The sequence below is a fragment of the Ectothiorhodospira mobilis genome (assembly GCF_016584115.1).
GTDB classification, from domain to species: Bacteria; Pseudomonadota; Gammaproteobacteria; order Ectothiorhodospirales; family Ectothiorhodospiraceae; genus Ectothiorhodospira; species Ectothiorhodospira mobilis.
Map to the genome: position 1 here is coordinate 1 of NZ_NRSK01000015.1, position 57,103 is coordinate 57,103.

The 57,103-nt window shown below is 69.3% G+C and carries 51 protein-coding genes and 1 pseudogene (1 of these 52 cut by a window edge); 31 read left to right on the forward strand and 21 right to left on the reverse strand.

From position 1 onward, the window contains the following. Positions 1-140, forward strand: a pseudogene (locus CKO33_RS13555) (IS481 family transposase); the annotation flags it as partial. A 22-nt stretch (positions 141-162) separates the two neighbouring features. Here the strand turns inward: CKO33_RS13555 and mnmE are convergent. From mnmE to rpmH, 5 genes are read right to left on the reverse strand one after another with little or no spacing between them, the layout of a single operon-like run. After that, positions 163-1,509, reverse strand: a complete 1,347-nt coding sequence (gene mnmE / locus CKO33_RS07550; RefSeq protein ID WP_200181041.1) for a tRNA uridine-5-carboxymethylaminomethyl(34) synthesis GTPase MnmE — start codon at positions 1,507-1,509, stop codon at positions 163-165. Positions 1,510-1,525: 16 nt separating this feature from the next. Further along, the gene (gene yidC, locus CKO33_RS07555) at positions 1,526-3,220 is read right to left on the reverse strand and encodes a membrane protein insertase YidC (protein ID WP_200181043.1); all 1,695 of its coding nucleotides are present in this window, start codon (positions 3,218-3,220) and stop codon (positions 1,526-1,528) included. Then, complete coding sequence (gene yidD / locus CKO33_RS07560; RefSeq protein WP_090484536.1) at positions 3,213-3,464, reverse strand: membrane protein insertion efficiency factor YidD; 252 nt, start codon at positions 3,462-3,464, stop codon at positions 3,213-3,215. The genes yidC and yidD overlap by 8 nt, the downstream gene beginning before the upstream one ends. Further along, positions 3,440-3,817: a ribonuclease P protein component gene (gene rnpA, locus CKO33_RS07565; protein ID WP_200181044.1), complete on the reverse strand. Its 378-nt coding sequence runs from the start codon at positions 3,815-3,817 to the stop codon at positions 3,440-3,442. The genes yidD and rnpA overlap by 25 nt, the downstream gene beginning before the upstream one ends. A gap of 4 nt (positions 3,818-3,821) precedes the next feature. Then, the gene (gene rpmH, locus CKO33_RS07570) at positions 3,822-3,956 is read right to left on the reverse strand and encodes a 50S ribosomal protein L34 (RefSeq protein WP_082829751.1); all 135 of its coding nucleotides are present in this window, start codon (positions 3,954-3,956) and stop codon (positions 3,822-3,824) included. 189 nt (positions 3,957-4,145) lie between these two features. Between rpmH and dnaA the strand changes: the two genes are divergently transcribed. The 4 genes from dnaA (at position 4,146) to CKO33_RS07590 (ending at position 8,451) form a co-directional block, all read left to right on the forward strand. Then, complete coding sequence (gene dnaA, locus CKO33_RS07575; protein WP_200181046.1) at positions 4,146-5,528, forward strand: chromosomal replication initiator protein DnaA; 1,383 nt, start codon at positions 4,146-4,148, stop codon at positions 5,526-5,528. Positions 5,529-5,768: 240 nt separating this feature from the next. Then, positions 5,769-6,869: a DNA polymerase III subunit beta gene (dnaN, locus tag CKO33_RS07580; protein WP_200181048.1), complete on the forward strand. Its 1,101-nt coding sequence runs from the start codon at positions 5,769-5,771 to the stop codon at positions 6,867-6,869. A gap of 33 nt (positions 6,870-6,902) precedes the next feature. After that, entirely contained in the window at positions 6,903-7,979 is a 1,077-nt protein-coding gene (recF, locus tag CKO33_RS07585) for a DNA replication/repair protein RecF (RefSeq protein WP_200181050.1), read from the forward strand. Positions 7,980-8,133: 154 nt separating this feature from the next. Then, complete coding sequence (locus CKO33_RS07590) at positions 8,134-8,451, forward strand: zinc ribbon domain-containing protein (RefSeq protein WP_200181052.1); 318 nt, start codon at positions 8,134-8,136, stop codon at positions 8,449-8,451. 85 nt (positions 8,452-8,536) lie between these two features. On the opposite strand, the gene CKO33_RS07595 is transcribed toward CKO33_RS07590, so the two are convergent. Next, positions 8,537-8,698 (reverse strand): hypothetical protein, encoded by a 162-nt coding sequence (locus CKO33_RS07595; RefSeq protein WP_200181054.1) that lies wholly within the window; start codon positions 8,696-8,698, stop codon positions 8,537-8,539. A gap of 550 nt (positions 8,699-9,248) precedes the next feature. On the opposite strand from CKO33_RS07595, the gene gyrB reads away from it, so the two are divergent. The 11 genes from gyrB (at position 9,249) to CKO33_RS07650 (ending at position 24,261) form a co-directional block, all read left to right on the forward strand. After that, a complete protein-coding gene (gene gyrB / locus CKO33_RS07600) occupies positions 9,249-11,672 on the forward strand; it encodes a DNA topoisomerase (ATP-hydrolyzing) subunit B (RefSeq protein WP_200181056.1) in 2,424 nt (807 codons plus the stop codon). 105 nt (positions 11,673-11,777) lie between these two features. Next, a complete protein-coding gene (locus CKO33_RS07605; RefSeq protein ID WP_200181057.1) occupies positions 11,778-12,350 on the forward strand; it encodes a LemA family protein in 573 nt (190 codons plus the stop codon). Between the two features lie 10 nt (positions 12,351-12,360). Next, positions 12,361-13,260, forward strand: a complete 900-nt coding sequence (locus CKO33_RS07610) for a GIDE domain-containing protein (protein WP_200181059.1) — start codon at positions 12,361-12,363, stop codon at positions 13,258-13,260. Positions 13,261-13,350: 90 nt separating this feature from the next. Beyond that, positions 13,351-15,393, forward strand: a complete 2,043-nt coding sequence (gene prlC / locus CKO33_RS07615) for an oligopeptidase A (protein WP_200181060.1) — start codon at positions 13,351-13,353, stop codon at positions 15,391-15,393. Further along, complete coding sequence (gene xth / locus CKO33_RS07620) at positions 15,390-16,157, forward strand: exodeoxyribonuclease III (protein ID WP_200181062.1); 768 nt, start codon at positions 15,390-15,392, stop codon at positions 16,155-16,157. The genes prlC and xth overlap by 4 nt, the downstream gene beginning before the upstream one ends. Before the next feature lie 10 nt (positions 16,158-16,167). Next, positions 16,168-17,631, forward strand: coding sequence for a 4-hydroxy-3-polyprenylbenzoate decarboxylase (gene ubiD, locus CKO33_RS07625; protein WP_200181063.1), 1,464 nt, complete (start codon positions 16,168-16,170; stop codon positions 17,629-17,631). 208 nt (positions 17,632-17,839) lie between these two features. Next, complete coding sequence (locus CKO33_RS07630; protein WP_200181065.1) at positions 17,840-19,501, forward strand: methyl-accepting chemotaxis protein; 1,662 nt, start codon at positions 17,840-17,842, stop codon at positions 19,499-19,501. A gap of 46 nt (positions 19,502-19,547) precedes the next feature. After that, positions 19,548-20,732, forward strand: coding sequence for a CBS domain-containing protein (locus CKO33_RS07635; RefSeq protein ID WP_200181072.1), 1,185 nt, complete (start codon positions 19,548-19,550; stop codon positions 20,730-20,732). Between the two features lie 11 nt (positions 20,733-20,743). Then, complete coding sequence (locus CKO33_RS13855) at positions 20,744-22,201, forward strand: sensor histidine kinase (protein WP_200181074.1); 1,458 nt, start codon at positions 20,744-20,746, stop codon at positions 22,199-22,201. Positions 22,202-22,267: 66 nt separating this feature from the next. Continuing rightward, a complete protein-coding gene (locus CKO33_RS07645) occupies positions 22,268-23,674 on the forward strand; it encodes a sigma-54-dependent transcriptional regulator (RefSeq protein WP_200181075.1) in 1,407 nt (468 codons plus the stop codon). Positions 23,675-23,865: 191 nt separating this feature from the next. Beyond that, positions 23,866-24,261, forward strand: a complete 396-nt coding sequence (locus CKO33_RS07650) for a DUF4168 domain-containing protein (protein WP_242472527.1) — start codon at positions 23,866-23,868, stop codon at positions 24,259-24,261. A gap of 49 nt (positions 24,262-24,310) precedes the next feature. Here the strand turns inward: CKO33_RS07650 and CKO33_RS07655 are convergent, their stop codons facing one another. From CKO33_RS07655 to CKO33_RS07690, 8 genes are all read right to left on the reverse strand, one after another. Beyond that, on the reverse strand, positions 24,311-24,871 hold the full coding sequence (locus CKO33_RS07655; protein ID WP_200181079.1) for an LbetaH domain-containing protein: 561 nt from the start codon (positions 24,869-24,871) through the stop codon (positions 24,311-24,313). Positions 24,872-24,975: 104 nt separating this feature from the next. Continuing rightward, positions 24,976-25,866 carry an NAD-dependent epimerase/dehydratase family protein gene (locus tag CKO33_RS07660; protein WP_200181082.1) on the reverse strand — a complete coding sequence of 297 codons (891 nt, stop codon included), beginning with the start codon at positions 25,864-25,866 and terminating at the stop codon, positions 24,976-24,978. Positions 25,867-26,042: 176 nt separating this feature from the next. Further along, entirely contained in the window at positions 26,043-27,362 is a 1,320-nt protein-coding gene (locus tag CKO33_RS07665; RefSeq protein ID WP_200181084.1) for a heme biosynthesis HemY N-terminal domain-containing protein, read from the reverse strand. A 3-nt stretch (positions 27,363-27,365) separates the two neighbouring features. After that, on the reverse strand, positions 27,366-28,598 hold the full coding sequence (locus tag CKO33_RS13935) for a uroporphyrinogen-III C-methyltransferase (protein WP_200181090.1): 1,233 nt from the start codon (positions 28,596-28,598) through the stop codon (positions 27,366-27,368). A gap of 331 nt (positions 28,599-28,929) precedes the next feature. Then, positions 28,930-29,766, reverse strand: coding sequence for a uroporphyrinogen-III synthase (locus CKO33_RS07675; protein ID WP_200181091.1), 837 nt, complete (start codon positions 29,764-29,766; stop codon positions 28,930-28,932). 8 nt (positions 29,767-29,774) lie between these two features. Further along, positions 29,775-30,731, reverse strand: coding sequence for a hydroxymethylbilane synthase (hemC, locus tag CKO33_RS07680; protein WP_200181093.1), 957 nt, complete (start codon positions 30,729-30,731; stop codon positions 29,775-29,777). Between the two features lie 168 nt (positions 30,732-30,899). Next, positions 30,900-31,634 (reverse strand): LytR/AlgR family response regulator transcription factor, encoded by a 735-nt coding sequence (locus CKO33_RS07685; protein ID WP_200181095.1) that lies wholly within the window; start codon positions 31,632-31,634, stop codon positions 30,900-30,902. Then, positions 31,631-32,713, reverse strand: coding sequence for a sensor histidine kinase (locus CKO33_RS07690; RefSeq protein WP_200181097.1), 1,083 nt, complete (start codon positions 32,711-32,713; stop codon positions 31,631-31,633). Before CKO33_RS07690 ends, CKO33_RS07685 begins: the two co-directional genes overlap by 4 nt. A gap of 122 nt (positions 32,714-32,835) precedes the next feature. Here CKO33_RS07690 and argH point away from each other — a divergent pair, with 122 nt between their 5' ends. The 5 genes from argH to CKO33_RS07715 all read left to right on the forward strand — a co-directional run bounded on the left by argH (position 32,836) and on the right by CKO33_RS07715 (position 39,981). Next, positions 32,836-34,233, forward strand: a complete 1,398-nt coding sequence (argH, locus tag CKO33_RS07695) for an argininosuccinate lyase (RefSeq protein WP_200181099.1) — start codon at positions 32,836-32,838, stop codon at positions 34,231-34,233. A 169-nt stretch (positions 34,234-34,402) separates the two neighbouring features. Beyond that, positions 34,403-34,783: a response regulator transcription factor gene (locus tag CKO33_RS07700; protein WP_200181101.1), complete on the forward strand. Its 381-nt coding sequence runs from the start codon at positions 34,403-34,405 to the stop codon at positions 34,781-34,783. 14 nt (positions 34,784-34,797) lie between these two features. Further along, entirely contained in the window at positions 34,798-36,936 is a 2,139-nt protein-coding gene (locus CKO33_RS07705; RefSeq protein ID WP_338081749.1) for an exonuclease domain-containing protein, read from the forward strand. A 4-nt stretch (positions 36,937-36,940) separates the two neighbouring features. After that, a complete protein-coding gene (locus CKO33_RS07710) occupies positions 36,941-37,225 on the forward strand; it encodes a hypothetical protein (RefSeq protein WP_200181103.1) in 285 nt (94 codons plus the stop codon). Next, positions 37,222-39,981, forward strand: coding sequence for a sensor histidine kinase (locus CKO33_RS07715; protein ID WP_200181104.1), 2,760 nt, complete (start codon positions 37,222-37,224; stop codon positions 39,979-39,981). Before CKO33_RS07710 ends, CKO33_RS07715 begins: the two co-directional genes overlap by 4 nt. A gap of 15 nt (positions 39,982-39,996) precedes the next feature. Here the strand turns inward: CKO33_RS07715 and CKO33_RS07720 are convergent, their stop codons facing one another. After that, positions 39,997-40,962, reverse strand: a complete 966-nt coding sequence (locus CKO33_RS07720; protein WP_200181106.1) for an ABC transporter substrate-binding protein — start codon at positions 40,960-40,962, stop codon at positions 39,997-39,999. A 45-nt stretch (positions 40,963-41,007) separates the two neighbouring features. Beyond that, positions 41,008-41,673 (reverse strand): alpha/beta hydrolase, encoded by a 666-nt coding sequence (locus CKO33_RS07725; RefSeq protein ID WP_200181108.1) that lies wholly within the window; start codon positions 41,671-41,673, stop codon positions 41,008-41,010. A gap of 232 nt (positions 41,674-41,905) precedes the next feature. Between CKO33_RS07725 and hemB the strand changes: the two genes are divergently transcribed. The 3 genes from hemB to CKO33_RS07740 all read left to right on the forward strand — a co-directional run bounded on the left by hemB (position 41,906) and on the right by CKO33_RS07740 (position 44,460). Further along, positions 41,906-42,907, forward strand: a complete 1,002-nt coding sequence (gene hemB, locus CKO33_RS07730) for a porphobilinogen synthase (RefSeq protein ID WP_200181110.1) — start codon at positions 41,906-41,908, stop codon at positions 42,905-42,907. A 6-nt stretch (positions 42,908-42,913) separates the two neighbouring features. Further along, entirely contained in the window at positions 42,914-43,735 is an 822-nt protein-coding gene (aroE, locus tag CKO33_RS07735; protein ID WP_200181112.1) for a shikimate dehydrogenase, read from the forward strand. 65 nt (positions 43,736-43,800) lie between these two features. Beyond that, complete coding sequence (locus CKO33_RS07740; protein ID WP_200181114.1) at positions 43,801-44,460, forward strand: YiaD family glycine zipper/OmpA-like lipoprotein; 660 nt, start codon at positions 43,801-43,803, stop codon at positions 44,458-44,460. 14 nt (positions 44,461-44,474) lie between these two features. On the opposite strand, the gene CKO33_RS07745 is transcribed toward CKO33_RS07740, so the two are convergent. Next, positions 44,475-45,029: a gamma carbonic anhydrase family protein gene (locus CKO33_RS07745; protein WP_200181115.1), complete on the reverse strand. Its 555-nt coding sequence runs from the start codon at positions 45,027-45,029 to the stop codon at positions 44,475-44,477. A 184-nt stretch (positions 45,030-45,213) separates the two neighbouring features. On the opposite strand from CKO33_RS07745, the gene ubiA reads away from it, so the two are divergent. Next, on the forward strand, positions 45,214-46,104 hold the full coding sequence (ubiA, locus tag CKO33_RS07750) for a 4-hydroxybenzoate octaprenyltransferase (protein WP_338081750.1): 891 nt from the start codon (positions 45,214-45,216) through the stop codon (positions 46,102-46,104). Between the two features lie 95 nt (positions 46,105-46,199). Here the strand turns inward: ubiA and CKO33_RS07755 are convergent, their stop codons facing one another. After that, complete coding sequence (locus tag CKO33_RS07755; RefSeq protein ID WP_200181117.1) at positions 46,200-46,907, reverse strand: ComF family protein; 708 nt, start codon at positions 46,905-46,907, stop codon at positions 46,200-46,202. 283 nt (positions 46,908-47,190) lie between these two features. Between CKO33_RS07755 and bioB the strand changes: the two genes are divergently transcribed. The 4 genes from bioB (at position 47,191) to infA (ending at position 50,947) form a co-directional block, all read left to right on the forward strand. Beyond that, complete coding sequence (gene bioB, locus CKO33_RS07760) at positions 47,191-48,165, forward strand: biotin synthase BioB (protein WP_200181119.1); 975 nt, start codon at positions 47,191-47,193, stop codon at positions 48,163-48,165. 11 nt (positions 48,166-48,176) lie between these two features. Then, positions 48,177-49,334 (forward strand): 8-amino-7-oxononanoate synthase, encoded by a 1,158-nt coding sequence (gene bioF / locus CKO33_RS07765; protein WP_200181120.1) that lies wholly within the window; start codon positions 48,177-48,179, stop codon positions 49,332-49,334. Positions 49,335-49,539: 205 nt separating this feature from the next. Further along, positions 49,540-50,385, forward strand: coding sequence for a DUF2726 domain-containing protein (locus CKO33_RS07770; protein ID WP_200181122.1), 846 nt, complete (start codon positions 49,540-49,542; stop codon positions 50,383-50,385). 337 nt (positions 50,386-50,722) lie between these two features. After that, positions 50,723-50,947 (forward strand): translation initiation factor IF-1, encoded by a 225-nt coding sequence (gene infA, locus CKO33_RS07775; protein ID WP_200181124.1) that lies wholly within the window; start codon positions 50,723-50,725, stop codon positions 50,945-50,947. Between the two features lie 96 nt (positions 50,948-51,043). Here infA and CKO33_RS07780 read toward each other — a convergent pair whose 3' ends face one another. Both CKO33_RS07780 and CKO33_RS07785 read right to left on the reverse strand, forming a co-directional pair. Continuing rightward, a complete protein-coding gene (locus tag CKO33_RS07780) occupies positions 51,044-52,300 on the reverse strand; it encodes a bifunctional alpha/beta hydrolase/OsmC family protein (protein WP_200181126.1) in 1,257 nt (418 codons plus the stop codon). A 49-nt stretch (positions 52,301-52,349) separates the two neighbouring features. Then, positions 52,350-53,516 (reverse strand): MFS transporter, encoded by a 1,167-nt coding sequence (locus CKO33_RS07785; protein ID WP_200181128.1) that lies wholly within the window; start codon positions 53,514-53,516, stop codon positions 52,350-52,352. A 178-nt stretch (positions 53,517-53,694) separates the two neighbouring features. On the opposite strand from CKO33_RS07785, the gene CKO33_RS07790 reads away from it, so the two are divergent. Further along, positions 53,695-54,585, forward strand: a complete 891-nt coding sequence (locus CKO33_RS07790; RefSeq protein WP_200181130.1) for a universal stress protein — start codon at positions 53,695-53,697, stop codon at positions 54,583-54,585. On the opposite strand, the gene CKO33_RS07795 is transcribed toward CKO33_RS07790, so the two are convergent. Next, positions 54,546-56,381, reverse strand: a complete 1,836-nt coding sequence (locus CKO33_RS07795; protein WP_338081751.1) for an ABC transporter transmembrane domain-containing protein — start codon at positions 56,379-56,381, stop codon at positions 54,546-54,548. The two genes, CKO33_RS07790 and CKO33_RS07795, sit on opposite strands and share 40 nt — an antisense overlap. Positions 56,382-56,508: 127 nt before the next feature. Between CKO33_RS07795 and CKO33_RS07800 the strand changes: the two genes are divergently transcribed. Continuing rightward, positions 56,509-57,103, forward strand: partial view of a phospholipase D-like domain-containing protein gene (locus CKO33_RS07800; protein ID WP_200181140.1) — the start only. It continues 845 nt past the right edge of the window; only the first 595 of its 1,440 coding nucleotides appear in the window; the start codon lies at positions 56,509-56,511; the stop codon falls past the right edge of the window.

Below are 57,103 nucleotides of genomic sequence, written 5' to 3' on the forward strand. Positions count from 1 at the left end.
ACCAGCGCCTGTATAACCATCACATCGGCCAAAAGGCGCTGGGACATCGCACCCCGGTGGAAACCCTCAAGGCCTGGCAACAGGACCGCCCCGATCTATTTCGAAAACGCGTATACAATCAGGCGAGACCTGACATCTAGGAACCAGGAGCGAAAGCAGGTCTCACTTGCCGATGCAGAAATCGGAGAAGATGCGGCCCAGCAGGTCCTCGCTGGTGAGGCGGCCGGTGATCTCCCCCAGGGCCTCCTGGGCGAGGCGCAGTTCCTCGGCCAGCAGTTCCGGGGACTTTCCCGCCTGCAGGTGGCCATGGGCGGCCTGCAGGTGGGTCTGCATGCGTTCCAGGGCGTCCAGGTGGCGGCGGCGGGCGGTGAACAGGCCTTCCTCCTGGCCGTGGTAGTGCAGCAGGGCCCGGATTCGGGCCTTGAGGCGGTCCATGCCCTCCCCGGTGAGGGCGGAGAGGGGGATGCGGTCCTCGCCGGTGTCCCCGGGCGGGGCGGGCAGGCGGTCGATCTTGTTGAGCAGGGTGAGCACGGGGATGGCAGGGTCGAGGCGCGCCCGGATGGCCGCCTCCGCCTCGCCCTCCCCCGCCGTGGCGTCCACCACCAGGAGGATGACATCGGCGCGCTCGATCTCCGTCCAGGCGCGGCGCATCCCTTCCTGTTCCACCGGGTCCCTGGAGGTGTGCAGGCCGGCGGTGTCCACCAGGTGCAGGGGCAGGCCGTCCAGGCTCAGGTGCTCCCGCAGGACGTCCCGGGTGGTGCCGGGGATGGCGGTGACGATGGCCGTCTCCCGGTCCGCCAGGCGGTTGAGCAGGCTGGATTTGCCGGCGTTGGGGCGGCCGGCGATGACCAGGTGGGCCCCCTCCTGCAGCAGTCTGCCCTGCCCCGCCCCTTCCAGGAGTTGTCGCAGGTCTTCCTGCAGGGCCTCGAGGCGTGCACCCACGGCGGTATCGGCCAGCAGGTCCAGTTCCTCCTCGGGGAAGTCCAGGGCGGCCTCCACATGGGTACGCAGGGTGGTGAGGGTCTCGGCCAGGGCCTCGGTGCGACGGGACAGGGCCCCTTCCAGGGTGCGCAGGGCGCCGCGGGCGGCGGCGGCGGAACCGGCGTCGATGAGGTCCGCCACGGCTTCGGCCTGGGCCAGGTCCATGCGGTCGTTGAGAAAGGCCCGCTGGGTGAATTCCCCGGGCCGGGCCAGGCGGCAGCCGTGGCCCAGGCAGGCGGTGAGCACCCGGTCCATGACCACCGGGCCGCCATGGCCCTGGAACTCCAGCAGGTCCTCCCCGGTGTAGGAACGGGGTCCGGGGAAGAACAGGGCCAGCCCCTGGTCCACGGGCTGGCCCTCGGGGTCGCGGAAGGTGGCCAGGGTGGCCAGGCGGGGCTCCGGCAGCCGGCCCAGGGCGGACCGGGCGATGCCGGCGGCCCCGGGGCCGGAGATGCGCACGATCCCCACACCGCCCCGCCCCGGCGGGGTGGCGATGGCGGCGATGGTGTCTCCGGCCGGGGCGGTCATGGGCGTGACTTGGGCGTCAGTCCCCCTTGGCCGCCTTCTTGCCGGTGTCGTAGCCCTCGGCCTGCAGCCTGCGGGTGATGTAGTACTGCTGGGCGATGGACAGGAGGTTGTTCACCAGCCAGTAGAGCACCAGACCCGCGGGGAAGAAGGCGAAGAACACGGTGAACACCGGCGGCAGGGCCATCATGATCTTCTGCTGCACCGGGTCCATGGGGGCGGGGTTGAGCTTCTGCTGGGCCAGCATGCTCACCCCCATGAGGATGGGCAGGACGAAGAAGGGATCCCGCACCGACAGGTCCTGGATCCACAGGATCCACGGGGCCTGGCGCAGCTCCACGCTCTCCAGCAGCACCCAGTACAGGGCGATGAACACCGGGATCTGCACCAGGATGGGCAGGCAGCCCCCCAGGGGATTGATCTTCTCCTTCTTGTACAGCTCCATGAGGGCCTGGTTCATGCGCTGCTTGTCATCCCCGAAGCGTTCCTTCAGGGCCATCATCTTGGGCTGCACCGCGCGCATCTTGGCCATGGAGCGGTAGCTGGTGGCCGACAGCTTGTAGAAGGCCAGCTTGATGAGCAGGGTCAGGAAGATAATGGACCAGCCCCAGTTGCCCACCAGGCTGTGGATCAGGTCCAGCATCCAGAACAGCGGCTTGGACAGGAAGGTGAACAGGCCGTAGTCCACCGTCAGTTCCAGGCCCTCGGCGATCCCGGAGAGGGGTTCCTGCAGTTTGGGTCCGATCCAGATGCGGGTATCGAATTCCCCGCTGCCGCCGGGGGCCACGGTCCGGGCCTCGGAGCGCAGTCCGATGATGTAGCGCGGGGCCTCGGGCGTGCCCACCTCCCGGGTGTAGAGCAGGTTCTTCTCCCCGGATTCGGGCACCCAGGTGCTCAGGAAGTAGTGTTCGATGAGGGCGATCCATCCCCCCTGGAGCTCCTTGGACTCCACCTTCTCCGCCAGGCTCTCCAGTTCCTCCTTGCGGTAACCGCCGTCGTAGTAGGCGGCGCCGGTGAAGGTGTAGAGGAACCAGGAGTCCCGCTCGGGGGTGGGTCCGTGGCGCAGCTGGCGGTACTGGCGTCCAGTCCAGGCCGTGTCGCTGGCGTTCTCCACCCGGTGGCTCACGTCCACGAGGAATTCCCCGCGGCGGAAGGTGTAGGTCTTGGTGACGCGGATGCCCTCGTCGTTCTCCCAGGTGAGGGGCACTTCCAGGACATCCTGGCCGTCCTTGAGGCGGAATTCGGTGGCCGGGGCCTCATAGATGGCGTGGTGCGTGGGGGCCCGGTTGCTGTGGTCGATGCCGGAGACGCGGTCATGGATCAGCCCCGACTGGGCCACGTAGGCCCGTTCCTGCGCGTCCAGGATGGTGGTGGGTTTGTCCGGCTGATCCAGGCTGACGGGATAGGTGGGCAGATCCGCCTGGACGATGTCGCCACCGCGGGTATCGATGTACAGGTCCAGGGTATCGGTCACCACATGGATGCGCTGGCCCGCACCGGCCCCATCGGAGGCCTCCCCGGCCGGGGCCTCCCCGGCCTCGGACAGGGCCGCGTCGGGGATGTCATCCCGGTTGGCGGCACCATCCGCGCCGGCGACCTCCTGGGTTCCCTGGGCCACTTGCGGTTGCGGGCCATAATCCACGTTCCAGGTCTGCCAGACCAGGAACAGCAGGAAGACGAAACTGAGATAGAGGACGGGGCGCAGGTTATCCATGGTCTCGGGGGGCTCGCTGGGGGCCTTGGACGGGATCGGGTACGGGATCGTAGCCGCCTTCGCACCAGGGATGGCAGCGGGCAAGACGGCGCAGGGTCAGCCAGGAACCGCGCAGGGCCCCGTGACGCTGGATGGCCTCGATCCCGTAGCAGGAACAGGTGGGCACGAAGCGACAGTGCTGTCCGATGAACGGGCTTAGGGTGTAGCGGTAGGCCTGGATCAGGAGGATGAGGAGCTTTTGCATTGGCGGACCACCCGGTTCCAGAGACGCTCGAGGATCTGGTAGAGATCCTGGTTCGTGTACTCCTCGGCCCCGCGCCGGCACATGATCACCACGTCCACCGGGGGAAGTTGGCTGCGCCGGTGGCGGAAGGATTCCCGCACCAAGCGCTTGATCCGCTGCCTCTGGCTGGCCCGGCGCAGATTACGCTTGGAGATGGCCAGCCCGAGGCGGGCGGTGTCTTCCTGCGTCGCACGGCAGACGGCGGTGAAGGGATGCAGGTTGATGCGCCGCCCCCCCTGGAAGACACCCCGGTATTCAGCGGCCCGGGTGAGCCGTACCGTCCTGGGAAAACGCCGGTCCCCGGAAACGGTCAACCGCTCAGGGGCACAGACGCGCACGGCCCTTGGCGCGGCGCGCGGCCAGGACCTTGCGACCGCCACGGGTGGCCATGCGGGCGCGGAAGCCGTGGGTACGCTTGCGGTGCAGGTTACTGGGCTGAAATGTTCTTTTCATGACGACGGACCCTGTGTCGTGGGGTTGCGCGGGCATCAGGCGCCCGATCAAGGCGCGTAAAAGTACCCGCGATCGCCATGGGTGTCAATCGCGGCGGGTGGAGGTCTGTGGAAAAAGATGTGGATAACCCCGCAGCCCGGCAGTTAGACTTGAGGGTTTCCCCCACCCTTTTCCGCCAGGAGATCCGCCTTGGTCAGCAGCGCCTTGTGGCAACAGTGCGTGGCACGCCTCGAGAGCGAACTCTCGGAACAGCAGCTCAACACCTGGATCCGCCCCCTGCACGCCGTGGAGGAGGAAGGGGTGCTGCGGCTGCTGGCGCCGAACCGTTTTGTGCTGGACTGGGTGAAGGACCATTTCTTCCAGCGCATCGGCCAGGTAGTGACAGAGACCGCGGGGCATGATGCCGTGCGTGTGAGCCTGGAGGTGGGCAGCGGCCGCAAGGCGGCCTCCAGCGCGCGGGCCCCGGAACGTTCCGATGCCGGCGCGACGCGCAGCGCCGAGGCCCCGCGGGAGGCCGCCGATCCCCGGCCGGCGGCCAGTTCCCCGCAGTTCACCAACAATCTCAATCCCAACTTCACCTTCGTCAACTTCGTCGAGGGCAAGTCCAACCAGCTGGCCCGGGCCGCCAGCCTGCAGGTGGCCAGCAATGTGGGCAAGGCCTATAACCCGTTGTTCCTCTATGGCGGCACCGGCCTGGGCAAGACCCACCTGATGCACGCCATCGGCAATGCCATGCTGGACCAGAATCCCGCCGCCAAGGTGGTGTATCTGCATTCCGAGCGCTTCGTGGCGGACATGATCAAGGCCCTGCAGCACAACTCCATCGACGAGTTCAAGCGCTACTACCGTTCGGTGGATGCCCTGCTCATCGACGACATCCAGTTCTTCGCGGGCAAGGAGCGCTCCCAGGAGGAGTTCTTCCACACCTTCAATGCCCTGCTGGAGAGCCAGCAGCAGGTGATCCTCACCTGTGACCGCTACCCCCGGGAGGTGGACGGCCTGGAAGACCGGCTCAAGTCCCGCTTTGGCTGGGGGCTCACCGTGGCCATCGAACCGGCGGAACTGGAGACCCGGGTGGCCATCCTCCACCGCAAGGCGGAGGAATCGGGGGTGGAACTGCCCAATGAGGTGGCCTTCTTCGTGGCCAAGCGCATCCGCTCCAACATCCGCGAACTGGAGGGGGCCCTGCGCCGGGTGATCGCCAACGCCCATTTCACCGGCCGCCCCATCACCCTGGATTTTGCCAAGGAGGCCCTGCACGACCTGCTGGCCCTGCAGGACAAGCTGGTGACCATCGACAACATCCAGAAGACGGTGGCGGAGTACTACAAGATCCGGGTCTCGGATCTGCATTCCACACGCCGCAGCCGCTCCATCACCCGTCCCCGCCAGGTGGCCATGGCCCTGGCCAAGGAGCTCACCAGCCACAGCCTGCCGGAGATCGGCAAGGCCTTCGGCGGCCGGGACCACACCACGGTGATCCATGCCTGCCGCAAGGTGGAGGAATTGCGGGAGTCCGATGCCCGCATCAACGAAGACTTCGTGAATCTGCTGCGTACGCTCACCAGCTGACGTGGGCAAGGTTGGGGATAACCTGTGCCCACCCGGAGGATGGGGATCGGGGGTGCGTACTATCCACAGGCCGCCCACAGCCTTCCGGCCCCCTTCCCGACAGCCCGCGCACAGGGTCTTTGCATCTCAACGCATTGAAGAAAAAGATGAATTCAAGGATATCCACACCACGTGGGTGGCCCTTATTACTATCATTGAAAAGATCAATACTTAATTAAAGACCAAGACGGGGTGAAGCCGATGAGATTCAGCATCCAGAGGGAGACCCTCCTCAAACCGCTGCAGCAAGTGATCGGGGCGGTGGAGAAGCGTCAGACCATGCCCATCCTGGGCAATGTCCTCATCCGGGCCGATGAGGGCGGCCTGAGTCTGGTGGCCACGGACCTGGAGGTGGAATGGCTGGCCCACTGGGAACACCCGGTGGAGGCCCCGGGGCAGACCACGGTCTCGGCGCGCAAGCTCCTGGACATCTGCCGTGCCCTGCCGGACGAAGCCAACATCCAGGTACGCCAGGAGGAGGACCGTCTGCTGGTGCAATCGGGCCGATCCCGCTTCCAGCTGAGCACCCTGCCCGCGGAGGACTTCCCGGAACTGGAAGGGGTGAAGGGCGGGCTGACCCTGGAACTCCCCCAGCGGGATCTCCTGGAGCTGATGGACCGCACCTCCTTTGCCATGGCGATGCAGGATGTGCGCTATTACCTCAACGGCCTGATGCTGGAGATGGAACGGGGTCGGGTGCGCTGCGTGGCCACCGATGGCCACCGCCTCTCCCTGTACGAGGTGGAAGCCGCCGTGGAGACGGAACAACCCCGACAGGTGATCCTGCCCCGCAAGGGGGTGATGGAGCTCAGCCGCCTGCTGGAGCGGGTGGACGATCCGGTACGCCTGGAGGTGGGCAGTAACCATCTGCGCGCCCATTTCTCCGGGGTGCGTTTCACCTCCAAGCTCATCGATGGCCGCTTTCCGGATTACCGGCGCGTGATCCCCCAGGAGGAAGGACAGGTCATGAAGGTGGAGCGGGAGGTCCTGCGCCAGGCCCTGAGCCGTACCGCCATCCTCTCCAACGAGAAGTACCGCGGCGTGCGCATGGAGCTGACCCGGGATCGCCTCATGCTCCAGGCCCACAACCCCGAACAGGAGGAAGCGGAGGAGGAACTGGAGGTGGAATACCAGGGCCCGGACCTGGAGATCGGTTTCAACGTCAGCTATCTCACGGACGTGATGGCCCACCTGGGCGGCGATGAGGTGCGCATGGGCCTGCGGGATGCCGGTTCCTCCGTCCTGGTGAGGGACAGCGATTCCGAGCGGGCCCTCTACGTGGTCATGCCCATCCGGTTGTGATGCTGTGGCGGTTCGCGGTGCCGGTTGCCTGAGATGATCCTGCGCCGCCTGGATCTGCTGCACCTGCGTATCTTCGAGCGGCTCCGCCTGGAGCCCTGCGCGGGGCTGAACGTGATCACCGGCCCCAACGCCTCCGGCAAGACCAGCCTGCTGGAGGGAATCCACCTCCTGGCCACGGGGCGATCCTTTCGCACCGCCCGCATCGGCCCCGTGGTCCGCCGGGGGGCCTCGGGGGTGATGGTGACCGGGCGTCTGGAGGGGAAAAGTGGGGAAACGGTCCATCTGGGCATCCGCAAGGGACAGCGCGGCACCCAGGCCCGTGTCCAGGGTCGCCGGGTGCGGGCCCAGACGGAACTGGCCCGGCTCTTCCCCGTTCAGGCCATCCATCCCGACAGCCATGAACTCCTGGCCGGCCCCCCGGGGGAGCGGCGGGGATTCCTGGACTGGGGCCTGTTCCATTCCGAGGAGGATTACCTGCCCGTGCTGCAGGGTTACCGCCGCGCCCTGCAGCAGCGCAACGAGGCCCTGCGCCTCGGTGCCCCGGACCGGGCCCTTACCGCCTGGGAGCGGGAGATGGACCGTCACGGCCGGCAACTGGACGCCTTCCGCCGTGACTATCTACAGGAGCTGGGGGATACGGTCTCCGATCTGCGCGCCCGCCTCCCCGTGGAAGGGGCATTGGAATGGCAGTATCGGCGCGGCTGGCGGGAGGAGGATTCCCTGGACCAGGTCCTGGCCCGCGGCCGGGACCGGGAACGGGAGATGGGCTATACCCTGTGGGGTCCCCATCGCGCGGAAGTGATCTTCCGCCACGAGGGGGTCTCCCTCTCCCAGGAGGCCTCCCGGGGGCAGCAGAAGACGGCGGTGTTGCTGCTGCGTCTCGCCCAAGTGGCCCTGCACCGCAGACGCACCGCGCGTCCCGTGGTGGTCCTGGTGGACGATCTGGCCTCGGAACTGGACCCGGCCCGCTGCGCCGGTGTCCTGGATCTGCTGCGCCATCTGGGCTGCCAGGTCTTTGTCACCGCCATCCAGGGGGATGCCCTGGAGGTGTCCGGTTGGGAAGAGATCCGGATGTTCCACGTGGAACATGGGCAGCTTCGCGGGCTATGAGACCTCACCCGATTTGAAGGTCTCTGGGCTACGCGATCCGGACCTTGATCTGAGCAGATGTCCTGGAACAACCTCCTGTTCTACCCTGCCCTGGATGCCTGGGCTCTTCCTCTCCCATGGGTATCTGAACCATGCCCCTGCATGAACCAGCACAGTGGACAAGAGGAACCGCCGCGACCAGAAGACCTTCCGCTGTCTCTGGTGCGGCCACGTCATGCACGCCGACCTCAATGCGGCGTGGAACATCGGGGAGCGCCGTGCGCTTCCCATCGGCTCCGTGTTCCAGGGGAAGACGGCGATCCTCGCCGAGCTGGTGCGCCGGTTCGGGGAGCGACGGGTCTACTCGACCCGATCCGGTGGACGGGGCTCCACCGCCGACCCGCGTTCGTCCAATTCCTGCTTCAAAAGCAAGGTCGAACGCGGCTCGGATGTCGCCAAAACTCAGCCGTCACAAGACTTTGTGGCTGCGTGAGCTAAAGCGATAGTGCCCAGACGATGGACCCCATGACCGCCCTTGCCGTGATGGCCTTGGTTCCCTTCCCTTTTGGGGCCTGAATTCAGAAGAGGATGATCCCGATCACCAGCAGGATCGGGCGGGTCACCACATTCAGGAGCAACTGCCAGCCCTGGAGCGCCCAGCGACCGGCAAAGCCGTCTTGCTCAGGGTCAGCCGCGTGAGCCGCCGCCCAAAGCGGAGCCGCCAGGAGGGACTGGATCAAAATTCCCCCGCCCGGGACCGTCGGGGACCAGCAGCAGGTCAGTGTCCTGCCCTGTCTGTTGAAACAGGCCGCCAGGACAGTCAGGGCGCCCGGTGCCATGGAGAGGTTCGCGTTCAATCCGGAGGCACCGCCGGTGAAGAAGCGGTTCTCCTGACCCAGGGCGGAACAAAGCCTTCTGCATTGAGCCGTCGCCCTCGATGATCACGCCCGTACCCGCACCGTTGATCCAGTGGCTACAGATGGGGATGGAACCGGTGGGACCGTTGCCCCGGTGATCCCCCACGTGAGGACATGGTCCTGGCTGTGCCCCTGGCTCCGCCCGTCCCGCCTTTCCGACTTCGCCGCCGTCTGGCCGGGAGGCCTTGAGCACGGGCGGGGAACGGCCGCTTCAACCCCGTATGGTGAAGCGGACAGCCCCCGGGTCGTCTGCAGCCGGGGGATGTTCCACGTGGAACATCCCCCGCTCCGCACTTGCCTGTCCAACCCCCGCGGGGCACCGGCCTGAAGTGATATAATGCGTCCTTTCATGTCAGGTCCAGCAGGTGTGCCCATGACCGATCAGCCCTCCCGGATGTACGATTCCTCCAGCATCAAGGTCCTCAAGGGTCTGGATGCCGTGCGCAAGCGCCCCGGGATGTACATCGGCGATACCGATGACGGCACGGGGCTGCACCATATGGTCTTCGAGGTGGTGGACAACGCCATCGACGAGGCCCTGGCCGGGTACTGCAGCCGCATCCTGGTCACCATCCACAGCGACGGTTCCGTCAGCGTCCGGGACGACGGCCGTGGCATCCCCGTGGATCTCCACGAGGAGGAGGGCCGCTCCGCCGCCGAGGTGATCATGACCGTCCTCCATGCCGGCGGGAAGTTCGACGACAACTCCTACAAGGTGTCCGGCGGGCTCCATGGGGTGGGCGTGTCCGTGGTCAACGCCCTTTCCGAGACCCTGGAGATGACCATCTACCGCAACGGCAAGACCCACCGCCAGGTCTACCACCTGGGGGTGCCGGAGGCGCCGCTGGCGGTGGTGGGGGAGACCGGGCAGAGCGGTACCCTGATCCGCTTCAAGCCCAGCACCGAGATCTTCAGCGACACGGAATTCCACTACGATATCCTCTCCCGTCGTTTGCGGGAGCTCTCCTTCCTCAACTCCGGGGTGCGCATCGAACTCTGTGACGAGCGCGAGGAAGGGCGCCGGGACGTGTTCGAGTACCAGGGGGGCATCCGCGCCTTCGTGGAGCACCTGAACCGCAACAAGAGCCCGCTGCACGGCAATGTCATCTACATGAATGCCGACCGGGACGGCATCGGGGTGGAGATCGCCCTGCAGTGGAACGATGCCTATCAGGAGAACATCTTCTGCTACACCAACAACATCCCGCAGCGGGATGGTGGCACCCACCTGGCCGGGTTCCGCGCCGCCCTCACCCGCACCCTGAACCAGTACATGGAGGCGGAGGGCATCCTCAAGCGCCAGAAGGTGGCCCCCACCGGGGATGACGCCCGCGAGGGGCTCACCGCCGTGCTCTCGGTGAAGGTGCCCGATCCCAAGTTCTCCTCCCAGACCAAGGACAAGCTGGTGTCCTCCGAGGTGAAGGGGGTGGTGGAATCCGTCATGGCCGATGCGGTGCATGACTTCCTGCTGGAGAACCCCAACGAGGCCCGCATCATCACCGGCAAGATCACCGAGGCGGCCCGGGCCCGGGACGCCGCCCGCAAGGCGCGGGAGATGACCCGCCGCAAGGGGGCGCTGGATATCGCCGGTCTGCCGGGCAAACTGGCGGACTGCCAGGAGAAGGACCCTTCCCTCTCCGAGCTGTTCATCGTGGAGGGGGACTCCGCGGGCGGTTCCGCCAAGCAGGGCCGTGACCGGCGCACCCAGGCGGTGCTGCCCCTGAAGGGCAAGATCCTCAACGTGGAAAAGGCCCGTTTCGATAAGATGCTCTCCTCCGCCGAGGTGGGCACGCTCATCACTGCCCTGGGCTGCGGCATCGGCAAGGACGAATTCGACCCGGACAAACTGCGCTATCACCGCATCATCATCATGACCGACGCGGACGTGGACGGCTCCCACATCCGTACCCTGCTGCTCACCTTCTTCTACCGGCAGATGCCGGAGCTGGTGGCCCGGGGGCACATCTACATCGCCCAGCCGCCGCTGTACAAGATCCGTCGTGGCAAGCAGGAGTTCTACGTCAAGGACGAGCCGGAGATGACCAACCTCCTCCTCTCCCATGCCCTGGACGACGCGCGTCTGGTGGTGAGCCCGGATACCCCGCCCGTCAGTGGCCAGGCCCTGGAGGAACTGGCGCGGCGCTACAACGGGGTCATGGCGGCCGTGGAGCGCCTGGGCCGCCGCTACGATCCCGTGCTCCTGGAGCGCATGGTGTTCGCCAGACCCCTCACGGACGCGGCGCGCCAGGACCGTCAGGCCCTGGAGGCCTGGTTCGGGGAGATCATGACCGGACTCGACAGCGACGCCGCCGGCGCCACCCGCTACCGCATGGAGACCGCCGGAGACGAACGCGGCGGCTTCCAGGTGGTGGTGACCCGGCTCATCCACGGCGCCGAGATCCGGGATATCTTTGGCGGTGAATTCTTCGAATCCCCGGAATTCCGCCTCATCCGCAGCCTGGCCGAGCGTCTGGATGGCCTGCTGGATGCCGGCGCCTATATCCAGCGGGGTGAACGCCGCCACGAGGTGTCCAATTTCCAGGACGTGATGGAATGGCTGCTGGCGGAGGCCCGGCGCGGTCTTTCCATCCAGCGCTACAAGGGTCTGGGGGAGATGAATCCGGAACAGCTCTGGGAGACCACCATGAACGCCGAGACCCGCCGCCTGCTGCAGGTGCAGGTGGAGGACGCCGTGCGCGCCGACGAGGTCTTCACCACCCTCATGGGGGACCATGTGGAGCCCCGGCGGGAGTTCATCGAGACCAACGCCCTCACCGCCTCCAATCTGGACATCTGACGGCCAATCCTTGTAGTTCTGTACAGTCCCCGCCGGCGGCGGGGACTCCCCTTCCCCCGCCACCTGGGGCACAATGGCGCTGTACCCCACCCGGAGGCATCCCTGATGGATATCGGCGGTTATGTGATGCTCGGTATGCTCGTGCTCATCGCCCTCTACGCCGTGCTCATCTACAACAATCTGGTGCAGCTCAAGCACGCCGTTTCCAAGGCCTGGTCCAACATCGAGGTGCTGCTCAAGCAGCGTCACGATGAACTGCCCAAGCTGGTGGAGGTCTGCCGCCAGTACATGGCCTATGAGAAGGAGACCCTGGAGCGGGTCATGCGCGCCCGGGGCAGCGTCGCCCGGGCACAGCAGCAAGGGGACCTGGCCTCCCTGGGGCGTGCCGAGGACGGACTGCGCGCCGGTCTGGGGCAGCTCTTCGCCGTGGCCGAGGCCTACCCCGAACTGAAGGCGGACGGCCGCTTCCAGCACCTGGAGGCGCGCATCAGCGGCCTGGAGAACGCCATCGCCGACCGGCGCGAGTTCTACAACGACTGCGTCAACCGCAATAACGTGCGCATCGAGCAGTTTCCGGACCTGGTGGTGGCCCACCTGCTGCGCTTCGGCCCCTTCCAGCTCCTGGACTTCCCCGCACACCAGACCCGGGACCCGGATATCCGCGCCCTGTTCGGCTAGGTCGCGCGGCGTGTCCGGGGAGCTCCTGGCACTGGTGGCGTTTCTGGTGGCGCTGACCGCCGTTTCCCTGGCCGCCTTTGTCACCGGGGCCCGGCGGCTGCGCCTCATCGCCGATACCCCCACGGCCCGTGTACGCTCCGCGGCCCAGGGGCCGGTGGAACTCACGGGACAGGCCGCCCTGCTCCCCGGCCCGCCCATCATCGCCCCCCTCTCCGGCACCCCCTGCGTCTGGTATGAGTACCGCGTGGAGCGTCGTCACCAGGGGAACAACGGCAACACCCGCTGGCGCACCGTCCACTCCGGATGCAGCGGCGATCTCTTCGCCCTGGACGACGACACCGGCCGCTGCGTGGTGGATCCGGAAGGGGCGCGGATCCACACCCCCCACCGGGAACGCTGGTACGGTCACCGACCCAATCCCCGGGCCATCCCCCTTCCCGCCGGGCTGCTGGAGGGGGGACGCTACCGTTATCTGGAGCGGCGCATCCATGCCGGCGATCCCCTCTATGCCCTGGGCCATTTCCACAGCCAGGGGGGCGCCGATCCCGGACCTGTGAAGGACGAGGTGGCCGCCCTGCTGCGGGAGTGGAAACGGGATCCCCAACGCATGGCGGCCATCGACACGGACGGCGACGGGCAGGTGGACCTGGCGGAATGGGACCGGGCCCGGGAGATGGCCCAACGCCAGGCCCTGGAGGCCCGGGCCCAGCGCGCCCGGGAGCCGCAGGTGCATCTGCTCGGGCGTGGCACGCGGCGGGGACTGCCCTACCTGCTCTCGGTGTATCCGGAATCCCGCCTGCTGCGCGGTCTGCGCTGGCGTGCCCGCCTGGGGGCGGTGGGCTTTCTCACCGGCATCGGCGGCCTGGCCTGGCTGCTGCTGGGCGGGGCCCGGGACCTCGGGCTGATATGACCCGAAGCCGGATGCCGGGCCGTCCTCCGGCTGGCGGCGCCGTGTTACATTAGCCGCACACTCAGGCACACCGATCCCGAACCCGCGCCCATGACCAATCCCCTTCTCGATCTGCAGGACCTGCCCCCCTTCGGGGACATCCGTCCCGAACATGTGGAACCGGCCATCGACCGGGTGCTGGCGGACAACCGCGCCGCCATCCAGCGCCTCCTGGACCAGCCCGGTCCCTTCACCTGGGAGAACCTGGTGCACCCCCTGGACCTGCTGGAGGACCGCCTGGAACGCATCTGGTCCCCGGTGCGCCACATGAACGCCGTGGTCAACAGCGAGGCCCTGCGGGAGGCCTACAACCGCTGCCTGCCCAAGCTCTCGGATTACGCCACCGAGCTGGGCCAGAACACCCGCCTGTTCCAGGCCTTCCAGTCCATCGCCGAGGGGCCGGAATTCCCCCGCCTGGAGCCCGCCCAGCAGCGGGTGATCACCAATGCCCTGCGGGACTTCCATCTCAGCGGCGTGGATCTGCCCGAGGACAAGAAGGCCCGCTACAAGGCCATCGCCCAGGAACTGTCCGCCCTCACCGCCCGCTTCGAGGAGAACGTCCTGGACGCCACCCAGGGCTGGCAACTGCAGATCACCGATGCCGGGCGCCTCTCGGGACTGCCGGAGTCCGCCCTGGACATGCTGCGCCAGAACGCCCGCCAGCGGGACCTGGAGGGCTATCTCGTCACCCTGGAATTCCCCTCCTACTACGCCGTGATGACCTTCGCCGAGGACCGGGAGCTGCGCCGTGAGGTCTATACCGCCTATGTCACCCGGGCCTCCGACCAGGGGCCCCACGACCGGCGTTTCGACAATTCCGGGGTGATGGAACGCATCCTCGAACTGCGTCATGAAGAGGCGCAGCTTCTGGGCTATGCCAGCTACGCCCACCTCTCCCTGGCCACCAAGATGGCCGAATCCCCGCAGGGGGTGGTCGCCTTCCTGGAGGACCTGGCCCGGCGCGCCGTGCCCGCGGCCCGGGACGAGCTGGCCTCCCTGCAGGCCTTCGCCCGCACCCATCTGGGGCTGGACACCCTGGAGGCCTGGGACCTGTCCTTCGCCTCGGAGCGGCTGCGTCAGCACCTCTTCCAGCTCTCCCAGGAGGACCTCAAGCCCTACTTCCCGGTGGACCGGGTGCTCCAGGGCCTGTTCGACCTGGTGGAGCGCCTCTACCAGGTGCGCATCCGACCGGCCGACGGCGCCCCGGTATGGCATCCGGACGTGCGCTTCTTCGCGATCCAGGACCCGGACGGCCAGCCCCGGGCCTGGTTCTACCTGGACCTCTACGCCCGCAGCCACAAGCGGGGCGGCGCCTGGATGGACGATTGCCGGGGCCGGCTGCGGGACGGCGACCACCTGCAGCTGCCCGTGGCCTACATGACCTGCAACTCCACGCCGCCGGTGGACGGCAAGCCGGCCCTGTTCACCCACGACGAGGTGCTTACTCTCTTCCATGAGTTCGGCCACGGCCTGCACCACATGCTCACCCGCGTGGACCATCCCGGCGTGGCCGGCATCAACGGCGTGGAATGGGACGCCGTGGAGCTGCCCAGCCAGTTCATGGAGAACTGGTGCTGGGAGCGGGAGGCTCTGGACCTGATCTCCGGTCACCACGAGACGGGCGAGCCCCTGCCCGCGGAGTTGTTCGACAAGCTCACCGCCACGCGCCATTTCCAGGCGGCCATGCAGATGGTGCGCCAGCTGGAGTTCTCCCTGTTCGACATGCGCCTGCACGCGGAATACGACCCCAGCCTGGGCGGGCGTATCCAGAAGATCCTGGATGAGGTGCGGGAGCAGGTGGCGGTGCTGCGGCCGCCGGAGTTCAACCGCTTCCAGCACGGCTTCTCCCATATCTTCGCCGGTGGCTATGCCGCCGGCTACTACAGCTACAAGTGGGCCGAGGTGCTCTCCGCCGACGCCTTTGCCCGCTTCGAGGAGGAGGGCCTGTTCAATCCGCAGACGGGCCGGGATTTCCTCACCGGCATCCTGGAACAGGGAGGTTCACGTCCCGCCCTGGAACTGTTCAAGGCCTTCCGCGGCCGGGAGCCGGAGATCGATGCGCTGCTGCGCCATTCGGGATTGGAAGCGGCATGAGGATCGCCACCTGGAACGTCAACTCCCTGAAGGTGCGCCTGCCCCAGGTGCTGGACTGGCTGGGGGAGCAGCGTCCGGACATCCTGGCCCTGCAGGAGACCAAGATGACGGATGAGGCCTTCCCCGCCGGGGTCTTCCGGGAGATGGGCTACCATGGCCTGCACAACGGCCAGCCCACCTACAACGGCGTCGCCCTCCTCTCCCGGGAGGCCCCCCTGGATGCGGTCACCGATCCCCCGGGGCTGGACTGCGCGCAGCGCCGCCTGCTGGCCGCCAGCATCCACGGGGTGCGGGTGGTGAACCTGTATGTGGTCAACGGCGCCGAGGTGGGATCGGAGAAATACGCCTTCAAGCTGGACTGGCTGCACCGGGTCCGGGACTTCCTGGAAGCGGAACGGGAACGGCATGGGCACCTGGTGGTGCTGGGGGACTTCAACATCGCCCCGGAGGACCGGGACGTGCACGACCCCGAGGCCTGGCATGAGCGCATCCTCTGCTCCACCCCGGAGCGCCAGGCCCTGAAGCAGATCCAGGAGCTGGGGTTGAGCGACGTCTTCCGCCGCTTCCAGCAGCCCGAGGGGCAGTACAGCTGGTGGGATTACCGCGCCGCCGCCTTCCGGCGCAACCGCGGCCTGCGCATCGACCTGATCCTGGCCAGCGAGCCCCTGGCCATGCGCTGCACCCGCGCCTGGATCGATGTGGCGCCGCGGCGTCTGGAACGGCCCTCGGACCACGCCCCCGTGGTGGCGGAATTCGATTGGTGAGCCCGGCACCATGAAATACCGTGACCTGCGGGAATTCATCCGGGGGCTGGAGGATCGGGGCGAGCTCCGGCGCATCGCCGTGCCGGTGGATCCCCACCTGGAGATGACGGAGGTCTGTGACCGGGTGCTGCGGGCCGGCGGTCCCGCCCTGCTTTTCGAGCGCCCCAAGGGCCACTCCATCCCCGTGCTGGCCAACCTGTTCGGTACCCCGCAGCGGGTGGCCCTGGGCATGGGGGAGGAATCCACCGAGGCCCTGCGGGAGGTGGGCCGGCTGCTGGCCTTCCTCAAGGAGCCCGATCCCCCCCGGGGCCTGAAGGCCGCCTGGGACACCCTGCCGGTGCTGCGCAAGGTGCTGGACATGGCCCCCAGCCGGGTGCGCAACCCTGCCTGCCAGGAGGTGGTGCTGGAGGGGGATCAGGTGGACCTGGGGCGGCTGCCGGTGCAGCACTGCTGGCCCGGGGACGCCGGCCCCCTCATCACCTGGGGCCTGGTGGTGACCCGCGGCCCGCACCGGGAACGGCAGAACATGGGCATCTACCGCCAGCAGGTGCTGGGACCGGACCGGGTCATCATGCGCTGGCTCTCCCACCGCGGCGGCGCCCTGGACTTTCGCGACTGGCAGCAGGCCCGCCCCGGCGAGCCCTTCCCCGTGGCCGTGGTGCTGGGGGCCGATCCGGCCACCTTGCTCGCCGCCGTCACCCCCGTCCCCGACACCCTGTCGGAACACGCCTTCGCCGGCCTGCTGCGGGGCTCGCGCACCCGGCTGGCCCGCTGCCTGGGCAGCGATCTGCAGGTGCCGGCCACGGCGGAGATGGTCCTGGAGGGGGTGATCCACCCCGGGGACACCGCCCCCGAGGGGCCCTTCGGCGATCACACCGGCTATTACAACGAGGTGGACCGCTTCCCCGTGCTCACGGTGGAGCGCATCACCCACCGCCGCGATCCCGTCTACCACAGTACCTACACCGGGCGTCCGCCGGACGAACCGGCCATCCTGGGCATGGCCCTGAACGAGGTCTTCGTGCCCATCCTGGCCAAGCAGTTCCCGGAGATCACCGACTTCTACCTGCCGCCGGAGGGCTGCTCCTACCGCATGGCGGTGGTGCGCATGCGCAAGCAGTACCCCGGCCATGCCCGGCGGGTGATGATGGGGATCTGGTCCTTCCTGCGCCAGTTCATGTACACCAAGTTCATCATCGTGGTGGACGATGATATCAACGCCCGGGACTGGCAGGACGTCATCTGGGCCATGACCACCCGCATGGACCCGGTGCGGGACACCGTCACCGTGGAGCGCACCCCCATCGACTACCTGGATTTTGCCTCCCCCGTCTCCGGCCTGGGCTCGAAGATGGGCTTTGATGCCACCAACAAATGGCCCGGAGAGACCGACCGGGAGTGGGGCCGCCCCATCGCCATGACCCCCGAGGTGAAGGCCCGGGTGGACGCCCTCTGGGACGAACTGGGGCTCTGACCGCCGGACGCCGCGGGGCCGGCTTTTGAGGCGCCCACCCTTCAGTCCGTTCCTTGAGTGTCGATATATTTGACGGACAGGATCCCTATGGGTCTTTTATTGACTTTTATCAATCAAGGATGACGGAGGGCTGGCCCCTGGGGTGCTGCCGTGCAGCATGGGGCTGCCCCCCGGATGGGGGCACCCTCCAAAGGAAGCGAAGGCAAGCATGTCCGGTGTGAAGAGAAAACGCATCCTGTGGGAGGCCGCCCTCCTTACGGCGGCCCTGCCCCCGGCCCTGATCCCGGCCTGGCTCCTGGGGCCTGGAACGGTGTCGTCCCTGGTGTCCGCCCTGGTGGCGGCGGGCATCGTGCTGCTGGCGGTTGACCGCCTGCTGCTGGCCCCCGGGGAACGGGATCTGGAATGCCTGGCGCGGTGTGCCCGGGGGGAACACACCGGGACCGATCCGGTGGACCCACGGGCGCAGGCGGTGCTTTTGCACCTGAACGGCTTTCGGGACATGACCCGGCGCCTGTCCCGCACCGGGACCCGCATCGCTGTCTCCGCCGCCGAGGTGGCCCACGCCTCCGCCAGCCTGGAGAAGCGCATGCATGCCCAGGTCTCCACCGTCAACGGCATCGCCGACGCCTCCTCGGAGATCTCCAGCACCCTGCACACCTCCGTGGAGAGCTCCGAGGCGGCGGCGCGCAGTGCCCGCCTCACCAACGACGCCAGCCAGGCCGGTCACGAGTGCGTCGAGGACGCCCAGCGCCACATGGAGGAGATGAAGACCCGCATGGCGGAGGCCAGCCGCACCATGTCCGACCTGGAGGGCCGGGCCGCCGACATCCAGCGCATCACCGAGGTCATCAGCGGCATCGCCGAGCAGACCAACCTGCTGGCCCTGAACGCGGCCATCGAGGCCGCCCGGGCCGGCAGCCAGGGCCGCGGCTTCGCCGTGGTGGCCGAGGAGGTGCGCAACCTGGCCAACCGCACCTCCTCGGCCACTGCCGAGATCGGCGGGATGGTGACCGAGATCCACGATCAGACCCGCCACGCGGCCGGCACCATCCAGCAACTGGTGGAGGCGGTGGAAGGCAGCGCCGGACGGGTGGCCTCGGTGGACGAGCACCTGTCGGCCATCCTCGACCATTCCTCCGGTGCCGACAACTGCATCCGCACGGTGGTGGAGGGAGCCGAGCAGAACCACGGTCATCTGGACGAGGTCACCCGTTCCATCCAGACCGTCAGCAGCCACCTGAAGGAGACGGAGAACGACATCGCCCATCTCAGCACCCAGGCGGATCATCTGGCCGAACGGGCGGAGACCATCTATGAACTTTTGGGGGACGTGGGGCTCGGCCCGGTCCACGAAGATGTGCGCCGGGAGGCGGAGGCGGCGGCCGCCGCCGTGGGCCGTGCCTTCGAGGAGGCCTGCGACCAGGGCCGCATCACCCTGGAGGATCTGTTCGACCGCGATTACCAGCCCATCCCCGACACCGATCCGGTGAAGTACAAGACCCGCTTCGACGACTTCACCGACCGCGTCCTGCCCCCCATCCAGGAGCCCATCCTGGAGCGCCATCCCTGCGTGGCCTTCGCCGGGGCGGTGGACGATCATGGCTACTTCCCCACCCACAACCGCCGCTACAGTCAGGCCCTCACCGGCGATTACCGCAAGGACCTGGCGGGCAACCGCACCAAGCGCATCTTCAACGACCGCACCGGCTCGCGCTGCGGCAGCCACGACAAGCCCTACCTGTTGCAGACCTACAAACGCGATACCGGCGAGGTGATGCACGACCTGTCCGTGCCCATCTATGTGAAGGGCAGGCATTGGGGCGGCTTCAGGATCGGTTATCATGCCAACGGGGACGCGCCCGGCGCCTGAGGCCTTTGCCGTCCTCCTCCGAACCGACCCGGAAGCGGACCGATCAATGTATTTCCCCACCCTGGAATCCATCGCCACACGGCAGGTGATCACCCTGCGGGGGGACTGCAGCGTGCGCGAAGGGGCCCGCGCCATGGCCCGCTACCACGTGCGCAACGTGGTCGTCCTCAGCGGGGACGGGGAATACCGTGTCCTGCGGGCCGCCGATCTGGTGGCCCTGAGGACGGACGGCATCCCCTTCGATACCCCCCTGGCAGCCCTGGAACTGCCCCGGGTCCCCACCCTGCCCCCGGATGCGGACGTCCTGCAGGGGATTGCGCGCATGCGCGACGGCGTGGGCTACCTATGCCTGACCAGCGAGCGGGGGACCCTGGTGGGTATCGTCAGCCAGTCCGACCTGCTCTCGGGGATCGACCCGCAGTTGCTCACCGAGAGCCAGGCCCTGGGGGAACTCATGGCCGGGACCCGCTTCCTGCAGGTGGCGGCGGGGGATCGTGTGCATCATGTCTTCATGCGCATGCGCACCGGTGGCCAGGATGCCGCCGTGGTCCTGGATGGGGAGGAACCCGTCGGTATCCTCACCCGCGGCGATACGGTGCGCCTGCTGGCGGAGGACGCCTCCCTGGAGGGGCCCGTGTCCGAGGTGATGTCCGCCCCCCTGCACACGGTGCCGGATTCCTGCACCATCCAGGAGGCCCTGGCCTGTGCCCGGGAGAAGGGGTATAAGCGCATCGTCGTGCGCCGCCGGGACGGCAGCCTGCTGGGGGTGGTGACGCAGAAATACCTCCTGGCCCTCTTCTACAATCGATGGATCGGCTGGTTCAAGGCCCAGAACGAGGAATTACTGCGCGCGCAGCGCGCCCTGCGGGCCGAACGGGACCGCCTTGCCCTGGTGGCCGGGGCCCTGGCCGAGGGTCTGGTGGTGACCGATGCCGGCGGCTGCATCGAACGCATCAATGCCGCCGCCGCCGCGCTCCTCGGGGTGGAGGCCGGCACCTTCATGGGCCGTCCCCTGGCTGAACTCCTCCCCGGGCTGTCCCACTGTGTCGAGGCATGCCCCGGGGGCCCCCACCATCCCCGCTGTCCCGCCGGCCCCCTGGAGCTGCGCCGCGCCGACGCCTCATGCATCACCGTTCATCTGCGCTGCCGCCCCCTGATGGAGGCGGGACGCTATGCTGGTGCCGTGGTCTTCCTGGACCGGGCCGGGAACGGGGCGCAGGCGGCGCCGTGAGGGCATGGCCGATGATGCGTGCCCGGGCCTACAGCCTGCGCACCGCGGTTCTCGGCTTCGTCCTCACCCCCCTGCTGGTGGTGATCCTGGCGGCCGGCTGGTCCGGCCTGCGCACCCTGGAGGCCGGGGTGGAGGCCCGCATGGAGCAGGACATCGAACTGGTGGCCCGGGCCATCCACCTGCCCCTGCGGGAGGCCATGGCCCGGGGCCAGCGGGGAGACATCCAGCAGGCCCTGGACTCGGCGTTTCGCATCGACCAGGTCTACGGCGCCTATGTCTATGACGAGAACGGCGAACTGGTGGCCGCCAGCGGCCCCCGCAGCCCCTCCATGGAGCGGCGCCGGGACGCGCGTGAGGCCACCGTCACCGGCACCCACGGGGCCTATGATGACCGCGACGGCGAGGAGCTTTACTCCTTCTTCATGCCGCTCATCGACGTGGGGGGCCGCATCCGCGGCCTGTTGCAGGTGACCCGCCAGGGCAGCGATTTCCATGCCGACCTGGCCCGGGTGCGTTTCCGCGCCCTGGTGGCCCTGGGTGCCGTCACCCTCCTGCTGGTGGCCGTGGTGGTGGTGGGGCACCACCGCGCCGTGGGGCGGCATGTGGACCGCCTCGCCGCTGCCATGGTGCGGGTGGGCCGTGGCGAGCGGGATCTGCGGGTCAGCGGTCGCGGCCCGCGGGAACTGCAGGAACTGGCCCGGGCCCTGAACCGCATGCTGGCCGACATGCAGCGCTCCGCCGCCGAACTGGAGACCCGGCGGGCCGAGCAGGCGGCCCTCGAGGAGCGCCTGCGTCAGTCGGAGAAGCTGGCGGCCATCGGCCGCCTGGCGGCGGGGGTGGCCCACGAACTGGGCACCCCCCTGGGGGTGGTGGACGGTCAGGCGCAGCGGGCCCTGCGCCACGTGGAAGCAAAGAGTCCGCCGCAGGCTGCCCTGCTGAAGATCCGTCAGGAGGTGGCGCGCATGGACGACATTGTGCGCCAGCTGATGGATTTCGGCCGGCGCAACCCCCTGCGCAGGCGTCCGGAGGCCGTGGGGCGCCTGATCCAGGCCGCCGTCGCCCAGGTGGGCCCGGACCTGGAGCATACCGGCACCCGTCTGGAAGGATGCGACCCGTCTCCGGCAGCGGTGATCCCCATGGACCGGGTCCGCCTGGAGCAGGCCCTGGTCAATCTGTTGCGCAACGCCGTGCAGGCTGCCCCCGGCGGCCGCGTTCGCCTCTCCTGGCGGGAGCGGGAGGAACACATCCTGGAACTACGGGTGGAGGACGACGGCCCCGGCATCGATCCGGCGCACCGCAACCGCCTGTTCGAGCCCTTCTTCACCACCAAGTCCGTGGGCCAGGGCACCGGCCTGGGGCTGGCCGTGGCCCATGGTGCGGTCACCGAGCACGGCGGCGAGATCTCCGTGGAGGACAGCCCCCTGGGCGGGGCATGCTTTGTGCTCAAGATCCCCACGGCCCCGGTCTGATCCCCCGCCGCAGGAGATCCCCGGCGGCGTACAGTCGTTCCCCAACCCAGGAGATCCTCCCAGGCCATGCACGAGAATCCGCGCGCAACGATCCTGGTGGTGGAGGACGATCCCTCCCACCGGGACCTGGTGTCCGAGGAATTGCAGGATGCCGGCTGGAGTGTCCTCACCGCAGGCGATGTACCGGAGGCACGCCGGCTGCTGCAGGGGGGTGGCGTGGACCTGGTCCTGAGCGACCTGCGCCTGCCCGGGGAGGACGGCCTGGCCCTGCTGGAGGACTGCCGCCTGCACGCCCTGCCCCCGGCCTTCATCATGCTCACCGCCTTCGGCACCATTGCCCAGGCGGTGGAGGCCCTGAAACAGGGGGCGGACGATTTTCTCACCAAACCGGTGGACCTGGACCACCTGGTGATCGCCGTGCGCCGGGCCCTGCGCAACCGCCGGCTGCAGGCGGAGGTGAGCCGCTACCGGGAGATGCTCCAGGGGGACGACTTCCACGGACTTATCGGCAGCAGCCCCTCCATGCAGGCCCTCTATACCCGTATCCGTCAGCTGGCCGGGGCCGCCGGCCCCGTGCTGGTCACCGGCGAGTCCGGTACCGGCAAGGAACTGGTGGCCCGGGCCATCCATGCCGAGAGCCCCCGGGCCAACGGTCCCTTCGTGGCCATCAACTGTGCCGGCATCCCCGGCGAACTCATGGAGAGCGAGCTCTTCGGCCACGCCGCCGGGGCCTTCAGCGGAGCGCGCCAGGCCCGCCGCGGGCTGTTCCAGGAGGCCCATGGCGGGACACTGCTCCTGGATGAGATCGGCGAGATGCCCATGGCCATGCAGGCCAAGCTGCTGCGCCTGCTCCAGGACGGCCGGGTGCGTCCCGTGGGGAGCAACCGGGAGGCGGCCACGGACGTGCGCGTGGTGGCCGCCACCCACCGGGATCCCGCCGCCCTGATCCGGGAACAGTCCTTCCGCGAGGACCTGTACTACCGCCTGGAGACCTTCCGTCTGCATGTGCCGCCCCTGCGGGAGCGGGGGGACGACATCGAGCGCCTGGCGGCCCGCTTCCTGGCCCGCTTCGGTGCCGCCATGGACCGGCGCGTGGACGGCATCAGCCCGGAGGCCCTGCGGGCCCTGCACGCCTATGCCTTCCCCGGCAATGTGCGCGAACTGGCCAATCTCATCGAGCGGGCGGTCACCTTCTGCCGGGGGGATCAGATCCAGTTGCGGGACCTGCCCGATGCCGTCACCCGGCGCCCCCGGGACGGGGGTGGGGCGGCCTTCCCCTGGTCCCCGGAGGCCGATGCCCCCATGCCCACCCTGGCGGAGGTGGAGGATCGCTACATCCGCTGGGTGCTGCACCGGCTGGAGGGCAACAAGCGCCAGGCGGCGCGGGTGCTGGGCATCGGAAGGCGCACCCTCTATCGGCGTCTGGAGGGGAGCGATCCGGAGTCAGAGGCGGAGACGGAGGATCCATCCTGAGGGGACGGGAGCGGTCCCCCTTGTGCCATGGGCGCACGGGCTGAGATGGCGCATGTGCCTTAACGGCACACCAGAATCCCCCCTGCGCGGGTCTCCAACGCCGCCTAGGGCCGCTCGTGGCCTGTATCCGATCCATGGCATGGACGCTGCAAGGTGATTCGTTACCATCCAAGCATCGAGGAGCATCCCTCATGAAGCGTCGTATCCTCCAGACCCTGCCCGCCACGGCCCTGTGCCTTGCCCTGGCCGGCCTCACCACCCCCGCAGTCGCCCAGCAGGCCCAGCAAGGCCAGCAGCAGCCCGGCATGGGGCAGCAGCAGATGGAGGTGGATCCCAATACCCTGGACACCTTCGTGGACGCCTTCGTGGCCGTGCAGAAGATCCGGGATGACTTCGCCAGCCGCCTGGAAGGGGTGGAGGATCAGTCCCGGGCGCAGGAACTGCAGCAGGCGGCCCAGGAGGAGATGATCAGTGCCGTCAAGGACCAGGGCATGAGCGTGGAGGACTACAACCGGGTGGCCATGACCCTGCAGAACGATCCCGAGATGCTGCAGAAGGTGCAGGAGATGGCCCGGGAACGGATGTAATCCCTTCCGGACATCCGGCGGCCGGGCCCGCTCCGGCCGCCTCCCCCCTTTAGAGCTCGTTCTGGATGCGCTTGTAGCCGGCCACCAGCTGGCGGTTGGTGAGGGCCACATCCTCGGAGAAGCTGGAGGCGTCCGCCGTCACCGGCTCGATCCGCGACAGATCCGTGGCGGAGTGGATGTTGCTGGTGGAGGGGATATAGAACCCCTCGGGCACCTGGCAGTCCTCCACCACGGAGTTGTGCCGGATCACCGATCCCGCCCCGACGGTGCAGTTGAACAGCACCGTGTTGAATCCGATGAAGACCCGGTGCCCCACTTGGCAGGGGCCGTGGATGATGGAACGGTGGGCGATGGAGGTGTGCTCGCCGATCTCCACCCGGGCCCCGGACTTGGAATGGATCACCACGCCGTCCTGGATGTTGGAGTTGTCCCCGATGACGATGGGCTCCAGGCCGCCGTCGGCGTCCAGCTCGTCGGCGCGGATGACCGCATAGGGCCCGATGAAGACATTCTCCCCCACCTGCACCTTGCCGCAGAGGATGGCCGTGGGGTCGATGAAGGCGGATTCGGCCACGACGGGCAGGTGGCCGCTGGGGTTCTTGCGGATCAAGGCAGGGTGTCCTTTGGTCGCTTCGCTGTGGGGCCGCCATCCTGCCATGCCCATTGCGATACGGCAATCACGGGGGCAATCCCGGGGCCGGGCGCCGGGGCGATTCACCCCGCGTCGCCGGCGGCTTCCTCCTCCAGGGAGGCGCGGATGCCCGCCTCCATGCGCGGATAACGCAACTGCACCCCCAGGTCCGCCAGCCCCCGGGCCACCTGTACCGTGCGGGATTCCCGCAGGAAGGAGAGCATCATGGGGCTGAGGTGTCCCTCGGCCTCGGCCATGCCCATGCAGGGGGGATGCGGCAGACCCGCGGCGTCCGCCACCGCCTGGAAGAAGGCGGTCATGGAACGGTGATCCCCGTCCCCCACGTTGTAGGTCTCCCCGCTGGGGCCATGGTCCAGGGCCGCGGCGCACAGGGCCACCAGGTCGTCCACGTGGATGCGGTTGCCCGGACCGGCCTCCTCGGGCCGGATCAGCGGCTGTCCGGCGCGGATGGCCGCCAGCGGCAGCCGCCCGGGGCCGTAGATCCCGGGGACCCGGAGCACCACCACCGGTACCCCCGTCTCCCCTTCCAGTGCCCGCAGTTGTCCCTCCGCGTCCAGGCGCCGGTGGGCCCGGTCCGTGGCCGGTGCCGTCGGGGTCAGGTCGTCCACGGTGGCCCCGCCGCGGTCGCCGTAGACCCCGGTGGTGCTCAGGTAGACGATGCGCTCGGGCGGATTGCGGCGACAGGCCGCGGCGAGCCGCTGCGTGCGGGGATCCTCCTGACCCTGGTTCGGGGGCGGCACGCTGTGCAGCACCAGGGCGCCCATGAGGGGGACTTGGTCCAGACCCTCCCCCGTGTCCAGATCCGCCTGCAGTGTCTCGATCCCCCGCGTGCGCAGCACCCCGGCGTGGTCGGCGCTGCGCACCACCGCCAGGACCCGTCGTCCCCCGGCCTGCAGGGTGCGCGCCAGGCGTTCCCCCACATAGCCGCATCCCATGATGACCACCGGTGTCATGCCCGCATCTCCTGAAGGTTCGTGAACCCCGACTCTAGAAGGCCTGGCCCGTGGTCGGCAAGACGGGCGGGCATCAAGGGAGGACGGGCAAAAGAAAAAGCCCCCGGGGTGAGCCGGGGGCTTTTCGTGATGCGGGCCGTGGGACCCGGCCACGGCCGGGTCCCACGGCCCGGACCTCAGGCGCCGGAGAGCCGGGGCTGGGTCAGCTTGCCGCGGGTGCGGACCTTGCCCTTGCGGCCGGACTGGGCCGGCAGGCTCTGGGCCTGGTCCTCTTCGGCCTTGGGGGCCGAGGGGATGGCGGGTTCCCGCACGCCGCCGTCCACGGCCACCTGCAGGCCCTTGCGGTAGGCATCCTGGGCCAGCTTCTCCTCGCCCAGCTGCTCCAGCAGTTCACCCAGTTCCCGGTAGGCCTCGGCATTGGGCCGTGCCGCCACACTGGATTCCAGGTAACCCCGGGCCTTGCCCCAGGCCTTGGCCAGCTTGCTCAGGCGGCCGAGGGTGAGCAGCAGCACCGGATCGCGGCGGTGATCCCGCAGCCAGCCCTCCGCCACGCCGATGGCACGGTTGGCGTCGTTCACCGACAGCAGGCCGTAGAGGTAGACCAGCTTCTCGTTCCAGCGCTGCTTGATGGCGGTGCGCAGGACGGCCTCGGCACGATCGTGCTCGTTGAGCCGGATGAGGGCGCGGGCGTAGGGCTCCACCAGTTCGTGGCGGTTGCGGGAGGTCTTGGGCAGGTTCACCCACAGGCCCTCCAGCTTGGCCAGTTCGCCGGCCTCGGACAGTTCCCGGGCACGGCTGGCGAAGGCCTCCGTCTCCATCCGGTCCAGGGTCTCGGTGTCCTGGGCGCGGGCCTTGCGCAGGTCCGGCAGGACGGCCAGCAGGGAGGCGCTGTCGCCGGTCTCCTGGTACAGGCGGGCACGCAGGCGCAGGAGCTGGGGATGGTTGGAGGCGATGTCATTCAGGTGGCGCAGGGCGCTGGTGGCCTGGGGGTATTCGCCATTGTCCAGCTGCAGTTCCGCCTGGGTCAGCCCCACGGCCACGTCGGACCCGGTCTCCGCCTGGGCGGCCTGACGCAGGTAGTCGTCGCGGCGGTCGGTGGCCCCCTGCATCTGCGCGGCGCGGGCCGCGGACAGGTAGTTGAGCATGGGGGAGTCCCCGCGGCGGGCGGACTGCACCAGCAGCTTCTCGGCCTTGTTCCAGCGGCCTTCGGTCATCTCCGCCATGCCCAGGGCCAGACCCCGCTGGCAGACCATGGCCTTTTTCTGCTGACGCCGGGCGCTCATGTTGCCGGGCAGACCGAACAGCCCCACCAGGAAACGGATGACCGCGTAGAGCAGCAGAAGCACCACCACCATGGCGGCGATGTAGAAGGCCAGGCTGGTCTCGAGGCTCATGTCGCCGTAGGCGAACAGGACATAGCCGGGCTCTTCCATGAACATGAGGGTGCCCACCGCCGATGCGATGAGGACCAGGAAGATCACGATCAACGATTTCATGGCTTATCCCTCCACCTGAACGAGCAGTTCGTAGGACTTGCCAATCTCCGGCTGCTCGGCCCGCAGTTCACGCTTCTGCAGGTCTTCCAGGCGCTTCATCAGCGGGGCCACCGGTTCGGAGGCAAAGTATTCCACCAGCAGTTCCCGGGCGCTTTCCAGGTTGTCGCGGTAGTCCTCCTGGTCATAGCGCAGGGCCGCCAGACGGGCCGACTCGATGCGCAGGGCCAGGACCTGGCGCATGAACAGTTCGGTGTCGGCATCGGGCATGGAACGCACCACCTGCTGGTGCTGACGCACGGTGATGTGCTCGTTCAGCTCGTTCAGCACCTGGTAGTAGGCGCGCTCCCACCAGGCGGCATCGCCTCCGGGCTCGCCCAGGGCCACCATCTGGCTGCCCTGGTCGTTGTCGGGCTGCTTCAGGGGCAGGGGCTTGAGCTCGGCGGAGACCTCCTCCAGGGCCTGGACGATGTCGTCCACCTGGTTGCCTTCATACCCCTTGAGGGCCTGCCGTTCCCGGGCGATGGCGTCGCGCACGTCACCGAAGCGCGGATCGCCCATCTCCTTGAGCATCTCGTCGGCGGCGGCCAGGGCGGCCATGGCGCCGTCGGCATCGTTCATGAAGTCCATGCGATGCTGGGCGATGCGCAGCAGGTAGCCCACCTCGGAGACCTTCCACTCGCGTTCGGGGCGGTCGGTCTGGTTCTGCAGCGAGGCGAGTCCCTGCTCCAGGGTCTCCAGGCGGCGCGCCTGGCTTTCGGTCATGCTCTGCAGTTCGGCGCGGGCCTCCTCGATGGCCGTGTCCACCTCACTGCGCAGGTCGCGCTCCAGCTGGTTCACCTGCTCCGGCAGGGCGGCGGTGCGCTCCTGCATCTCGGAGAGGTCCTTGAGGGCGCTGCTGAGGCGGTCGTTGGCCTCTTCGGCCATCTGCAGGGCGTCCTTGGCGGTGGAGGAGGCGTTCATGGCCACCCCCAGGGCGAGGACCACGGCAACGCCCCCCACCACCAGCGGCAGTTTGCCGCTGCGGCCGTTGCCGGAACCACCGCCCGCCGGCGGGGTGCGGCCGGCGGCACCGCCGCCCTGGCCGGAGGTTGCGGCCTTGGGCGTGGTGGCCGGCTTGGCGGACCCGGCACCGCTGCCGGCGGTGGCCTTCGGGGGGGTTGTCCCCTTGGCCGGTTCGTTGCTGCCGGACCCGCTCTTGGCCGGCTCGGTCTTCGAAGTCTCAGCTTTGTTGTCCACGGGATTAGATGCCTCGGGCTTTGGGGTTTGGGATGGACCGGCCCCGGCCGCGGGCGCGTTGCTCGTGCTGCCCCCGGCCGCGGCCTTTTCGGATGAGGAGGATTCGCCTGAACCGGAGGCGGGCTTGGTACCGATCTGCCCGGAGAGTGCGTCGCGGTCCTTGGGATCGGCATTGTAGGCGGCCGTGTCCTGAGCCGGAGCAGAACCCAGCGCGTCCCCGACCGGGCGCCCGCCCCCGATAGGCGCCTTGTCCTGGTTTACCGGGCCCGTGCCGGTCACCCGGGTCGCCTTCGGCTTGTTGCCGCCTTTGGCCTTTTGATTGGATTTCTGTCTACTCATGAGTTTGCTTCCTCTTTTCAGCCCATTTCTGCACGGCCTCCAGCATGGCCTCGTCGCTGGGGTCATCGGCCACCACTGGGGTCTGTTTGAAGCCCATCTCCCGGGCCGTGTCCACCATGCGCCCGCAGCCCACCACCAGGGGCGTGCCGCACAGCCGCTGCCGCCCCGCCTCGCCCATCATCTCGTACAGGTTGCGCAGGGCCTCGCTGCTCGTAATGGCGATCACATGCCCGTCTCCCTGCGACCACAGCCGCAGCACGGGACCGGGGTCGATGTCGGGCCGTCCGCGGCGGTAGGCCTCGGCGTAGGTCACCTTCGCCCCACGAGCAGTGAGTGTAGCACCTAGCAATTCCCGTCCCCCCTCACCCCGGAAGATGACGACCGGACGGTCCGCCACATCCTGTAGCTGTGGCTGTTCCAGCAGGGCCTCGCTGTCGAAGCGGGCCGGCGGACAGATGTCCGCACGGTAGCCCAGTCTCTCCAGGGCCAGGGCCGACTTGCGGCCCACGGTGGCCAGTTTCAGGCCCGGCGGTAGCTGGCCCCGCCGGGCATGGATGCGGCCGATGGCACGGTGGACCGCATTGGGACTGATGAAGATGGCGATCCGGAAGCCGTCCAGACGGTCGATGACGGCATCCAGGGCTGCAAGGTCCGCGGGGTCCTGGATCTCCAGGGCGGGGAAGCGCAGCGCCCGCCCCCCGGCCGCCTCCACCAGGCGGCAGAAGCCCTCCGCCTGGTGCGCCGGGCGCGTGACCAGGACCGTCACCCCCTGCAATGGGGCGGGGGCCGCCTTCCCGTGGGTTGTCGCCCTGGATCCCGCAGCACTCATGGCATCGTTCAGTCGCCTGAAGGCGGTTGTACCGGATTGAGTCCCAGGTCGCGCAGGATGCGGTCCGCCCCTTCGCGCAGGAGTTGTTCCGCCAGGGCCACGCCGATCTCGGCGGCCTGTTCCTGCGGCCCCTCCAGGCTGGCGCGATGCACCAGGGAACCGTCCGGCTCGCCCACCAGGCCGCGCATGTACAGACTGCCGTCCTCACGCAGCACGGCATAGCCGCCGATGGGCACCTGGCAGCCGCCGTTGAGGCGGGCGTTGAAGGCGCGCTCGGCGGTGACGCGCACGAGGGTGTCCGGGTCGTTGAGCGGGCCGATGAGTTCCATGACCTCGGGGTCGTTGGCGCGGCACTCGATGCCGATGGCCCCCTGGCCGATGGCGGGCAGGCTCTCGTCCGCATCCAGCACGCGGGTGATGCGCTCGCCGAAACCCAGGCGCTTGAGCCCGGCCGAGGCCAGCAGGATGGCGTCATAGACGCCGTTGTCCAGCTTGGACAGACGCGTGTTCACGTTGCCGCGCAGATCCAGTACCTGGAAGCCGGGGAAGCGGGCCCGCAGCTGGCTCTGGCGGCGCAGGCTGGAGGTGCCCACACGGGCGTTCTCCGGCAGATCCTCCAGGCCGCTGTAATGATTGGAGACGAAGGCGTCGTGGGGGTCCTCCCGGTCCAGGACCACCGGCAGTTCCAGGCCCTCGGGCAGTTCCATGGGCACGTCCTTCATGGAATGCACGGCGATGTCCGCGGTGCCGTCCATGAGGGCGGTCTCCAGTTCCTTCACAAACAGGCCCTTACCACCCACCTTGGCCAGGGGGGTGTCCAGCATCACGTCCCCCTGGGTGGTCATCTTCACCAGGGTGATCTGGACGTCGGGGAACAGGGCCTTGACCCGGCGGGCCACCTCTTCGGTCTGCCATACGGCCAGTGGGCTCTTGCGGGTGGCGATCTTCAGTTCAGTCTTCGGCATGGGCGGGTGATGGCTCGTGAAAAAATGACCCTATCGGGGATTCGCGGTATCGTACAACGCAACCATACATTATGTCTGCCTTTCAACACACGGGGCGGACGGGGCTGTGTCAACTTTTGTTGACCCAGGCCGGGTCTCCGGCCTTCGGTCGGGTTCCCTTGCCGGGGGTCAGAGGCTCTTGAGGAAGCGGCGCACCTCGGCCACGTGGCGGCGGCTCACCTCCAGACGCTCGTCGGTGTCCTTGAGCACCACCTCGAACCCCCCGTGGTCCCGTCTCTCCATGCCGCTGAAGCGGTCGCGGGCCACCAGGGCATTGCGGTGGATGCGCAGAAAGCGGTCGCCGAACTCCTCCTCCAGGGCCTTGAGGGGTTCCTCGATGAGCACCTCGCCGCCATCGTGGCGCACCGTGACGTATTTCTGATCGGCCTGGAAGTAGTGCACGCTCTCCACGGGGATCAGCTCCAGATTGCCCCGCACCCGGGCGCAGATGTGGCTGCGGGCCGTTTCCTCGCGGGTGGACTGGTTCAACCCCTCCAGTTGCGCCCGGTTGGGGCGCTGGGCCTTCTCCAGGGCGCTGCGCAGGCGTTCCTCGCGCACGGGCTTGAGCAGGTAGTCCACCGCCTGGGCCTCGAAGGCCTCGATGGCGTGGGTCTCGTAGGCGGTGACGAAGAGGATGGCCGGCGGGGTCTCCATCTGCGCCATGTGACGCGCCGCCTCGAGACCGTCCATGCCCGGCATGCGGATGTCCATGAGCACGATCTCCGGGTGGGTTTCCCCGGCCACGCGCACCGCCTCCACGCCGTTGGCCGCCTCCCCCGCCACTTCATAGTCCGGCAGGGTGCGCAACAGGGAGGCCAGGCGCTCGCGGGCCGGCTGTTCATCATCGACGATGAGGACCTTCATGACGTTCTCCTCGGGACCAGGATGTCCACGCGGTAGTGGTCCGCGGACTGGGTGGTCTCCATACGCGCCCGGCCGCGGTAGGCCAGGGCCAGGCGCTGGCGGATGCTCTCCTGGGCGAAACGGTTGCCCGGGCGCCTGCGCCGGTGTTCCTGGGAGGGCATGGGGTTTTCCACGGTGATGCGCAGCATCTCCCCGGCCTGACGCAGGGCCACCGTCACCGTGCCCCCCTCGGTGCTGGGTTCGATGCCGTGGTAGACGGAGTTCTCCACCAGGGGCTGGAGGATGAGGCTGGGTACGGGATGATCCGGCGACAGCCGTTCATCCACATCCCAATGCACCCGCAGCCGTTCCCCCAGGCGCAGGGCCTCGATGCGCAGGTACTGCCGGGCCAGGGCGATCTCCTCCGAGAGGGAGCCCGTCTCCCGGCTGGAGAGGGTGGCGCGGAACAGGTCCGCCAGGTCCATCACCGTGGATTCGGCCACCTCCGGTCGGCTGCGGGTGAGGTTGGCGATGGTGTTCATGCTGTTGAAGAGGAAGTGGGGGCGGATGCGCGCCTGCAGGGCCTGCACCCGGGAGCGGGCCTCCGCCTCCACGTTGTACTGCCACTGCTTTTGTACATACAGGTAGCGCAGGGCCACGGCGCTGACGATGGCGCCGATGGACAGGGTGCGCAGCAGGAACTCCTCGTTGCTCAGGCCGCTGCCCAGGGTTTCCCAGCCCCAGAGGCGGCCCAGGACCAGGGCCAGGAGGGTGAACACCAGGATGACGGCCTGGACGATGAGCCAGGTCCCCGCCGCCGCCACGAAGGGGCCCAGCCGGTCCAGGAGGCGCCGGGCCAGGCACAGCACCAGCCCCGTGCCCAGGGCCACCCACTGCACGAACAGGGAGACCAGGGCCAGGTTGAGCCAGAAGCCGTGCTGCGGCGGCGTGGAGGACAGGGCCACCAGGAAGGCGAGGAGCTGGGCGATGAGCACCACGAGAAAGAAGGTGCGGCCCTCACAGAAGTTGGGCAGGAAGATCGCCTGTCCCCCGGGATCGCCATGGGGGTGTTCCTGGGTCTTGTGCTCGCCGGTCCTCATGCTGCGCGCGCCGCCTCTTTCCCGCCATCGGCGGGCCTGGTGAGGTTGGGGTGCCGGGTTCCCGCGCCCCGGGTGTGCCAATGGTATACTAAACGATTCACGTGCAAAGACGCAGACGGGTCATGAATTCAAAGGCATCGCAGGACAAGCCCTGGGGCGGGCGCTTCTCGGAACCCACGGACCGCTTCGTCGAGGCCTTCACCGCCTCGGTGGACTTCGACCGCCGCCTCTACCGCCACGACATCGAGGGCTCCATGGCTCATGCCCGCATGCTCGCCCATGTGGGGGTGCTTACCGACGCCGAGTGCCGGCAGATCCTGGAGGGGCTGGAGGCGGTGCGGGCGGAGATCGAGTCCGGCGATTTCGAGTGGTCCGTGTCCCTTGAGGACGTGCACATGAACGTGGAGGCGCGGCTCACCCAGCGCATCGGCGACGTGGGCAAGAAGCTGCACACCGGCCGCTCCCGCAACGACCAGGTGGCCACCGACATCCGCCTGTACCTGCGCGAGGCCATCGACGGGCTCATGGCCGAACTGCGCCGCCTGCAGCGGGGGCTTTTGGACCTGGCCGAACGCGAGGCGGCGACGGTGATGCCCGGTTTCACCCACCTGCAGACCGCGCAGCCGGTCACCTTCGGTCACCACATGATGGCCTGGTTCGAGATGCTGGAGCGGGACCATACCCGCCTCGGGGACTGCCGCCGCCGGGTCAACGTGCTGCCCCTGGGCGCCGCCGCCCTGGCGGGCACCCCCTACCCCCTGGACCGGCACTACACCGCCGAACTGCTGGGTTTCGAGGCCGTCTCCGACAACTCCCTGGACGCGGTCAGCGACCGCGACTTCGCCATCGAGTTCTGCGCCGCCGGGGCCCTGATCATGACCCACCTCTCCCGCTGGTCCGAGGAGCTGGTGCTCTGGGCCAGCGCCCAGTTCGGCTTCGTGGACCTGCCGGACCGTTTCTGCACCGGCTCCTCCATCATGCCCCAGAAGAAGAACCCCGACGTGCCCGAGCTGGTGCGGGGCAAGACCGGCCGGGTCAACGGCAACCTGATCGCCCTGCTCACCCTCATGAAGGCCCAGCCCCTGGCCTACAACAAGGACAACCAGGAGGACAAGGAGCCCCTGTTCGATACCGTGGACACCCTGGCCGGCAGCCTGCGGGCCTTCGCCGACATGGTGCCCCATATCCAGGTGCGGGCCGCGGCCATGGAGGAAGCCACGCGCAAGGGATTCGCCACCGCCACCGACCTGGCGGACTACCTGGTGCGCAAGGGCATGGCCTTCCGCGACGCCCACGAGGTGGTGGGCCGGGCGGTGCGCCATGGCCTGGAGAGCGGCCGCGACCTGGGGGAGATGGAGCTGGAGGAACTGCGCCGCTTCTCCACCACCATCGAGGCGGACGTCTTCGAGGTGCTCACCCTGCAGGGCTCCCTGGCGGCCCGCAACGTGCACGGCGGCACCGCCCCCGAGCAGGTGCGGGCGCGCATCCGGGAGGCCCGGGCCCGCATCGCCACGGACTGATTCACGACGCCCCGGGGCGTCTGTGCTATGTTGGCCCCGGGGCCCCGGACACAACGACAAGATCGCAAAAAAGATCGACAGGACCCGGCAGGGCCCGCCGCCCCCGCGGAAGCGGACCGTCCGGCGCCGGGCCCATCGGCGCCACCGGCCGGGTACGGAGGAGGAGTGCATGTCGCCGCAATCGGTACTGGTGGTGGACGATGAGCCCAACATCGTCCTCTCGCTGGAGTTCCTGATGAAGCAGGCGGGCTTCGATGTGCGCGTCGCCCGGGACGGCGAGAGCGCCCTGGAGGCCGTGCGCCAGCAGCCGCCGCAGGTGATCCTGCTGGATGTGATGTTGCCCCGGCGGGACGGCTACGAGGTCTGCCAGACCATCCGCGCCAACCCCGAGTGGCGCGACGTGCGCATCCTCATGCTCACCGCCAAGGGCCGCCAGATCGAGAAGGAGAAGGGGCTGGCCATGGGGGCGGACGACTACATCACCAAGCCCTTCTCCACCCGCGAGGTGGTGGAGCGGGTGCGCGCCTACATGCCCCAGGGCGAAACCTGACCCCCCCATCCCCGGTGGATAGACGCCTGCCCATCCTCCTCTCCCTGGCCCTGGTGGTGGTCGTTGGCTACGGCACCCTGGTGGCGGTGGCCAACTGGGAACTCCTGGTCCGGGGTCTGCCGCCCCGGGACCTGTTCGGGGTGCCGCTGATGGCGACCCTGGCCCTGCTCCCCCCCGTGGGTCTGTGCGCCTGGCTCATCCGCCGCCAGGTGCGCCGTCCCGCCCGGGTCCTGGCCCGGGACGTGCGCGCCCTGCTGGAATCCCGCACCGCCGATACCGAGATCCACCCCCCCCGGAGCCATGTCCTCGGCGACCTGCCGGCCGCCGTGCAGGCCCTGGGGGACGCCCTCAAGGGCTCCCGCCGGGAGATCCGCGGCGCCATGGCCACCGCCACCGCCCAGATCAACGAGCAGAAGAGCTGGCTGGAGACCATCCTCCAGGGGCTGGCCGAGGGGGTGGTGGTGTGCAACCGCCGCCACCAGATCCTGCTTTACAACCCCGCCGCCGTCACCCTGCTGGAGGCCCCGGAGGCGGTGGGCCTGGGGCGGCCCCTGTTCGGGGTGGTCTCCCGCGCGCCGGTGCTCCACACCCTGGAGCGCCTGGAATGGCGCCGCAAGCAGGCGGCCGCAGGCGCGGAGTCCGGCGCCCGCTTCGTCTGCACCAACGCCCTGGCGACGCGGGTCCTGCAGGGCCGCATGTCCCTGATCCTGGACAGTCGGGGGGAGACCAGCGCCTATCTCGTCACCCTCGTGGACATCTCCAGCGAGGTGGACACCATGCAGCAGGTGGATGCGGTGCGCCGTGCCCTCACCACGGACCTGCGCGGCGCCGTGGGCAACCTGCGGGCCGCCGCCGAGACCCTGGACGCCCACCCGGAGATGTCCCGGGAGGACCGCCGCGCCTTCCAGCAGGTGCTGCGCAGCGAGAGCGAGACCCTGAGCACACGCCTGGAGGAACTGGCGGAGCGCTTCCGCGGCCATGCCCTGGGTCGTTTCCCCATGTCCGATCTCTACAGCGACGACCTGGTGGAGGGGGTGCGCCAACGGCTGCGGGATCTGCCGGAGGTGGAACTGGAGATGGCCGGCCAACCCCTCTGGATCCAGGGGGACAGCCTCTCCCTGGTGCGGGCGCTGGAGTGTCTGCTGCGTCACCTGGTGCGTTACACCGGGGCCCGGCACTTTTATGCCGAGACCCTCCTGGGGGACCGCCGCGTCTACCTGGACCTCACCTGGCAGGGCCCGGCCGTGCCGGCGGCGGAACTGGAGCACTGGCTGGATTCCGAGAGCGGCGACGAGATGGGGGGGCAGACCCTGCGGGACGTCCTGGAGCGCCATGGCATCGAGCTCTGGAGCCAGGCCTGTGGCGACGGCGAGCAGGCCCTGCTGCGCCTGCCCATGATCGCCCCCAGCCGGCCCCAGTTCCAGGCCGAGGGGGCCCACCTGCCGCCGCGGCCGGAGTTCTACGATTTCGGCCTCATGCGCGAGCACGAGGGGGATCCGGAGCGGGCGTCCACGCCCCTGGAGGACCTGAGCTTCGTGGTCTTCGACTGCGAGATGACCGGGCTCAACCCCATGGGCGGGGACGAGATCATCTCCATCGCCGGGGTGCGGGTGGTCAAGGGACGGGTGCTCACCGGCGAGACCTTCGAGCAGCTCATCCACCCGGGCCGCCCCATCCCCCCCAGTTCCATCCGTTTCCACGGCATCACCGACGACCAGGTGCGGGACAAGCCCTCCATCACCGAGGTGCTGCCCCGGTTCAAGACCTTCGTCGGGGATGCGGTGATGGTGGCCCACAACGCCGCCTTCGACATGAAGTTCATCAGCCTCAAGGAGCCGGCCTGCGGCGTGCGCTTCGACAACCCGGTGCTGGACACCCTGCTGCTGTCGGTGATGGTGGAGGACGAGAACGAGGACCACTCTCTGGATGCCCTCATCACCCGCTACGGCATCGAGATCGAGGGCCGCCACACCGCCCTGGGGGACGCCCTGGCCACGGCCCATCTGCTGGTGCGCCTCATGGAGCGTCTGCGCTCCCAGGGCTATCGCACCTTCGGCGAGGTGATGCGTTCCTCCAGCATGGCCGCCCAGCTGCGCCAGCGCGAGCGCAGCATCAGCCTGCAGGACGGCTCCGGCCCGGCGGCGGGGTTCTGAGGCCATGGCCGGGGCCCGCCGCGACGATTCCGCCAGCGGCCGGCGTCTCCCCGCCAGCGGCGCCCGGGAGCGCTACGTGGCCGCCTTCCTGCTGGGGCTGGTGCTGTTCTTCCCGCCCCTGCTGGTGGTCTTCGACACCACCGCCCGGCCGGCGGGGATCCCGCTTTTGTTCCTCTATCTCTACGGGGCCTGGCTGGGGCTGATCCTAGTGATCGCCTGGATCGCCCTGGGGTCGCTGCACCGGGAAGAGGGGGAGGATGGCCCCGGGCCCCCGGAGTCGGGGGCATGAACACCGCCCTGGTGGCGGCGGTATCCCTGGTCTACCTGCTGGCGATGTTCGCCATCGCCTTCTGGGGGGACCGGCGTTCCGGGCGCGAGGGGGGCATCATCCAGGGGCCCTATGTCTACGCCCTGTCCATCGCCGTCTACTGCACCTCCTGGACCTTCTACGGCAGTGTCGGCCTGGCGGCGGAACAGGGGGTGCACTACCTGCCCATCTACCTGGGGCCCACCCTCATGGCGGCCCTGTGGTGGATCGTGCTGCGCAAGATGGTGCGCATCTCCAAGATCAACCGCATCACCTCCATCGCCGACTTCATCGCCTCCCGCCACGGCAAGCGGCCCCTGCTGGGGGGGCTGGTGGCGGCCATCGCCCTGGTGGGTCTGGTGCCCTACATCGCCCTGCAGCTTAAGGCCGTGTCCATCACCTTCTCGGTCATGGTGGACTATCCCGTTGCGGCGGATGCCCTGGTGGGCAACGGCGCCTTCTACAGCGATGAGGCCTTCTATGCCGCCCTCATCCTGGCCGCCTTCGCCATCCTCTTCGGCACCCGCCACGTGGATGCCTCGGAACACCACTCGGGCATGGTGGCGGCCATCGCCTTCGAATCCCTGGTGAAGCTGGTCACCTTCCTGCTGGCCGGGGCCGTGATCACCTTCGTGCTCTTCTCCGGGCCGGCGGATCTGTTTGACCGGGCGGCGGACCATGAGCGGCTTGCGCAGCTCTTTCACATGGGCAGCCCCGGGGATTACGGCCACTGGATCGCCCTTACCCTGGTGTCCATGGTGGCCATCCTGGCCCTGCCCCGGCAGTTCCAGGTGGCGGTGGTGGAGAACGTGCGCGAGGGCCACGTGCGCGACGCCGCCTGGCTCTTCCCCCTGTATCTGTTCGCCATCAACCTGTTCGTGCTGCCCATCGCCTTCGCCGGGGTGCTGCTGCTGGAGGATTCCGGCGTGCATCCGGACACCTACGTCCTCGCCCTGCCCCTGTCCCGGGACTGGACCGCCCTGGCGCTGGTGGTCTTTCTGGGGGGACTTTCGGCGGCCACCGCCATGATCGTGGAGACGGTGGCCCTGGCCACCATGCTGGGCAACGACCTGGTCATGCCCGCCCTGCTGCGCCTGCGCTGGCTGCGTCTGGACCAGCGCACCGACCTCACCCGGCTGGTGCTGCGCATCCGCCGCACCGCCATCCTGGGGGTGATCCTCCTGGGTTATGCCTACATCCGCGCCACCGGCGACACCCTGGCCCTGGTGGGCATGGGGCTGGTCTCCTTCTGCGCCGTGGCCCAGTTCGCCCCCGCCCTCCTCGGCGGCATCTTCTGGAAGGGGGCCACGCGCCAGGGGGCCCTGGCGGGCATGGCCGCGGGGTTTGCCGTCTGGGCCTACACCCTGTTCCTCCCCACCCTGGCCCATGCCGGCTGGGTGCCCGGGGCCTTCGTCCTCGACGGTCCCTTCGGCCTCGCCCTGCTCCGGCCCCACGCCCTGTTCGGACTGGAGGGTCTGGCGCCGGTGACCCACGCCCTGGTGTGGTCCATGCTGGTGAATCTGGGGGCCTATGTGACGGTGTCCCTGCTCACCCAGCAGGATGCCATCGAGCGCATCCAGGCCAGCCTGTTCGTGGACGTCTTCCGTCTGTCGGCGGGACGCTACGGCATCTCCCGCTTCTGGCGCGGTTCGGCCACGGTGGAGGACCTCTTCGACCTGCTGCGCCGCTTCATCGGCGAGACCCGGGCTCGCCGGGCCTTCGACGAGTACGGCCGCCGCCACGGCGTGGACCTGTCCCGCACCCGGCAGGCCGACGCCGAACTGGTGCACCTGTGCGAACGGCTGCTGGCGGGCTCCGTGGGCACGGCCTCGGCGCGGGTGCTGGTGTCCAATGTGGCCCAGGGGGAGGTGGTGAGTCTGGATGAGGTGATGGAGATCCTGGATGAAGCCAGCCAGGTCATCGCCTACAGCCAGAAGCTGGAGGCCAAGTCCCGGGAGCTGGAGGCGGCCACCCGGGAACTGCGGGCCGCCAACGCCCAGCTGCAGCAGCTGGACCGCATGAAGGACGACTTCATCGCCACCGTCACCCACGAGCTGCGCACCCCCCTCACCTCCATCCGCTCCTTCACCGAGATCCTGCACGACAACCCGGAGCTGGAACCGGAACGGCGCCAGGCCTTTCTGGGCATCATCATCAGCGAGAGCGAGCGCCTCACCCGGCTCATCAACCAGGTGCTGGACCTGGCCAAGCTGGAGTCCGGGGCCATGCGCTGGTATCCCGAGTCCTGGGACCTGACTCGCATCCTGCGGGATGCCAGCGAGGCCACGGGCCAGCTGTTTGAGAACAAGGGCGTGCGCCTGGAACTGGAGCTACCCGACGGGCCCGTGCCCTACACCACCGACCGGGACCGGCTCATGCAGGTGATCATCAACCTGCTTTCCAATGCCGTGAAGTTCGCCCCCGAGGGCACGGGACGGGTCACCCTGCGCCTGACGGCGGAGGCGGATGTGCGCGTGGAGGTGGAGGACAACGGCCCGGGCATCCCGGAGGCGGAGATCCCCCACCTGTTCCAGAAGTTCCGTCAGGTGGGGGACGTGCTCACCGACCGGCCCCCGGGCACCGGCCTGGGGCTCGTGATCTGCCGGCGCATCGTCGAGCACCTGGGGGGACGCATCTGGGTGGACCCGCGCCCCCCCGGCGAGGGGGCCCGCTTCGTCTTCACCCTGCCCCGGGAGGCCTCCCCCGCGGGCGGGGAGGCGGTGCCGGAGGGGGGCTGAGGCCGGCCGCGGATTTCAGGCGTCGGGCAGTTCCAGGGTGCGCCGCACCACCGGCCAGGCCGGTGCGCCGTCCCGGGTGGTCACGCCGTCGAGGAAGGAACGGACCCTTTCGGGATGCTCGCGCAGCCACTCCAGGGCCACCGCCTCCGGTTCCCGTTCCTCGAAGCTGAAGCCGCGGATCATGACGCTCTGGTCCGCGGCGGTGAAGGTGAGCTGATCCAGCAACCGGGTGGCATTGGGATGGGATTCGGCGAAGGCCCGGGTCACCAGGGTGCGTACGTCGCTGTGTCCCCCGTCCGGCCCCCACATGTCCTGGGGATCCTCCAGGTAACGGATGTCGTATTCGATGTTCATCCAGTGGGGGGTCCAGGCGCCGAAGACGATCCATTCCCCCTGGCCGATGGCATGATCCACGGCGCTGAGCATGCCGGGGGTGGAGGTTTCGGACAGGGTCCAATCCCCCAGGCCGTAGGTGTCGTTCTCCACCGCGGCATTGAGGGTGTCGCTCATCCCCGAGCCGATCTCGATGGAGTAGATGGTCCGGTCCAGACGGTCGGCGAAGCGGGGATCGTCCAGGTCTTCGGCGGACTGCAGTCCCGCGTCAAAGACATAGGCGGGCACGGCGAAACCCAGACGGGCACCGTCCACGTTGTTGCCCAGGTCCAGCAGGCGCTGCTTGCCCTCCCCGAAGCTGGCCTCGTACATCCCCTGCTGTGCCGGGAGCCAGGCCGCCATGAAAACATCCAGATCGTTCTGCAGCATCGCCTTGTAGGTGATGTTGGAGCTCAGCTCCTGCAGCCTGGGGTCATATCCCAGGGTTTCAAGCAGGAGGGAGGCCAGGGCCGTCTTCACGGTGACCCCCGGCCAGGGCGGGGCGGAAAAGCGCACGCGGGCCGGTTCCGAGGACAGGGCGGCCGGGGCCGCGGACAGCAGCACCAGGCCGGCGAGGGAAAGGGACAGCAGGCGTTTGGGCAGATGCATTCAAATCCTCACAAATGACGTTGAACGCCGCCCATTATACCGGATTTAGTCCTGAATCAAGCGCCCGAGCCATGCCCCCAGGTCGCGCACCTCGTCGCCGCAGACGCTGTGGGGCATGGGGTACTCGTGCCATTGCAGGTCCACCCCCAGGGCCTCCAGGGCCCGGGCCGAGCGGCGGCCGAAGTCCACGGGGATCACCGCATCCATGCTGCCGTGGGCCATGAACACCGGCAGCCCCCGGGTCCGCTCCGCCAGGGTGATGCCGGCCTTTTGCGCGTCGGGCAGGTAGGTGGACAGGACAAACACGGCATCGGGGGCCGGCCCTTCCCCTAGGCCCGCCAGCAGGGCCACGGCCCCGCCCTGGGAGAAACCGCCCAGGATCACCCGCTCGTGTTCGCCGCGGGCCCGGGCCACCAGTTCCTGGATCCGGGCCACGGTCTCCCCCACCTGGGCATGATCCTCGCCCCGGCCCGGGTCCAGGGCCCGGAAGTCGTACCAGGCCCGCATGGCCATGCCGTTGTTGAGGGTCACCGGCCGCACCGGGGCATGGGGGAAGACGAAACGCACGGCGGCCCCCGGCGGCAGGGGCAGCTCCGGCACGATGGGTTCGAAGTCATGGCCGTCGGCCCCCAGGCCGTGGAGCCAGAGGATACAGGTGCGGGGGTGGGCGCCGGTGTCGACGAGGACGGATTCCAGGGGTGCGGTGTCCATGGGGCTACGGGGGTCTCCGGAGGATGGATGGGTACCCGGCATTCTACGGCCCGCGCCGGGGTCTGCGCCAAGCCGCGCGCACCGGGTCCTGCCCCTGCCCGTATGCCCGCCGGCGCCAAATCCGCTATCCTGATGCCCCGAAACGGGGTGCGGGGGAGCGGTCGCCGCCGGGCCGTGTCCACCCCCGCGCGGTCCCGGACCCGTACAATGCCGAACCAGCCTGGAGGGCACGATGTCCCAGTTCAAAGGTTACTTTCCCATGGTCCGTCCCCGCCGCATGCGGCGGGATGAGTTCTCCCGCCGGCTCATGCGGGAGAATCTGCTCACCCCCGACGATTTCATCTACCCGGTGTTCGTCCTGGAGGGCCAGGGCCAGCGGGAGCCGGTGCCCTCCATGCCCGGCGTGGAGCGCCTGTCCATCGACCTGCTGGTGGAGGAGGCCCGCGCCGCCGCCCGCCTGGGCATCCCCGCCATGGCCCTGTTCCCCGTGACCCCCGCCGGCAAGAAGACCGAGGACGCGGCCGAGGCCTACAACCCCGATGGCCTGGCCCAGAACGCGGTGCGCGCCCTCAAGGACGCCGTGCCGGAGATGGGGGTGATCACGGATGTGGCCCTGGACCCCTTCACCATCCATGGGCAGGACGGCCTCATCGACGAGACCGGCTATGTGCTCAACGACGAGACCGTGGAGGTGCTCACCCAGCAGGCCCTGTCCCACGCCGAGGCCGGCGCCGATGTGGTGGCCCCCTCGGACATGATGGACGGGCGCATCGGCGCCATCCGCGAGGCCCTGGAGGAGGCGGGCCATATCCACACCCGCATCCTGGCCTATTCGGCCAAGTACGCCTCCAGCTTCTACGGCCCCTTCCGCGACGCCGTGGGCTCCGCCGCCAACCTGGGGGCCGGCAACAAGTACACCTACCAGATGGACCCCCACAACTCCGACGAGGCCCTGCAGGAGGTGGCCATGGACCTGGAGGAGGGGGCCGACATGGTCATGATCAAGCCCGGCATGCCCTATCTGGACATCGTGCGCCGGGTGAAGGAGACCTTCGGCGTGCCCACCTTCGCCTACCACGTGAGCGGCGAGTACGCCATGCTCAAGTCCGCGGGTCAGAACGGCTGGATCGACGAGAAGGCCTGTGTGCTGGAGGCCCTCACCTGCATGAAGCGCGCCGGGGCCGACGGCATCCTCACCTACTACGCCCGCCAGGCCCTGGAGTGGATGGACTGAAGGCCCATGGCTGAGGACCGCTACGCCGTCATCGGCAATCCCATCGGCCATAGCAAGTCCCCCCTCATCCATGCCCTGTTCGCCCGCCAGACGGGGCAGGACATGGCGTACGAGGCGGTGCTGGCCCCGGAGGATGGTTTTGCCGACACCGTGCGCGATCGGGTGGCGCGGGGCTACCGGGGCTTCAACGTCACCGTGCCCTTCAAGCGCCAGGCCTTTGAGCTGGCCGATATCCTCACCCCCCGCGCCCGGCGCGCGGGGGCGGTGAACACCCTCATGGTGGAGGGGGACCGCCTGGCGGGGGACAACACCGACGGGGCGGGCCTGGTCACCGACCTGACGCGCAACCTGGATCAGGATCTGGCCGGGCGGCGGGTCCTGTTGCTGGGGGCCGGGGGCGCGGCCCGGGGCGTGCTCCAGCCCCTGCTGCAGGCGGGGGTTGGTGCGCTGCACATCGCCAACCGCACCGCCGCCCGGGCGCGGGACCTGGCGGCGGATTTCTCCGACCTGGGGGCGGTCACCGGCGGTGGTCTGGAGGAGCTGGCCGGGGGGCAATACGATCTGGTGATCAACGCCACCGCCGCAGGCCTGGGGGACCAGGTCCCTCCCCTGCCCGATGACCTGCTGGCCCCCGGGGCCGGCTGCTATGACATGATGTACGCTGACGCCCCCACCGCCTTCGTGCGCTGGGCCCGGGACCATGGCGCCGCCTGGAGCGCCGACGGCCTGGGCATGCTGGTGGAACAGGCCGCCGAGTCCTTCCACCTCTGGCGCGGTTGCCGGCCCGACACGGCCCCGGTGCGGGCGCAGCTGAGGCCGGGGGGATGAACGCCGCGCCCCGCGATCCGCTGGCTTCGCCCTTTCCCCGAATTCATTCCAGTGAGGTTGGTTGCATGCGTGTTCTGATCCCTTCCCTCGTCCTCGCCGCCGCCGTGGCCCTGGCCGGCTGCACCACCCTGGATCCCTATACCCGGGAGGAGAAGGTGAGCAACGCCACCAAGGGGGCCGCCATCGGGGCCATCGGCGGCGCCGTGGTGGGCAGCCTCAGCGGCGACCACGACCGCACCCAGCGCGCCATGATCGGGGCCGGCATCGGCGCCCTGGCCGGCGGCGCCGTGGGCAACTACATGGACCGCCAGGAGATGGAGCTGCGCCAGCAGCTGGAGGGCACCGGCGTGAGCGTCACCCGCGTGGGGGACACCGTGGTGCTGAACATGCCCGGCAACATCACCTTCGACGTGGACCGTGCGGAGGTGAAGGCCCGGTTCTACGACGTGCTCGATTCCGTGGCCGTGGTGGCGAAGAAGTACGAGAAGACCGCCATCCAGGTGGCGGGGCACACCGACAGCACCGGCAGCGTGGACTACAACATGGACCTCTCCCGCCGCCGCGCCGAGAGCGTGGCCCGCTACCTGGAGAGCCGGGGGGTGGCGCCGGTGCGCCTGGACACCGTGGGCTTTGGTCCCCACCGTCCGGTGGCCGGCAACGACACCGCCCGGGGGCGCGCCCTCAACCGCCGTGTGGAACTGACCTTCGTGCCCCTGACCCGCTGAGCCCGCCGCCTCCCTCAGACCTGCAGATAGTCCAGGGGGACGGCCAGCCCGGCATGGCGGTCCTTGAGCTGCACATAGTGCTGTGCCGAGTAGCGCAGCTGGTCCCGCTCCCCGTCCGTGAGGGGGCGCACCTGCTGTGCGGGGCTGCCCTGCCACAGGTACCCCCCTTCCAGGGTCTTGCCCGGGGGCACCAGGCTGCCGGCGGCCAGGATCGTGTCGGCACCGATCTCCGCCCCGTCCATCACCACGCTGCCCATGCCGATGAGCACCCGGTCCCGGATGCGGCAGGCATGCAGCACGGCGCGGTGCCCCACCGTCACCTCATGGCCCACCTCCAGGGCGAGACCGCCGGGGCTGTAGGGGCCATCGTGGGTCACGTGCAGGACGCTGCCGTCCTGGATGTTGCTGGCCGCCCCCACGCGGATGGCGTTCACATCCCCCCGCAACACGGCCATGGGCCAGACGGAGGCATCGGCGCCCAGGATGACGTCGCCGATCACCAGGGCGGTTTCGTCCACCCAGGCGGACAGGGGCACGCGGGGGATATGGCCTTCGTAGGATCTGAGCATGGGGAAGATCTCCTCTCCCTGGGTCTGTGGCATGGGCCGCGGCAGGGCACGGGGCCACCGGGATTTGGGCAGGGGCGCCCCCCGCGCGCCGGGCTCTGATACACTCTAGCCGTTCCTGCGCGGCACCGGGAGACCGGAGGCCGCCGGGTGCGGAGCATCCATCCCCAGCATTGGCCCCGATGCCGTGAACACCGAGACCGCCGACTACGCCAAGGGAGTGCGAGCCAGGCTGATCCAGTACGCCCTGCTGGCACGGCTGCACCGCCCCATTGGCACCCTGCTGCTGCTCTGGCCCACCCTCTGGGCCCTGTGGATCGCCGCCGAGGGGCCGCCGGCCCCCCTGCTCCTGCTGGTGTTCGTGGGGGGGGTCTTCCTCATGCGGGCCGCCGGCTGCGCCATGAACGATTTCGCCGACCGTCATATCGACGCCCATGTGAGCCGGACCCGGGACCGTCCCCTGGCCTGCCGGCGGGTGAACCCGGCGGAGGCGGTGGCGGTGGCCATGGTGCTGGCCTTTTTCGCCTTCTGCCTGGTGCTGCTCACCAATCCCCTCACCGTGGCCCTGTCGGTGGTGGGGGTGCTGCTGGCCGGCACCTACCCCTTCATGAAGCGCTACCATCACCTGCCCCAGGTGCACCTGGGGGTGGCCTTCGGGTGGGGGGTGCCCATGGCCTTCACCGCCCAGACCGGCGCTCTGCCACCCCCTGTGGCCTGGCTCATCTTCTGCATCACCATCCTCTGGGCCACCGCCTACGACACCATGTACGCCATGGTGGACCGGCCGGACGATCTGAAGATCGGGGTCAAGTCCAGCGCCATCCTCTTCGGCGAGGCGGACCGGGGCATCATCGGCGCCCTGCAGGCCCTGGTACTCCTGGGGCTGCTGCTGCTGGGACAGCAGGCGGGGCTGGGGCTGTGGTACCACCTGGGTCTTGCGGTGGCCGCCGCACTGGCCCTCTATCAGCAGTACCTCATCCACGACCGGGCCCCCGGGGACTGCTTCCGGGCCTTTTTGAACAACAACTGGTTCGGCGCCGCGGTCTTTCTCGGCCTGATGGTGGATTACGCCCTTTGACACCCTCCCCAACCTGAACGGCAGGTCAGGTTGAGCGGCCGCCGGGATGCGGAACCCCCTGCCCCGGCGGCGCAGCCCACGGCCCGCCCCGCGCTTCACGCCCGCGCCGCCACCCACACCTCCACCCGCCGCACCCCCGCGGCCTTCAGCCGGCGGGCCAGCTCGTTAAGGGTGGAACCGGTGGTCATGACATCATCCACCAGCAGCACATGCCCCGGGGCGAAGCCCGCCCGCACGGAGAAGGCCCCGCGCAGGTTATGGCGCCTGCGGTCGGCGGCGAGCGTCTGCTGCGGCGGGGTGGCCCGGGTGCGGTGCACCGCATCCGGCACCAGGGGCACCTGCAGTGCCCGCGCCAGGGGCCGGGCCAGTTCCGCCGCCTGGTTGAACCCCCGCTGCGCCAGACGGCGGCGATGCAGGGGGACCGGCAGGATGCAGTCGGGGGGTGTTGCGCCGGGGAGCAGCTGCCGGGCCATGAGCCGGGCCAGCAGACGGCCGTGGTTGAGACGTCCGCGGAACTTGAAGCGGGCGATCCAGGTATCCACGGGCCACTGGTAGCACAAGGCCGCCCGGGCGGCATCGAAGGCGGGCGGGTGCCGCAGGCAATCCCCGCAGAGGGGACCCGCGGTGGCGGGCAGGGGGCGGGCGCAGCGGCTGCAGGCGGGTCCGGCCAGCGGCAATTCCCGGGCGCACCCGGGGCACAGGTCCATGCCCGCCTGCCCCGGCGCGCCGCACCATAGGCACACCGGTGGGTAGAGGGTCTCCACAAGGGTGCCGGCGATGCGGGACCACAAGCGATGGGGCATGGTTCACCTCCCTGTCACCATGGCGGAGATTGCGTTATATTGCCGCAGCCCCGGGACGTCTGCAGAGGTTGCATCCGGCCCGGGATCGGGCACGCAGTGTCCGCCCTGTCGCGGCGACGCCCCCGGCGGGCCGCCTGGCGGTCGCCCCCTTCTTCCCGCCGGAGCCGTTCCGGTCCCGGAGCCGGGGGCGCATGGCCGCCGCGATCATCCTCCCCGTTTTGCGCCATCCTGCGCAGGAGACGGGGGCACTGGCAAGACCTGGCTATCCCCAAGGAGCCTGAACATGGCTGAACTCCGTCACGACTGGGGGGTGGAGGAGATCCTCCACCTCCTGGAGCGCCCCTTCAACGACCTGCTGTTCGAGGCCCATACGGTGCACCGGGCCCACTTCGATCCCAACGAGATCCAGGTGAGCCGCCTGCTGTCCATCAAGACCGGGGCCTGCTCGGAGGACTGCGGCTACTGCTCCCAGAGCGCCCATCACGACGCCGAGGTGGAACCCGAGCGCCTGCTGTCGGTGGAGGAGGTGCTGGAGGAGGCGCGCAAGGCCAAGGCGGAGGGGGCCACCCGCTTCTGCATGGGGGCCGCCTGGCGCAACCCCACGGACAAGAACCTGGACAAGGTGATCGAGATGGTCCGGGGCGTGCGCGAACTGGGTCTGGAGACCTGCATGACCCTGGGCATGCTCACCGAGATGCAGGCCCGCCGGCTGAAGGAATCCGGTCTGGACTACTACAACCACAACCTGGACACCTCGCCGGAATACTACGGCCAGGTGATCACCACCCGCACCTATCAGGACCGCCTGGAGACCCTGGCCCACGTGCGCGACGCCGGCATCAACGTCTGCTCCGGCGGCATTCTGGGCATGGGGGAATCCCGCCGCGACCGCGCCAGCCTGCTGCAGCAGCTGGCCAACCTGCCGCGCCATCCGGAGTCCGTGCCCATCAACAACCTGGTGCGGGTGGAGGGCACACCCCTGGCCGAGAGCGAGCCCATCGATCCTCTGGAGTTCGTGCGCATCGTTGCCGCCACGCGCGTCCTCATGCCCCGCTCCCACGTGCGCCTCTCCGCCGGGCGCAGCGAGATGAGCGACGAGATGCAGGCCCTGTGCTTCTTCGCCGGCGCCAACTCCATCTTCTACGGCGAGAAGCTGCTCACCACCGACAACGCCACCGAGAACCACGACGACCAGCTCATGCGCCGCCTGGGGCTGCGTACCCGCAGCCTGCAGGATCAGGAAAGCGACGCCGCCTGAGGCCGCCGCCCGTGCGTGATCTGGCCGCCGAACTGGCGCGGCGCCGGGCCGGGGACCGCTACCGCACCCGGCGGGTGCTGGAGGGCCCCCAGGCCCCCCGGCAGACGGTGGACGGCCGGCCGCTGCTGGCCTTCTGCAGCAACGACTATCTGGGACTGGCCCATCACCCGCGCCTGGTGACGGCCCTCAAGCGGGGCGCCGACCGCTACGGCGTCGGTGCCGGGGCGGCCCACCTGGTGAACGGCCACAGCCGCGCCCACCACGCCCTGGAGGAGGAGCTGGCCGCCTTCACCGGGCGTGAGCGGGCCCTGCTCTTCTCCACCGGCTACATGGCCAACCTGGGGGTGGCCCAGGCCCTGCTGGGGCGCAGGGATCACCTGCTGCAGGACCGCCTCAACCACGCCTCCCTCATCGATGCCGCCGCTGCCTGCGGCGCCCGCCTGCGCCGCTACCGCCACGGCGACGAGGGGGACCTGGCCCGCCGCCTGGGGGCCCTGGAAGGGGATGAGCGCGAGATCCTGGTGAGCACCGATGGCGTCTTCTCCATGGACGGTGACCTGGCGCCGCTGCCGGCCCTGGCGGCGCACGCCGCCGCCGCCGGGGCCTGGCTCATGGTGGATGATGCCCATGGCCTTGGCGTGCTCGGCGCCACCGGTGCGGGCAGCCTGGAACACCTGGGGCTGGACGCGCGGCAGGTCCCCATCCTCATGGGCACCCTGGGCAAGGCCCTGGGCACCGCCGGGGCCTTCGTGGCCGGCTCCGAGGCCCTCATCGAGACCCTGATCCAGTCGGCCCGCACCTACATCTACACCACCGCCATGCCCGCGGCGGTGGCCGAGGCCGCCCGCGAGGCCCTGCGGGTGGTGGCCGACGAGCCCGGGCGCCGCCACCGGCTGCAGGCCCATGTGCGCCGCTTCCGTGCCGGGGCGGCGCAGCTGGGACTGGCGCTCATGCCCAGCCGGACCCCCATCCAGCCGGTCCTGGTGGGGGAGGCCGGCCGGGCCGTGGAGCTCAGCCGGCGCCTGCTGGAGGCGGGTTTTCTGGTGCCCGCCATCCGCCCCCCCACGGTCCCCGAAGGCGGCGCCCGCCTGCGGGTGACCCTGAGCGCGGCCCACCACGAGGACGAGGTGGACCGGCTCCTGGAGGTCCTGGGGGAGCTGCATCCCTGACCCCGCTCCGGATCCCGCCGGTCGCCCCGGATCCCGACCTGGGACAAAAAACCCCACAAATGAACTTGTCATTGCGTCCCCCCGCCCCCCAAAATCGGTTGACTGCGCTCCTATGGCCCAGCCCCAGTAACCGGGAAATGGTCCGAACCCGAGAACAACCGGCCCCGTTCCCGGATGACACCCAATCCGACGGAGGGATGTTCAGATGGTGGAAGCAATCCTTGTCCTGATCTTTGCCGGCGCCGCGGTGATGTTCTACAGCTACTACAACGCCCGGGTCGCCCTGCCCCCGCCCCATTCCGGATGCTACGGGAAACGCGAGCGGCTGCTCTCGGACACGGAGGCCCAGGTGCTCCAGGCCCTGGAGGCCGAGTACGGCAACGAGCGCCGCGTGCTCCCCAAGGTCAACGCCCGGGATGTGGTGGCCGTGAAGCCCACCCCCGACCAGCCCCTGATGGAGGCGGCGGAGGAACGCGTCCGGCATGAACAGTTCGATTTCGTCCTCTGCGGTAAGGATGCGTTCGATGTCTCCTGTGCCGTCCGCTGCCGCAGCGGGGAGCGCAAGGGGCAGGTGCACGACCCCGACCGCTTCCTGGCGGAGGTGTGCGAGCACCTGGAACTGCCCCTGGCCCGCATCCGCACCGACCAGCCCATCACCCAGGCCCGGGTGAAGGCCCGGGTGGATGAGGCCTTCCGGGAGGTGCAGGAGCGGGCCGAGGCCCGCAGGGCGAAACAGGCCGCCCGGGCCTCGAAGGCCTCGAAGACCGCATCGGGTGGGGCCGCCACCGGCGGGGGTACAGCCAAGGCCCCGGCCGCCAAAGCCCCCGCCGCCCAGGGCACGGGCGGCGACAGCCCCGCCGCGGCGGCCCCCGCCAGCGGGGACGCGGGGGGCGGAGCGAAGCCGGACAAGGCCGGGGACAAGGCCCCCGGGGCCGCCCCCGCCGCCCCGGGGAAGGCAGCGACCGCCTCCGCGGCCCCTGCCTCCAACACCGCATCGTCCTCGGCCACCCCCCCGAGCGGCCCTGCCGGTTCCTCCGGCACCGGGGCCTGATCCCCCGCGGGCGGGGCCTTTCGGGTCCGGGACCTCCCGGACCTGAAAGGTCTTGACGATTTGTGTATACTGTGTCCTCTGTAGAGTAGAGAAAGCGGTCGGCCCCGGGTGCCGCCCTTCCTCCTTCCTCGAGCCGAAGGCACCCCAGGACAGGCCCGCGTGTCCCCGGGCCATCCATCCGTACCCCGCACCGGGCCATCGCAGGCGCGGCCCGCATGCACCACGGGGATCCCCGGTGGTGCAGTTGCATGGTGCCGGCCGACATTCCGATTCACCCCAGAGAAGGACCCGGGCCGAGGCACAACGGACCCGATCCGGGCCCCAGAGAGGTATTGATATGGCGAAGAAAGAAGACATTATCGAGATGGAAGGCACTGTCACGGACGTGATGCCCGACCAGCGTTTCAAGGTGGAACTGGACAACGGCGTGCACGTGCAGGCCTATGCCTCCGGCAAGATGCGCCGCTACCGCATCCGCGTCGTCAGCGGCGACAAGGTGAAGCTGGAGATGTCCCCCTACGACCTCACCAAGGGCCGCATCAGCTACCGCTACAAGCACTGATCCCGCGCCCTCCCCGGCGACGGGATCGCCCCCGCCCTCGCCACGGGGGGCCGGCGCCCCGGGTTCCCTCCCGGCGCGGCCTGTGGCGCGGGGGCATCATCCCCCCGCACCCTCGTCCCCTGCATCCGTCCCCGCCCCGGACGGGGCCTCCCGTAGTCTGGATTCGATCAGCGCCCCGGAGCGGAGCATGCGGTGCACGGGGCAGCGGTCTGCGATCTGCAGCAGCCGCTTGCGCTGCTCCGCATCCAGATCCCCTTCCAGCAGGATCTCCCGATCGAACCGGTCCATCTTGCGGGGCCGGGTGCCGGGCGCGGCCTGCGGGTCGTCCACCTGGTCGTGGTGCACCCGCACCGCCACGTGCTCCAGCGGCCACTGCTTGCGCTGGGCGTACATGCGCAGGGTGATGCTGCTGCAGGCCCCCAGGCCCGCCATCACCAGCTCGTAGGGGCTCGGCCCCAGGTCATTGCCCCCTTTGTCCTCCGGCTCGTCCGCCGTCAGGCGGTGGGGGCCCACCTGCACCGTCTGGGCATAGTCCCCGGCGCCGTTCTCCGCCGACAGCACATCCCCTTTCTTCACCGCCGGTTGCTGCGGATCCAGAAAGCGCGAGGCCCAGGCCGTGAGCAGGGAGGCCACGTAGTTGGCGTCCTCCGGCCGCGTGAGCATGTGGTCCACCCGGTCCAGGGAGACGAAGCTCTTGGGGTGCTTGGCCGCCTTGTAGATCTGCGCCGCGTGCTCCACCGAGACCACCGGGTCCTGGGGGGAATGGAAGATCATCAGGGGGCGGCGCAGCCGGGCCACCTTGTCCAGCACCTGGTGGTTGTCCAGGTCCTCGATGAACTGCTTCTGGATGTGGAAGGTGCGTCCCGCCAGGGAGACCTCCGCCGTGCCCTGGGCCTTGATGGTCTCCAGGGTCTCGCCGAACAGATGGGTCACATGGGCCACGTCGCTGGGGGCGTTGATGGTGGCCACGGCCCGCACCTCCGGGATCTCCTCCGCCACGGAGAGCACCGCCGCGCCCCCCAAGCTATGGCCGATGAGGATCTGCGGCGCCTGGTGCTCGCGCCGCAGGTAGTCCGCCGCCCGGCGCAGGTCCTCCAGGTTGGAACTGAAATTGGTGTTGGAGAAATCCCCCTGGCTGTTGCCCAGACCGGTGAAGTCAAAGCGCAGCAGGGCGATGCCGTGGGAGCGCAGGGCCGCGCTCAGGCGCACCGCCGCCAGCACGTCCTTGGAGCAGCTGAAGCAGTGGGCGAACAGGGCGTAGGCCCGCGGCGGGCCCTCGGGCAGGTCCAGGCGGGCCGAGAGCTGCGTGCCATGGGCGCCGGTGAAGCGGATGGGGTTCTGATGCGGGGACATGACACCTCCGATGCGTGACGATGAGGGGCACTGTACATGGGACAGGGGATCAGGACGCAGGGTCCACGGGCAGCGCGCCGCGGCGGGCGATGCCCATGAGCAGCCAGGCCGCCACGGCGATGATCCCGGCCAGCACGGCGAGATAGGCGTGCCAGCCCAGGCCGTGGTAGACATAGCCCGGCAGGAAGGAACCCAGGGCCCCGCCGGCGTAATAGAAGGCGATGTAGAGGCCATTGACCACGCCGCGCTGGGTCTCGCCCTGGCCGCGGTTGAGCACCCCGGGGGCCAGGGAGTGGATCAGGAACATGCCGGCGCAGAGCACGAACATGCCCGCAAACACCGCCGCCACCCCGCCACCGGCGAAGAACGGCAGGGCCCCCAGGAAGATGGCGGCGCCCAGGCGCATGGTGTTCACCTCGCCCCCCAGGGGCACGGAGAGGCGCACCGACAGCAGCGAGGTGACCACCCCCATGAGGTAGCCGGCGTACATGAAGGCGATGCCCGTCTCGTCCAGCCCCGTGCCCAGTTCCACCAGGCGGAAGGGCAGGAAGTTCAGCAGCGAGGCGAAGGCCCCGAAGGCGCAGAAGGCCACCCCGTAGAGCCGCAGGTGATCGGGCCGGCGCAGCACCTGGAGGATCACCCGCGGGTGCGGCCGCTGGAAACGCACCGGCGGGTCCGCCTGCAGACGCTGCAGCAGCAGGGCACACAGGGCCGTGGCCAGTGCCAGGGCGAGGAAGGACCAGCGCCAGCCCAGGTGGGTGGAGAGGAGTCCGGACACCATGCGCCCCAGAAATCCCCCCATCACGCTGCCGGCGATGTACAGGGCCATGGTGCGCTGCATCTCCCCGGGCCGGGCGCTGGCGCCGATGTAGGTCATCAGGGCCGTGAGCATGGCCGGGACGATGAGCCCCTGGGCCAGGCGCAGGGCCAGCAGGAACGGGAAGTCGTTTACATAAAACGCCGCAAACTGGGTCAGGGCCAGCAGCCAGGTGGCCCCCACCAGCAGACGCCGCGCGGACAGGCGCTGCAGCAAAAAGCCATAGGCCACCGGCGCCACCGCCAGGGGCACCAGGGCCACGGTGATGAGCAGCGAGGCGCGGGCCTCGCTCACCCCCAGGGCCCCGGCCAGGACCGGCAGCAGCGGTTGCGGCGCGTACAGCGCGGAAAAGACCAGGACCGCGCAGTAGAGCACGATGGCCAGATGCGATCTGGGCAAGGGGATTCTCCCGGAAACGGCCGCCGGACCCCCTGGTCCGGGCGGCGGATGCGGGGCGCGGCCGGGCCGTGTCCCGCTTGAAACTCTCCCAAACTGTGCGACACTGGATGAAGACCGAGCCATCCAGCCCATCCGCGGTGCCCGCATCCCGCGCGGCGCCGCGGCGGAGATCCACGTCATGCCCCTGGAAAAGATCCTCCATGCCACCGACCTGTCCCCCGGCGCCGAGGCCGCGGGCCGCCGCGCCCTGCAGCTGGCCCGGGATCACGGCGCCCGCCTGCAGGTGCTCACGGTGGTCAACGCCCCGGACGTGAACGAGGCGGTCATGGCGCATCTGCGGGGCCGGTCGGGGGAGATGATGACCGACCTGGCCGAGGCCACGGAGCAGGCCCTGGTGGAACACATGCGCGGCCTCGGGGCCCCGGAGGACGGCGGCATCGAGTACCACTGCATCCAGGGCCAGGGCTACCGGCAGATCCTGAAGGAGGCCCGGGGCTGGGGCGCGGACCTGATCGTGGTGGGGTCCCACGGCCACCAGGGGGTGCACGACGTCCTGCTGGGCAGCACCACCCTGAATCTGGTGCATCATACCGATCTCCCCGTGCTGGTGGTCAAGCGCCCGGCGGAAGGTTCCTATGAACGGGTCCTGGTGCCGGCGGATTTTTCCGAACGCACCCGTTCGGCCCTGAATCTGGCCGCCGACCTGGTCCCCGATCAGGTCCTGCGCGTGCTGCACGTCTACAACCTGGATGCCCTGGACAACGTCCTGCGCAACCGCGTGGAGCGCAGCGAGGTGGACCGCATCAAGGCGGAGGTGCGCGCCGAGCGCCAGCAGGAACTGGACACCTTCCTGCTCCAGGCCGACGTGCATCCGGACCGGGTGCAGGGCCAGCTGCGCATGGGCTACGCCCCGGATGAACTGCAGAAGGCCGTGGACGAATGGGACGCCCAGCTGGTGGTCATGGGTACCCACGGCCGCAACCGCCTGGCGGACGCCCTCCTGGGGGGCGTGGCCCGCCGCGTGGTGCATCAGGTCAAGGGGGCGGACGTCCTGCTGGTGCGTTCCTGACCCCGGACCTCGTCGCCCGTATCCCGGAACTGCAGGGCCGCCAGGCGGGCGTACAGCCCGCCCTGGGCCACCAGTTCGTCGTGGGTGCCCGAGGCGACGATGCGTCCCTGATCCATCACCACGATCCGGTCCGCCTTGCGCACCGTGGCCAGGCGGTGGGCGATGATCAGCGTGGTGCGCCCCTCCATGAGCCGCTCCAGGGCCTCCTGCACCAGCCGTTCGCTCTCCGCGTCCAGGGCGCTGGTGGCCTCATCCAGCAGCAGCAGGGCCGGGTCCCGCAGGATGGCCCGGGCGATGGCGATGCGCTGGCGCTGACCGCCGGAGAGGCGCACCCCCCGTTCCCCCAGGTGGCTGTCGAAGCCCTCCGGCAGACGATCCAGGAACTCGCTGGCATGGGCGGCATCGGCGGCGCGGCGGATGTGCGCCCGGTCCACCCCCTCCAGCCCGAAGGCGATGTTCTCCCAGGCATCGGCGCCGAAGATCACCGCGTCCTGGGGCACCAGGGCGATGCGCCGGCGCAACGTGGTGGGGTCGGCATCGCGCAGGTCCACCCCATCGAAGCGGATGCACCCGGATTCCGGGTCGTAGAAGCGCAGCAGCAGCTGCATCACCGTGGACTTGCCCGCCCCCGAGGGCCCCACCAGGGCCACCTTCTCCCCGGGGGCCAGGTCCAGACTCACCCCCGCCAGGGCCGGCGGCTCGGGCCGTGAGGGATAGCGGAACACCACCCCGGAAAGGGACACCCGCCCCTCGGGGGGCTCCGGCAGGGCCATGGGCCGGGCCGGCGGGGCGATGGCCGGTTCCGTGTCCAGCAGTTCCATGAGGCGTTCCGCCGCCCCGGCGGCCCGCAGCAGTTCGCCGATGACCTCGCTCAGGGCCCCCACGGATCCGGCCACCAGCACGGCATAGAAAACGAAGGCCGCCAGCTGACCGTTGCTCATGTGCCCCTGGAGCACGTCGTGTCCCCCCGTCCACAGCACCAGGCTGATGGCGGTGAACACCAGCAGCATCACCACGGCGCTGAGCAGGGCGCTCACCCGCGTGCGCCGGACGGCGGCATCGAAGGCCCGTTCCACCTGGCGCCCGTAGCGCACGGCATCCACCGCCTCGTGGCAGAAGGCCTGCACCGTGCGGATGCCGTAGAGGGCCTCGTCGATGTAGGCACCGATGTCCGCCACCCGGTCCTGGGTCTCCCGGGAGAGGCGGCGCACGTGCCGGCCCAGGATCCAGATGGGGATGAACACCAAAGGCACCCCCAGCATCACCCAGAGGGTGAGCTTGGGACTGGTGATGGTCATCATGGCCAGGCCGCCGGCGAAGAGCAGGGCGTTGCGCACGGCGATGGCCAGGGTGGAGCCCACCACCACCTGCACCAGGGAGGTGTCCGTGGTGAGCCGGGAGATCACCTCGCCGGTGCGGGTGATCTCGAAAAACCCCGGATCCAGGCGCAGCACCTGCCCGAACACCGCCCGGCGCAGGTCCGCCACCACCCGCTCACCGATCCAGGTGACCAGGTACAGGCGCAGGGCCACCGCCACGGCCATCACCACAACCACGGTGAGCAGCAGCCACAGGCCCTGGTTCAGGGCCCCGGGATCCCCCGCGCTCAGCCCCCGGTCGATGACCACCCGCAGCACGGCGCCGAAGGCCAGCACCGCCCCCGAACCCGCCACCAGGGCGGCGACCGCGGCGATCATCCGGCCCAGGTGGGGACGGGCGAATGCCGCCAGGCGCCAGAGCACCCGCAGGTTCAGGCTGGTGGGGCGGTCGCTGAGTTCGGTGGTGTGCTCGGACACGGCATCTCCACTGTGGGGGAGGCAAAGGGCGCCCATCTTAGCAGGTCTGAGGGATCCCCCGGATGCGGCCCCGCAACCGCCGGCTTCAGGGGCCGGCGGGAACCTGTTATCGTCGATGCCCACCCGGATGGAATCGAGGGGAAGCACCGTGTCCGACTGGCCGGCCCTGGCGGCCAGCGGCGCCGCCCTGGCCGTTGTTGCCTTTGCCGTGTACAGCGCCGGGCACGCCGTGATCTACAAGCGCGATACCCGGGCAGTGATCGCCTGGGTGGGCCTGATCATGCTCCTGCCCCTTTTGGGGTCGGTGCTCTACTGGCTGCTGGGGGTGAACCGCATCGCCCGCACCGCCCGCGCCCTGCGGCCCCAGGCGGGGCCGCGGGAGCCGGCCCCCATGGACGGGGCCCTGCTGGTGCCGGAGCGCTGGCAGCGCCTGGCCCGGGCCGGGGACGCCCTGAGCCCCTTCAATCTCACCCCCGGAAACCGCATCCAGCCGCTTTTTGGCGGCAACGAGGCCTATCCGGCCATGCTCCAGGCCATCGGCCAGGCACGGCGGCAGATCAGCCTGTCCACCTATATCTTCGACTACGACCCCACCGGGGAGACCTTCATCCAGGCCCTGGGGGCAGCGGTAGCCCGGGGCGTGGCCGTGCGCGTGCTCATCGACGATGTGGGGGCCCGCTACAGCCGGCGCAGCGCCGTCCGCGCCCTGCGCCAGGCGGGGG

Excerpts from the sequence above, each read along its gene's own strand:
- recF (WP_200181050.1), top strand. The coding sequence starts at position 6,903 with ATGATCCTGCGCCGCCTGGATCTGCTGCACCTGCGTATCTTCGAGCGG.
- CKO33_RS07715 (WP_200181104.1), top strand. The coding sequence starts at position 37,222 with ATGAACACCGCCCTGGTGGCGGCGGTATCCCTGGTCTACCTGCTGGCG.
- dnaN (WP_200181048.1), top strand. The coding sequence starts at position 5,769 with ATGAGATTCAGCATCCAGAGGGAGACCCTCCTCAAACCGCTGCAGCAA.
- CKO33_RS07645 (WP_200181075.1), top strand. The coding sequence starts at position 22,268 with ATGCACGAGAATCCGCGCGCAACGATCCTGGTGGTGGAGGACGATCCC.
- CKO33_RS07755 (WP_200181117.1), bottom strand. The coding sequence starts at position 46,907 with ATGCCCCATCGCTTGTGGTCCCGCATCGCCGGCACCCTTGTGGAGACC.
- CKO33_RS07690 (WP_200181097.1), bottom strand. The coding sequence starts at position 32,713 with ATGAGGACCGGCGAGCACAAGACCCAGGAACACCCCCATGGCGATCCC.
- yidC (WP_200181043.1), bottom strand. The coding sequence starts at position 3,220 with ATGGATAACCTGCGCCCCGTCCTCTATCTCAGTTTCGTCTTCCTGCTG.
- argH (WP_200181099.1), top strand. The coding sequence starts at position 32,836 with ATGAATTCAAAGGCATCGCAGGACAAGCCCTGGGGCGGGCGCTTCTCG.
- CKO33_RS07700 (WP_200181101.1), top strand. The coding sequence starts at position 34,403 with ATGTCGCCGCAATCGGTACTGGTGGTGGACGATGAGCCCAACATCGTC.
- CKO33_RS07790 (WP_200181130.1), top strand. The coding sequence starts at position 53,695 with ATGCCCCTGGAAAAGATCCTCCATGCCACCGACCTGTCCCCCGGCGCC.
- hemB (WP_200181110.1), top strand. The coding sequence starts at position 41,906 with ATGTCCCAGTTCAAAGGTTACTTTCCCATGGTCCGTCCCCGCCGCATG.
- aroE (WP_200181112.1), top strand. The coding sequence starts at position 42,914 with ATGGCTGAGGACCGCTACGCCGTCATCGGCAATCCCATCGGCCATAGC.
- ubiD (WP_200181063.1), top strand. The coding sequence starts at position 16,168 with ATGAAATACCGTGACCTGCGGGAATTCATCCGGGGGCTGGAGGATCGG.
- CKO33_RS07745 (WP_200181115.1), bottom strand. The coding sequence starts at position 45,029 with ATGCTCAGATCCTACGAAGGCCATATCCCCCGCGTGCCCCTGTCCGCC.
- CKO33_RS07605 (WP_200181057.1), top strand. The coding sequence starts at position 11,778 with ATGGATATCGGCGGTTATGTGATGCTCGGTATGCTCGTGCTCATCGCC.
- CKO33_RS07650 (WP_242472527.1), top strand. The coding sequence starts at position 23,866 with ATGAAGCGTCGTATCCTCCAGACCCTGCCCGCCACGGCCCTGTGCCTT.
- CKO33_RS07710 (WP_200181103.1), top strand. The coding sequence starts at position 36,941 with ATGGCCGGGGCCCGCCGCGACGATTCCGCCAGCGGCCGGCGTCTCCCC.
- CKO33_RS07635 (WP_200181072.1), top strand. The coding sequence starts at position 19,548 with ATGTATTTCCCCACCCTGGAATCCATCGCCACACGGCAGGTGATCACC.
- CKO33_RS07630 (WP_200181065.1), top strand. The coding sequence starts at position 17,840 with ATGTCCGGTGTGAAGAGAAAACGCATCCTGTGGGAGGCCGCCCTCCTT.
- infA (WP_200181124.1), top strand. The coding sequence starts at position 50,723 with ATGGCGAAGAAAGAAGACATTATCGAGATGGAAGGCACTGTCACGGAC.
- xth (WP_200181062.1), top strand. The coding sequence starts at position 15,390 with ATGAGGATCGCCACCTGGAACGTCAACTCCCTGAAGGTGCGCCTGCCC.
- gyrB (WP_200181056.1), top strand. The coding sequence starts at position 9,249 with ATGACCGATCAGCCCTCCCGGATGTACGATTCCTCCAGCATCAAGGTC.
- CKO33_RS07720 (WP_200181106.1), bottom strand. The coding sequence starts at position 40,962 with ATGCATCTGCCCAAACGCCTGCTGTCCCTTTCCCTCGCCGGCCTGGTG.
- hemC (WP_200181093.1), bottom strand. The coding sequence starts at position 30,731 with ATGCCGAAGACTGAACTGAAGATCGCCACCCGCAAGAGCCCACTGGCC.
- CKO33_RS07685 (WP_200181095.1), bottom strand. The coding sequence starts at position 31,634 with ATGAAGGTCCTCATCGTCGATGATGAACAGCCGGCCCGCGAGCGCCTG.
- CKO33_RS07665 (WP_200181084.1), bottom strand. The coding sequence starts at position 27,362 with ATGAAATCGTTGATCGTGATCTTCCTGGTCCTCATCGCATCGGCGGTG.
- CKO33_RS07770 (WP_200181122.1), top strand. The coding sequence starts at position 49,540 with ATGGTGGAAGCAATCCTTGTCCTGATCTTTGCCGGCGCCGCGGTGATG.
- CKO33_RS07780 (WP_200181126.1), bottom strand. The coding sequence starts at position 52,300 with ATGTCCCCGCATCAGAACCCCATCCGCTTCACCGGCGCCCATGGCACG.
- CKO33_RS07740 (WP_200181114.1), top strand. The coding sequence starts at position 43,801 with ATGCGTGTTCTGATCCCTTCCCTCGTCCTCGCCGCCGCCGTGGCCCTG.
- CKO33_RS13855 (WP_200181074.1), top strand. The coding sequence starts at position 20,744 with ATGATGCGTGCCCGGGCCTACAGCCTGCGCACCGCGGTTCTCGGCTTC.
- yidD (WP_090484536.1), bottom strand. The coding sequence starts at position 3,464 with ATGCAAAAGCTCCTCATCCTCCTGATCCAGGCCTACCGCTACACCCTA.
- CKO33_RS07660 (WP_200181082.1), bottom strand. The coding sequence starts at position 25,866 with ATGACACCGGTGGTCATCATGGGATGCGGCTATGTGGGGGAACGCCTG.
- bioB (WP_200181119.1), top strand. The coding sequence starts at position 47,191 with ATGGCTGAACTCCGTCACGACTGGGGGGTGGAGGAGATCCTCCACCTC.
- CKO33_RS07725 (WP_200181108.1), bottom strand. The coding sequence starts at position 41,673 with ATGGACACCGCACCCCTGGAATCCGTCCTCGTCGACACCGGCGCCCAC.
- CKO33_RS07675 (WP_200181091.1), bottom strand. The coding sequence starts at position 29,766 with ATGAGTGCTGCGGGATCCAGGGCGACAACCCACGGGAAGGCGGCCCCC.
- mnmE (WP_200181041.1), bottom strand. The coding sequence starts at position 1,509 with ATGACCGCCCCGGCCGGAGACACCATCGCCGCCATCGCCACCCCGCCG.
- rpmH (WP_082829751.1), bottom strand. The coding sequence starts at position 3,956 with ATGAAAAGAACATTTCAGCCCAGTAACCTGCACCGCAAGCGTACCCAC.
- prlC (WP_200181060.1), top strand. The coding sequence starts at position 13,351 with ATGACCAATCCCCTTCTCGATCTGCAGGACCTGCCCCCCTTCGGGGAC.